The sequence below is a fragment of the Chryseolinea sp. H1M3-3 genome (assembly GCF_029360725.1).
Lineage (GTDB): Bacteria > Bacteroidota > Bacteroidia > Cytophagales > Cyclobacteriaceae > Chryseolinea.
Window position 1 is genome coordinate 749,445 of record NZ_JARKMY010000010.1, and the last position, 57,671, is coordinate 807,115.

The window sequence follows — 57,671 nt, forward strand, 5'->3', positions numbered from 1 at the left end:
CTTAGTTCCCGAATAACAAATGTTCTCAATTTCAGTGAGCAATTCATCAAACGACAACCGGGCCTTCTCCGCTATCTCTTCTAGATCAACCTTGCGATCTATTTGCTGAATAATAAGAATTTTTGTTTTCGACTTGTTGACCGATGATTTTACAACCACCTCATTAGCGGTTTCAATATCATTCTCGTCGACATAATTCTGAATTACCTCTAAAAACTTGGCCCCAAACTTATTTACCTTGCCCATTCCCACGCCGTTGACCTGTGCAAGATCTTCTTTCGTGGTAGGATAGGTGGTAGCCATTTCTTCCAATGACGGGTCCTGGAATATCACATAAGGCGGAAGATTTTTTTCCTTGGCAATCTTCTTTCTTAACGTCTTTAGAATTTCGAAAAGCTTGGTGTCGTAGGCTCTTGGATTTGCAGGACCTTTGTCGCTTGATTCTTCTTCCTCCTCAATCTCTGTGGTAAAGTCATGATCGCGCGCCAGAATGATCTCATGCGGCTTCTTTAAAAATTCGTTTCCACGTTGACTTATCTTAAGATTACCAATATTCTCGATATCTTTTTCCAGGTATTGATAGATCAATGCCTGACGAATAATTGACTTCCAGTAATCGGCATCTTCATTACTGCCTTTGCCATAAACCGCTAAATCGAAATGACCGTAACTCTTTACGTATTCATCTTCTACGCCCCGGATAACATTTACGAGGTGATTGAGTCCGAATCGTTCGTTTGTTTGCTTCACTGCCTGCAACGCAATAAGCACTGCATCCGTTCCATCGAACCGTTCACGCGGATGAACGCAGTTGTCGCACATGCCGCAGTTTTCTTGTAAGTATTCTTCACCGAAATAGTGAAGCAACTGTCTTCTTCGGCATACCGGTGATTCGGCATAGTACTCCATCTCCTGGAGCAGTGTGCGAGCATTTTCCCGTTCTTGAACCGGCTTATCCTTATTGAATTTTTCTAACTTATTAAGATCATTGTGACTGTAGAACATGAGACAGTGGCCTTCAAGTCCGTCGCGTCCACCCCGTCCGGTTTCCTGATAATATCCTTCCAACGACTTGGGTACATCATAATGAACCACAAACCGTACATCAGGCTTGTCGATACCCATCCCGAAAGCGATGGTAGCGACGATAATGTCCGTTTCCTCATTCAAGAAATCATCTTGATTTTTCATCCGTACATCCGGATCAAGACCCGCATGATACGGTGCTGCTTTGAAACCATTTACGTTTAGCAATTGTGCGATTTCTTCTACCTTCTTGCGGCTGAGGCAATAGATCACACCTGATTTACCCTTGTTATCTTTTAAGAATTTGATGAGTTGTTTCTTCGTCTCTTTCTTAGGTCGAACCTCATAGAAAAGGTTCTTACGGTTAAAAGAAGAAATAAAAACATCAGCTTCCTCCATTTGTAAATTCTTCTGAATATCAAGCTGCACTTTTGGTGTAGCCGTCGCAGTTAATGCAATCACAGGCATGTCACCAAGACTGTGAATCATTGTTTTGATCTTTCGATATTCAGGGCGGAAATCATGTCCCCACTCTGAAATACAATGGGCCTCATCGATAGCAACAAATGAAACGTTTACTTTTTTCAGAAACTCAATTGTCTCTTCTTTATTAAGGGACTCCGGAGCGACGTAAAGCAACTTGACATTGCCATTCATGCAATCTTTTTTCAGCCTTGTGATTTCACCTTTGCTAAGTGTTGAATTTAGAAACCGTGCATTTACTCCGTAAGCATTCATTTGATCCACCTGATTTTTCATCAAAGCAATCAAAGGAGAGATGACAATCGCTAAACCTGGCCGAACCATCGCAGGTAGTTGGTAGCATAATGATTTACCAGCACCGGTTGGCATAATAACAAACGTATTCTTGCCGTCCAGTAAATTCCGGATGATTTCTTCCTGGTTACCTCTAAATTGGCTGTAACCGAAAATTTCTTTTAATCTTTCTTTGAGGGTATCTTTCTCTTCGACCAACATCGTTTTCATCTTGATAAAACCTAAATTGTATCTTTGTCTTTCTCGTAACAAAGTAATCTTGAAAAGGAATTGAATTTAGTTAAAAATATTAAAAAAATTGCTCGCGACGTATTATTAAATGAGTCTGAAGCAATTCATAACATCGCCAATTTTATTGATGACAATTTTGAAGCCTGTGTCAGAGAGATATATTCTGCAAAGGGCCGCGTTGTCATTACAGGCGTTGGCAAAAGTGCCATTATAGCCAATAAAATTGTTGCTACTCTTAACTCCACTGGTACACCTTCCGTCTTCATGCATGCTGCTGACGCCATCCATGGCGACCTTGGCATGATTCAGCCTGAAGACATTGTAATTTGTATTTCTAAAAGTGGAAATACCCCCGAAATTAAAGTATTAATTCCGTTACTCAAACGAAGAGGATCAAAGCTTGTTGCTTTAGTTAGCAACACAAATTCATATCTTGCAGAGCAAGCCGATTTTATACTAAATGCAACGATTGCAGAAGAAGCATGCCCTCTTAACCTTGCTCCAACAACAAGTACAACTGTGCATGTTGCTTTGGGCGATGCGCTTGCAGTTTGCCTTTTGGAGCTACGCGGGTTTACCAGTCGTGACTTCGCAGAGTACCATCCGGGAGGATCACTTGGGAAACAATTATATCTTAAGGTCTCTGATATTTATGTTCATAACGAACTCCCTATTGTTAGTCCGGATACACTATTAAAGGATGTAATACTGGAAATATCCAGCAAACGTTTGGGATGCACAGCCGTAGTAGATGAGAAAAAAATTCTGCACGGAATTATTACCGATGGGGACTTGAGGCGGATGCTTCAAAAAGTGAGTAATCTTACCGATATAACGGCAAAAGACATTATGACACGAACGCCAAAGAAAATTGAAAAAGATGAATTTGCTGTCGCTGCCTTACATTTGATGCAAGAAAATAATATTACACAACTGGTCGTGATGAACGGTGTTCAGATTGCAGGATTTATTCATCTTCACGATCTTTTAAAAGAAGGAATTGTTTGATACACTTGCAGTCTTAATTTAAATCGATTTCGGGCGTATAAATTTTACAACCAAAAAATCTCAATGAACAAGAATCTTTATGTGGTGCTCATGGCCGGTGGCGTCGGAGTACGCTTTTGGCCTTATAGTAGAAACTCTAAACCAAAACAATTTTTAGATGTGTTGGGCACAGGCAAAACACTACTTCAATCAACCTTCGAACGCTTTCTTCCCATTTGTCCCGCCGAAAATATTTATGTTGTAACACACGAGGAACACGCTCACCTTGTTAAACAACAACTCCCTCAAATTGCAGATGACCAGATCTTAGCAGAGCCGATGCGCAAAAACACGGCTCCCTGCATAGCTTATGCTTATTATAAAATTGGCCAGCTAAATAAAGATGCCATTATAGTTGTTACGCCATCCGATCATTTAATTATGAAGGAAGATGTATTTCTGGATGTCATTAAAAAAGCCGCCGATCAAGCGGCCACACAAGACAAACTGATAACCTTAGGAATTTCACCAACCCGTCCGGAGACTGGCTATGGTTACATTCAATATCATACCGACAAAAGTTTTGCCAAACGTGTAAAGACATTCACCGAAAAACCTGAATTGTCGTTAGCAAAAAAATTCCTGGAGAGCGGAGATTTCGTTTGGAATTCAGGGATTTTTATTTGGGGGGTGGAAGCCATCAACAAAGCGTTCCACCAATACCTTCCTGAGATGACTGAAGTCTTTGACGAGATCAAATCAAAACTTGGAACGCCAGAAGAAAAAGCTGTAATACGCGGCGCCTATTCTCAATGCAAGAATATCTCGATCGATTATGGCATCATGGAGAAAGCACAAAATGTATATGTGTGCTTAGGCAATTTCACCTGGTCAGACTTGGGATCATGGGCCTCTATACACGAAATATCAGTGAAGGACGACAACAATAATGTGATCAATGCGAACACGCATACTTATGACACGCGCAACTGTATTATAAAAGGCTCTCCCGACAAGCTCATCATTGTCCAAGGTCTCAATGGTTATCTTGTTGGCGAATTTGGTAATGTGGTCATTGTTTGTGAAAAAGATAAGGAAGAGCAATTCAGAAGATTTGTAAGCGATCTTAAAGCGAAGCCGAACGCCACGGAGTTTATTTAAAAAAAATGCTTTGTGCAGGTTAACTGTACAAAGCATTTAATATCACCAGAGTTCGATTCCCAACGAGTGTTTCTATTTTTTATCCGGAACAATTCGCGCTTCGCGATTGACAATCTCCCATGCCGTATAAAAAATGCATTGCGTACGTTTTACCAATAAATCAAATTCTATTTTATCAACTTCGTCACTTGGTTTGTGATAGTCTTCATGTATTCCATCAAAATAAAAAATGATGGGAATATTCTTTTTAGCAAAATTCCAATGATCCGATCGATAATACAACCGGTCGGGATGATTCATATCATTGTAAGTGTAATCAAAGATGAGGTTTGTATATAGCTTGTTCGTTGCCTCGCTCACTTCATGCAGGGTTGTTGAAAGCTTATCCGCCCCGATGACGTATATATAGGGAGCACTGTTTTGGTGCTGCGGGTCTCTTCTTCCAATCATATCAATGTTCAAATTAACGACAGTATTCTCTAGGGGAAACACTGGATTTTGCGTGTAATAATCGGAACCCAGTAATCCTTTTTCTTCAGCACTTACCAGCATAAATAATATGCTGCGCCTGGGCCCTTTTCCTTCCAATTTTGCTTGCTTAAAAACTTTAGCCAATTGCATAACGGCCGAGGTACCCGAAGCATCATCATCTGCACCATTGTGAATAAGATCGCCTTCTCCATTTTTCTTAACACCCACGTGATCGTAATGGGCAGTAATCACTACAACTTCTTCCTTCTTGTCAGATCCTTCAATAAAGCCTAATACATTTTCAGATTGAATTGGCTTTATATCGGAGGAAGTCCGGTAAACAATATCCACCGGTTTAATTTTTTTGAACGCTTTCTTTTTGTACCCATCTTCCATGACCTTAATAAGTTTATCTCGCGATAGTCCAAAGAATTTCTCAGTCATGCTTGGCGCCACAATAAATGCACCCGGAACGGAGCTATTACTCAACGGTTTTTTCAAAGTAAGTTCGCGCGATCCGGCAAATGATTTTATTTGGTTAGAAATGATATCAAAATCAGACTTGGTTTTCGAGTGACTAATGAAAATCATTTTTGCCCCTTTTCCCCGAAGTGCTTCTAATTTTTCATTCGTGGGGAAATCTGATGTCACGATCAAGAATACGGCCTTTCCATTAATATCAATTTGACTTAACGCTTCCTCAGATCCATCACCTGCAAACACCATGGGAAGAGAGACCTCCCCACCGCTATCACTATTTCCATAGTAAGTGATTTCGGTATAGTTGTTAAACTGAGAACCTCCTGCTTTCACATAGTTTTCGCCAGCACGTGTCGTGTATAAATCGAAAGGCTGGAGGTAGTCTCCATTCACCGGGCCGGTAAGACGTAATTCCTCAAAATGAGCACGAATAAAAGCCGCAGCCATTTTCTGACCTCGTTTCCCTGTTTCACGCCCTTCAAGCGCATCGGAAGCAAGAATTGATAAGTAATCTTTTAAATCGGACGCAGTTATCCGATTACCATATTTTTGTAATTCAGCATCCTGAGCATCAGTATTTACATAGATTATAAATGCACAAGCCGCTATCCAAAACCTCCATTTCCTCATAATCACATTAGTTAATTCAGCCAAGATCTACACCTTTCATGAATTGCGCAACGTAAATCTATTTTAATAGGAATTATTTGCCTGGAATTGCGCTCGGCACTGTTAATTCTGTTTTGATAGAATTACCTTTGTGACCTCTTTTTGAGTCATTATTATTTTGAAGTAGTATCTCGCAAAATTCACCCTTAATGAAAATAGATTCACAGTACAAAGAACAGTTTGAGACCCGCCACATCGGACCCGATGCTCACCAGACGGAAGCAATGTTGAAGGTAATTAAAGCAAAATCTGTAGACGACTTAATTGATCAAACCGTACCATCGAACATCCGGTTAAAAAAACCGCTTAATCTACCGAGGGCAAAATCTGAGTATGAATTTCTTCACGATTTTTCAAAGATAGCCTCACGGAATAAAGTTTATAAAACATATATCGGAACAGGCTATTACAATACCATCACACCTGGTGTTATTCTCAGAAATGTTTTAGAAAATCCTGGCTGGTATACGGCCTATACGCCTTATCAAGCGGAAATCGCACAGGGCAGACTGGAGGCTTTGATCAATTATCAAACTATGATCATTGATCTCACGGGAATGCAAATCGCGAACGCGTCACTATTAGACGAAGCTACTGCGGCAGCAGAGGCCATGCATGTTTTTTTAGCTTCCAGAAAAGGCTCTCGAAAAAACGCCGTTAAAATATTTATTGACCAAAATACGTTTCCCCAAACAATTGATGTTCTGAAGAACCGCGCCACACCGCTTGAGGTAGAAGTGATTGTCGGGGATATTAAAACAGTTGATCTTACTAATACCGATCTATTTGCTGTTTACATTCAAAACCCTGACAATAACGGCGCAATTCATGACTACTCCGCGCTGATTCAGGCGGCCCATGACAATGACGTGTTCGTCGCGATGGGCGCGGATTTGATGAGCCTGGTGCTGATGAAAACGCCGGGCGAAATGGGCGCTGACATTGTTGTTGGGTCAAGCCAACGTTTCGGGGTACCGATGGGTTTCGGAGGACCTCACGCTGCTTTCTTTGCTACCAAAGATGATTTCAAAAGACAGATGCCCGGAAGAATTATCGGTGCGTCCATAGATGCATCAGGAAATCCCGCATATCGAATGGCACTTCAAACGCGTGAACAACATATCCGAAGAGAGAAAGCCACTTCGAACATCTGTACCGCCCAGGTTTTACTTTCTGTGATGGCAGGTATGTATGCTGTTTATCACGGTCCCCAGGGTTTGAAAAAAATTGCAGGGCGAATTCACGCTTTGGCGAAATCCCTAGACCATGCGTTAAAATCATTGGGTATAAAACAAATTAATGAGTTTTATTTCGACACCCTGAAAATTGAAGTTGATGATATAAGACTGGTTGAGCATGAAGCATTAAAACACGAAATAAACTTTAGGTATTTTTCCGACAACCATATTGGGATTACGCTGGATGAAACAACTTCGCCCGATGATATTCAAACCATCATCAGTATTTTTTCCACAGTAAACAATAAGAAACTGGAAACCTTTTCTGTTAATGGTCAGGAAATAAATTGGCCGGCGAATTGGATTCGAAAGACACCGTTTCTTACGCATCCGGTTTTTAACACCCATCATTCCGAGCACGAAATGCTTCGTTACATCAAGCGACTTGAGAATAAAGATTTGTCGATGGTTCATTCCATGATTTCTCTTGGTTCTTGTACGATGAAACTCAATGCTACAGCCGAAATGATTCCTGTTACCTGGCCCGAGTTAGGTAACATACATCCCTTCGCTCCATCCAATCAGACGGAAGGATATCAGGAAATCATTGCCTCCCTGGAGAACTGGTTAAAAGAAATTACCGGATTCACCGGTGTTTCGCTCCAGCCAAATAGTGGCGCTCAGGGTGAATATGCTGGGCTGCTGGTTATCCGTGCTTATCATCAGGATCACGGAAACATTCAACGAAACATTGCTTTGATCCCTGCATCGGCTCACGGCACAAATCCAGCCAGCGCGGTAATGGCAGGTATGCATGTCGTTGTAGTTAAATCAGACGACGAAGGTAAAATTGACGTCTTAGATTTAAAGGCTAAGGCCGAACAATACAAGGATCAACTGTCATGCCTCATGGTGACTTATCCATCCACGCATGGCGTTTTTGAAGAATCTATCGTTGAGATCTGTGAAGTTATACATGCGCATGGCGGATTAGTGTACATGGATGGAGCAAATATGAATGCGCAGGTTGGCCTGACTTCACCCGCTACCATCGGCGCGGACGTCTGCCACTTGAATTTACACAAGACCTTTTGTATACCACATGGAGGCGGAGGCCCAGGCATGGGTCCCATTTGCTGCAATGACAAATTGAAGCCCTATTTGCCGGGACATTCTATCATCAAAACAGGAGGTGACAAAGCTATCCAGGCTGTTTCAGCAGCGCCCTGGGGAAGTGCCAGTATCTTAACCATTTCCTACGCCTACATTGCTATGATGGGTGGCGCAGGGCTGACTAATGCAACGAAGATGGCCATTGTAAATGCAAATTATATTAAAGATCGTCTCGAAGGCCATTTTAAAATTCTTTACACAGGAAGCAAAGGCCGGTGTGCCCACGAGATGATTGTCGATTGCCGCGATTTTAAGAAAGCAGGTGTGGAAATGGAAGATATTGCCAAACGTTTGATGGACTATGGTTTTCACGCTCCCACGGTTTCCTTCCCAGTAGCTGGAACGTTGATGATAGAACCCACAGAAAGTGAACCGAAAGAAGAGCTTGACCGCTTCATCGATGCGTTACTCGAAATCCGAAATGAAATTAAGGAAGTAGAAGAAGGTAAAGTCTCCAGAGATAACAATGTTTTAAAAAATGCGCCGCACACAGCAACCGTTGTGATGGCTGATCATTGGGACAAACCTTATAGCCGCCAGAAAGCCGCATATCCCCTGCCCTATGTGAAGGATGCCAAATTCTGGCCCGCCGTTAGCCGGGTAGATAACGCCTATGGTGACAGAAATCTCGTGTGCAGTTGTTTGCCAATTGAAGAATATACAAAGGAGACTACCGCTATATAATCATACAAGACTAAAAAAGAGAGGCCGTCCTTTTGAGACAGCCTCTCTTTTTTATTACGATGTCATTTCCATTCGTTTCATTCGCTCTTTCTCTTTTCTTACCAGTTCTTCTTGCGTCGCTTGCAACTCTTCCATATTCTGTCGCATCTCTTCTTCCTGCGCGCGCATTTGCTCTTCATTTAACTTTGCATTTTCAAGCAACGCTTTCATCTTTTGTGTTGTTTGAGAATTCAAAATCGCAGAAGCTAAAAATTCACCAGCCTTTTTAAGGAACATTGTATGATGCTCTTCAAAATCAATGAACGATGCTAACTCAATGATAGCAACGGTATGCACATCATATTTCAAAGGTACAATCACTAAATATCTGGGCGTTGCATCGCCTAGGCCTGACGTAATATGAGTATATCCGTTTGGTACATCTTTCAACTGTGTAATCTCTCCTTCCAGAAACGCCTGTCCGATCAACCCGTTTCCGATTTCAATTTTTTTCTCTATCCATTTCTTTTTATCGAATGCATAACTAGACGCCAGATTCAAATATTCGGCACCTTCTTCACCTTCTAATACAAACAAACTTCCCTGTTGCGCTTTAAGATATTTCGTTAGGAACGAAACACACTTGTCTGCCAGTATTTTCGAATCGTGTTGATGATTCCTGACAATCTCTGAAAACTTGGCTAAGCCCTCATTCATCCAGTTTCGCTTCTCATCTTCCGCTTTTACCGTTTTAAGCTTTTCACGCATGTTGAGTAAATCTCCGGCAAGCGTTTCTTGATTTAGTTTGAAGTTTGTTTCATTCAGACCTTTCCATTCAACTGTGTAATCACCACTTGCCAGCACCTTGATGAACTCAGAAGCTTTACGCGAATTTTGTATCGAAGTCTCTATAATTTCTTCCTCTATTAATCCGTGATCCTTCCCAGAATTAAAGACGTATTTGACATCGTTCTCATGAATTTTCTGTAAAAGCTTTTCGCGTTGACGTTGCTCCCGGCGTAATCTTAAAACAATGAATGTTAAAATGGGGAGGGTTATTACCACTAAGAAGATTTGCAGTATTAAATTATATCGTTCTGCAAATGCGGCCCTTTCATAAGCCTCCTGTTGTAAATCACTTTCATATTTTGAAAGCGGTCCATAAAAAGCATTGTAAGAAGTCTCCTTCTCAAACCCTTTATCCACATTTAGTAGCTGTTTAAAAGTTGCCATGCTATCGACCTTCGCCATGTTCAATAAGTCGTTGGAGTATTGAATGTACGCTTTTACGTCAGCCTGAAGTTTCTTGAGATCATTCAACTTAGGATACGCTTGCTCCTTCAAACCTATTTCCAGTTCATGAAATATTCCGGAATTTGCGTTGATGGATTTCTCATAAAGACTCAGCATTTTTTCGTTTTTAGTAAGTCCAAAACCCCGTACACCCAAATCTACGCCGTGAACCGTACTGTTAAGAATATTATCAGCCAGATCCATGATTGATTCAGAATTCTGAATCATCTCATGTGTTTCTCGGATGACGTTATTATTGCGTACTGTTAATCCTACATTAATAAGGAGCAGCATTACAAATACGGACGCTGCGAAGGCCACTTGTATCCAGCCTTCTTTGAAGATTTTTTTCATGCACTCAACTTGATTGTTGGAATAATATTTAATTATAAAACGTTTCCCGAAGATAGAGAGAATTTGAATTCACTTAGACATCAGAGGGACCCGTAAAAGAGTACATTTAAAAGCAAAAAGATCGCACGTTATATTTAAAGCTATTTTGCATAATCCGGGAGGTACTTCAAGATCTCGTTACCGAAAAAATACAATGCACTACTAAAAATAACAGACCAGACGGAAGCACTGATGAACATGTAAAGGATTATTTTCTCTTTCGGACTCCCGGAACTAACCGCTAGTAACGTCCCGCCTATTGGTGTTAGAACAATTGGAGTTAATGCAGCAACACCAATAAGCCCATACTTTTTCCAGATGGTAACAAATCGACGGCTATTCACCGTAAATTTTTTTCTTTTTTTATAAAATATACTTACAATTTTCTCGCGAATCCAGTTACCAAAGAAAGTCAGCAGAAGCACAACGCTCATCATACCGGCCACCGTAATCAGGATGGTAGCCAGTAATGTAAACCCGTAAGCATAGCCACCCAAAGGCCCAAAAATAAATTTGAGCATGCATGAAAAATAAACCGATGCAGCCTTCCAAATAATTTCCCACATAGTCACTATCCACGTTACATTTTAAGGCCAAAACTCAAATCGCCTGCATCGCCCAGCCCAGGAACAATGTAAAATTGGTCATTAAGATTTTCATCTATAGCACAGGTATAGATTGAAAAAGGCACATTTAAATTTTCTTTTATATAATGAATCCCTTCAGGCGCAGCCACCAGTGCTGCTATAAAAATATGAGAAGGTTGCCCGCGCTTCAGCAATGTTTCTACAGACCGTATAATAGATTTGCCTGTCGCCAGCATCGGATCGACTAAAATAACGATCCGTTCGTTGACCACCGGAACAGCAACATAATCCAGGTGGATGAGTATCTCGTCAGAACCCTCTTCTCTGTACGCTCCGATAAAACCACAATCCGATCGATCAAAATAATCAAGAAAACCATCCAGGTAAGGAAGTCCTGCCCGTAGAACGGTAAGTAATACGGGATGTTGTGCGAGTAGTGGAATATTAGATGCTGCAAGTGGACCCTGAACAAGCTGCTCCTTAAAATCGAGTTTCTTCGAAATTTCGTAGGCCATTAGTTGTCCCAGCCGCTTCATGTTTTTCCTGAATTTTCCACGATCAAGTTGAATATCTTTGTCTCGCAATTCGGATATAAACTGATTTGCTATCGTATTTTGCGAACTAAGGTTAAATATCATATCACGTTTTTCTTCATCGAAAATTTAGAATAAAGTTGTGGTAAGAACTAATGTAAGCGTTAACAAATAAAAGTTGGGCAATGATTGACATTCTTACCTATACGACTCGTTACGATTTTACTAGGTTTGCAGTATGAAGATGATTTTACTTATTCGTATTCATGAAACTACTTAAACAACTCTGTGAAATACCTGCTCCGTCTGGCGATGAAGTTGCGATGAAAGAATTTTTATTGAAATACATTCGAAAGGAGAGCAAGAAATGGAAAGTTGTTCCTGAAATTTTCCAGGAGGGTTTGCAAGACTGTATAATCTTAAAATTCGGAAATCCCCGCACTGCAATTTTTGCACACATGGACAGCATAGGATTTACCGTTCGCTATCAAAATCAATTATTGCCGATCGGAAGTCCTGATGCAGATTCAGGTACGAAACTCGTCGGGAAAGACAGTCTCGGGCCAATTGAATGTGAACTTGAATTCGACAACGACAGGCATGCGTTTTACTCCTTCGGCCGTCAAATTGACCGCGGTGCTACCCTGACATATAAAGTGAATTTTCGCGAGACCAAACAGTTCATACAATCGGCATATCTCGACAATCGTTTAGGCATTTACAATGTTTTAAAAGTAGCGGAAACATTGAAAGACGGTGTGATCGTTTTTAGTTGCTGGGAAGAACATGGCGGAGGTTCGGTTCCGTTTCTCGCTAAAATAATCCACGAAAAATGGAACATCAGCCAGGCGCTGATATCTGATATTACCTGGGTTTCTGATGGTGTTCATCCCGGAAAAGGTGTAGCCATCTCGATGCGTGATCGAAACCTTCCGAGAAAATCTTACCTTGATAGGATTATCGCTATTGCAAAAAAAAGAAAAATAGATTTTCAACTGGAGGTAGAAGGAGCCGGCTCCAGTGATGGTCGTGAACTGCAAACTTCACCCTACCCTTTCGATTGGTGTTTTGTTGGTGCACCGGAACAGGGGGCCCATTCACCTGATGAAAAAGTTCATAAACACGACATCAAAACCATGATAGAACTATACTCATGGCTGATGAAGGATCTGTGATATAAACTTTCGCGTACTTTTATTTTCCGGATCTCGCTGTTAATCGTAACTTTTTATTCAATAACTAATTTAAGTAGGATCAGATAAACGAGTGATATGAAATTTCACTCCGATTTCTTTATGCAGCTGCTTAGTACCCTCCGCAGCAAATCCGCACAATCAAATTAAATCGGTTAGGATGACCTATATTCCGTCTTATCCTGTGGCCGTTACAAATTATCACAGTATCCATGAATTTCCTTTTATCTTTACAGCCTCAAAAAAATAAGGATGAAGATTAAGGATTTAGAATTTGAGAAGTTCATACGGGAAGATGAGATCAAAGCTAAAATAAGTGCGTTAGCTGAAATGATAGACCTTGATTACAATTCAAAAACGCCGGTTTTTCTTCCTATTCTTAATGGATCGTTCATGTTTGGAGCAGATTTGCTTAAACAGGTCTCTATTCCCTGCAAAGTCTCCTTTGTTAAGATATCCTCGTATGTTGGAACTGTTAGCTCAGGGCAAATCAAAACACTCATTGGACTTGATGAAAGCCTGTTCAACCAAGACATTATTATCGTAGAGGACATCATTGATACTGGCCAAACCTTACAAAAAATTGTAACTGAACTAAAAAGCCTGGGTACTAAATCGGTGGAAGTTATTTCCCTGCTTCGAAAAAAAACTGCGCGTGAAAAGGGAATTGCTGTTAAATATTTAGGATTTGAAATTGAAACTGAATTTGTTGTAGGATATGGATTAGACTACGACGGGTTGGGAAGAAACCTCAAAGACCTTTATAAGACGGACTCGGAAAATATCTTCAATCCCGATAGCTCAGTTTAAAATTCATCTTGGATTACTATATTCGTCACCTTGTTTCACAAAAAGGCCCCCAACAGTAACGTAAACAACACATTTACATGATCAACATTATACTCTTCGGCCCTCCTGGCGCGGGTAAAGGCACACAAAGTGCAAAAATCATTGAGAAATATTCACTTGTTCATATCGCTACTGGGGATCTTTTCAGAAAACATCTTAAGGAGGGAACGCCGCTGGGCAATCTTGCAAAGGATTACATGAACAAAGGGAATCTTGTCCCCGACCAGGTAGTAATCGACATGGTAGACGACAAGATTAAAAACAGTGGCAATGCATCCGGTATCATCTTTGACGGATTTCCGCGGACGATTCCGCAGGCCGAGGCTCTCGATAAACTATTGGCATCCAAAAGCACTCCAATAAAAGTATTAATCGAACTTGTTGTTCCGGAAGATGAACTCAGACTGCGACTGGCTGACCGTGCTGCAAAAGAAAATCGGCCCGATGATGCAAAACCGGAAGTGATTGAAAACAGAATCTCAGTATATAAAGGTGAAACTGCTTCCGTAGCCGAATATTATAAGAAACTCGGCAAGTATGCGTCTGTTGTAGGTGTAGGCGAAATTGAAAATATTTTTTCCAACATCTGCCGGGAAATAGATAAAAGCCTTTTGTTGTAGAAAGTGTATTGGAAGATTGCGAGATCAGACTATTAGCTTTACATCTTTCAATTTTCTGTTCTTTCAATTTTAATCCTATAATCTCAACATTTTGGCTTCTCCTAACTTCATCGACTACGTTAAATTTTGTTCCCGCTCCGGCCACGGTGGGGCCGGTTTTTTGCATTTTCATCGTGAAAAATTCATCGAGAAAGGCGGCCCTGATGGTGGCAACGGAGGGCGTGGGGGCCACGTAATCCTAAGAGGTAATGCACAACTTTGGACACTCCTACATTTAAAATACAGAAAACATGTGATTGCCAGCAATGGTAATGGTGGAGAGGAACAAAACCGAACAGGCGCTGATGGCAAAGATGAAATTCTTGAAGTGCCATTGGGCACTGTAGCAAAGCGTGCGGACACTGACGAAGTGCTTTTCGAAGTAACTGAGGATGGAAAAGAATATATTTTATCACCAGGTGGAAGAGGTGGAAAAGGAAATGCTTTTTTTGCTACGTCTACCAATCAGGCGCCGCAGCATGCACAACCTGGCGAAGCTGGTACGGAAGAATGGATTGTCCTTGAACTCAAACTATTAGCCGATGTAGGGTTGGTTGGATTTCCTAATGCGGGGAAGTCGACGTTGCTTTCAGTTGTATCAGCTGCAAAACCAAAAATTGGTGATTACCCGTTCACGACGCTTACGCCTAACCTGGGCGTGGTTTCTTATCGTGACGACCGTTCTTTTGTAATGGCCGATATTCCGGGAATTATTGAGGGCGCCGCCGAAGGAAAGGGTTTAGGCATCAGGTTTTTACGGCATATAGAACGCAATTCATTACTGCTGTTTTTGATTCCAGCGGATTCAAAAGATATTAAAACAGAGTTTGAAATATTGCTGAATGAACTTAGGAAGTATAATCCGGAGTTATTGGATAAAAAAAGGCTACTCGCCATTTCGAAGATGGATATGTTGGATGATGAACTCCTTGCCGAAATGAAAAAAGACGTACCTCACGATATTCCGTGCGTATTTATTTCTGCAGTCACTAACAAGGGTATTCAAGAGTTAAAGGACTTGATTTGGAAAACCCTGCACGAATAATTCAAAAATCTCAGTGTCAGTTTGGCATTAAAAACACCTTTGGCAAAGTTGTTGACCCGAAGGATTTAATTAGTTTTCAAGACGTTATGTCTTTAGAATATCATTAATCAAAGCGCAAATGAAGCAGAACGAAGAGATACTTTCAGAAAACAACGAAGCAGCAGAAAACGTGTCAGCCTCTGTACAGGACACTCAGAACGCTTCTTTGGAAAAAGTACAGGCAGAACTCAATGAGCAAAAAGAGAAATTCATTCGTTTGTATTCGGAGTTTGAAAACTTTAGAAGACGTACGGCAAAGGAAAAACTGGATCTGATCCAATCTGCTAACGAGCAATTGATTAAAACATTACTTCCGGTGGTAGATGATTTTGATCGCGCAGAAAAATCTTTTCAAGACAAAAACAATAACGACTTGGAAGGATTTTTCCTGATCCGCAATAAATTTAAAAAGATCCTGGAACAGACGGGTGTAAAAGTAATGGATGTTAAAGCCGGCTCTGACTTTGATGCAGATTTGCACGAGGCCATCACGCAAATTCCATCACCCGATGAAAAGCTGAAAGGCAAGGTCGTCGACGTCGTTGAGGCAGGCTACTTATTAAATGAAAAAGTAATTCGGTTCGCTAAAGTTGTGGTGGGTAGTTAACCCGACTTTTAGAACATCTTTCAATATCTAAATCCATGTCCGCAAAAAGAGATTATTACGAAATACTAGGTGTCAATAAATCCTCATCGGTGGAGGAGATAAAAAAAGCTTATCGTAAAGTTGCTATTCAGTTTCACCCCGATAAAAATCCCGACAATAAAGAAGCTGAAGAAAAATTCAAAGAAGCGGCCGAGGCCTACGAAGTTCTGAGCGATCAGGAAAAAAGGGCACATTATGATCGTTTCGGTCATGCCAGAGGGAACGGTGGTTTCAGTGGCCAAAACATGAACATGGATGATATCTTCAGCCAGTTCGGAGATATTTTTGGAGGAGGCGGCGGAAGTCCATTCGACAGTTTCTTTGGTGGAGGCGGCTCCCGTGGCGGACGACGTCAACGCAAGGGTACTAACCTCAGAATAAAATTAAAGCTCAACTTAGAGGAAATCGCGCACGGCGTTGAAAAGAAGATTAAAGTTAACCGCCTTGTTCGTGCAGAAGGTGTAACTTTTAAGACTTGCACAACCTGTCAGGGCACAGGGCAAATCCGGAAAGTAGTCAATACTATGTTGGGCCAAATGGTTTCGGCCAGTACTTGTTCAAATTGTGATGGCTCCGGTCAAATTATTGACAAACGTCCAGGTGGAGTAGATAGCTCCGGACTAGTATCAAAAGAAGAACATATCAGCGTTAAAATACCTGCCGGAGTTGCCGATGGTATGCAACTTTCCATGTCGGGCAAAGGAAATGAAGCTCCGGGAGGAGGAGCTGCGGGCGATTTATTAATTCTAATAGAAGAACAAGAAGACAAGTTCCTGAAAAGAGATGGCAATAATCTTGTCTATGACCTTTATATAAGTTTTGTAGATGCAGCCTTAGGAACAAATGTAGAAGTGCCGTCTGTAGGTGGAAAGGTGAAGATTAAAATTGACGCCGGAACTCAAAGCGGTAAAATTTTAAGACTTCGCGGAAAAGGACTTAAAGATGTAAACGGATATGAAACCGGAGATCAGCTGATTTACGTCAATGTCTGGACACCGAAAAAGTTGACCGCTGAGGAAAGGGCTATTTTGGAAGGCCTGAAACGCTCACCCAACTTCGAGCCTCATCCCGATGCTAACGAAAAGGGCTTTTTTGAGCGTATGAAGGAATATTTTAACTAAAAAGATTCCGGGCAACCCATTTCAAATCTACTCGTTTAACTAAGATTAAGCGGGGGCCAAGTGTATATTTCACGTTTAAACTTACACGTCGTAACCCCCATTACTTATAGATCGTAATAACGACATGCATAGAAAGATCTGGTTAACGTATTGTGGGGTTGCTATCGCGGGACTTGCATTCGGACAGCTTAAAAAACAATTTACTGTTGAAGACGTCGCTCATTGCGAAAATATCAGGCTATGTTTAAAGGCCAACAGTGGTAATTGCTTTATAAAACCCAGCCAAAACACTGAAATTCTTAATGTTTTCAGCAATCAAACTGAAAACACATATGCCCATAACTTTCGGAAAGAGGTAAAAGGCAAGACTTGCGAAGTACTCCTTAACCTCGAGGATATGCATTCCGAAGGTATAAGTCAAACCATTTCTACTCGTTTTTTCGGCGCTTCCGACAAGCCAGCCAGTGATAAAATCTGGAAAATGTATCTAACGGATGCCAAACCCTATTTTCTTGAATTGAATTACGGTATTGGTAATGCCAACATTGACCTGTCGGGATTGGCCATCAAAACGCTTAAAATCAATACGGGTAGTGCGGATGTAAACGTAGGATATTACTCTTCCCTTGAGAATCAAATTGATATGGACACCTTCTTCGTTAAAGTAGACCTGGGTTCCATAAATGTAAAAAATCTAAACATGTCCCGATCGCGGTTCATGATGGCAGATGTCGGGTTTGGTAATATGACACTCGACTTTAGAAGCAAGCCCTTGGTAAGCAACAATATCAGAGGAAGTGTAGGCGCTGGAAATCTTACCATCTTATTGCCTCCTGCCGAAACACCAGTATTGGTGAAGATCAAAGACTCATGGTTATGTAGTGTAAAAATACCGGATCAATTTAAGAAGGTCTCGGAAAATGTCTTTGCCAATGCTGCGTACACCAGAGATGCCAAAAACAGTCTGACATTCGATCTTGACGTTTCTATGGGAAACATCATTTTTAAGTAATTACCTCTAAGTTTCGGCAGCGTTACCGCCGATCTAATCTTCTAAACCCGTTGTTTGTAATTCCTTGCTATCTTTTGCCACTAATTCGTTATTACCAAACCAAATTTTGTGGAAGCTTTAGTTGCCAACAATGTTACCAAACGTTATACAAATCATGTGGCGCTCGACCATGTCAGCTTAAGTATTCCCGAACACACCATCTTTGGTTTACTGGGGCCGAACGGCGCTGGTAAGACTACGTTCATTAGAATAATCAACCAAATCATCAACGCCGATGATGGTGACATCATTATTTTCGGCGAAAAACTTCAGGAAAAACACATCGGAACTATTGGCTATTTGCCTGAGGAACGCGGCCTCTACAAAAAGTTGAAGGTTGGAGATCAGCTCATATATCTCGCACGGCTAAAAGGACTGAGCAAGCATGATGCAACCGAAAAAAGCAAAGCCTGGATGCGAAAGTTTGAAATTACAGACTGGTGGAATAAAAAAGTTGAAGACTTGAGCAAAGGCATGGCTCAGAAAGTACAGTTCATCAGCACGGTGATGCATGAACCCAGACTCATTATTTTAGATGAACCTTTTTCAGGATTCGATCCCGTCAATGCACAGCTTATCACGCAGGAGATTCTAGAACTGAAACAAAAGGGCTGTACAATTATTTTCTCTACCCACCGCATGGAAACGGTGGAGGATTTGTGTGACCACATTGCATTGATCGATAAATCTAAAAAAATCCTGGAGGGCTCTAAAAAACAAATTAAAGAAACGTACAGAACCAATACCTATACCGTTGAACATAAAGGCGAAATTCACAGTTCTTCTTCCAACTACGAACTGCTGTCGCAGAAAAACCTTGAAGACTCATTTTATCAGTCGGTGATACGAATGAAAAACAACGATAACCCTAATCAACTCATTCGCGCGCTCACCGAAGTCACTGAAGTCCATAGTTTCATTGAAAAAATTCCAAGCATGAGTGAAATTTTTATAACGCTGGTGAAAGGAGGAAGCCGTGAATAAAATTTGGCTTATCATTCAAAGGGAATTTTTGAACCGTGTTCAAAAAAAATCTTTTCTTATTGCTACCATTCTTCTGCCGCTCATTTTTCCTGCACTCATGGCCATCCTGGTGTACGTTGCTATCGAGCAAAAAAAGAATGCAACAAAAGATGTTGTACATTATCTAGACGAGAGCAAGAAGTTTGTTCCCGATACGGCCAAATACATTTTTAGAAAATTCGACGGATCGCTCGAAGAGGCTAAAAAGACATTTCAAAAAGATCAAAGCTACGGCTTGCTGTACATTCCGGATTTTGACCTTGCCCACCCAAGAGGTATAACACTTTACACAAAGGTGAATCCCAGTCCCAACGAAATTGGGGATCTGGAAGGCATCCTTGAGAACAGAGTTCGTGAATTAAAAATGACAAAGTTCAACATCAAACAGGAAGTGCTGGACAGCATAAAAACTGATATCGCCATTCAAACCATAAACATTTCAGAAGAAGGAGATGAGCAAACTTCCGATTCCAAAGTTTTATTTGGCATCGGTATGGCGTGTGGCATTATGATGTACATCTTTATTTTCATTTACGGCGCCCAAATCATGCAAGGTGTTATTGAAGAAAAAACAAGTAAGGTTGTGGAAGTTATTGTTTCGTCTGTAAAACCCTTTCAACTAATGATGGGTAAAATTATGGGCCTTGCTTCGGTGGGATTACTTCAGTTTTTAATCTGGATCATATTAATCACAACACTATCATCAGTTGTCTTAGGGTATTTTGGATTGGACATGCCGCAACAACAAATGATGAATGAAATGAGCCAACAGTATCCCGAAGCTCAGATGCAAAATCCTGATACAATGGAGTTACTGAACATGATTGGAGCAATTCCTTTTGGCTATCTGATTTTTAATTTCCTGTTTTATTTTCTGGGAGGATATTTATTGTACGGCGCACTTTTCGCCGCCGTGGGTTCTGCCGTTGACAGTCCTGCAGAAGCGCAACAATTTATGTTTCCCATTACCATACCCATGCTGATTTCTTATTTCGGACTATTTACTTTTATCCTTGATGATCCACACGGGCCCATCAGCGTTTGGTTATCCATAATTCCCTTTACTTCACCCATTGCCATGATGGGAAGAATTGGATTTGGAGTACCGGTATGGCAATTGATTTTATCCATGCTATGCCTTATCGGTGGTTTTATCTTTACAACCTGGGTGGCTGCGAGAATATACCGTGTCGGAATTTTAATGCATGGTACAAAAATAAATTACAAGGTGATGGCAAAGTGGTTTATGATGAAGGGGTAGTCAACGACACCACACAAGTGATCACTGCCAGGTCAGAATTGCATCAAACACACTACACGAATTTCCACGTTCAGTTCTAAGCTCATCTTGTTTTTAAGTATCTTTCAAATCCAATGAGCAAGAAAGTTCCTACGCCTTCGCCGGATTTCTATCGAAATAATTCAACACTTAAATGGGTTGTACTGGTGGTCTCTGTCCTTATCAGTATCAGCTCTATTTATTACACCAATATTTTGGTGGATCAATTGAAAGAACGCGAACGACAACAAGTACAACTCTATGCAAAAGCCATTGAATACACCGCTAACGATGAAAACACCTATGGTGACGTAAACTTCATAGCGCAAGAGATTCTTTTCCAAAATAATTCAATACCCATTATACAGGTAGGCGACAGTACGAAAGTATTGTCCTTTCGAAATCTTGACATGGACGAAAACTGGCCTGAAGAAAAAAAGACTAGTTTTCTGACGGCCGAAATGGAGATGATGCGCGGAACTTACGAGCCCATCCAGGTAACCCTTCGCGACCCACAAACCGGGGAAGTCTTCGGCACACAATATATTTATTATAAAAATTCTTTTCTCCTAAAACAACTCATTGCCTACCCGTACATTCAGCTTTCCGTCATAGCGATTTTCGGTTTCATTGCTTACCTGGCTTTTAATTATTCAAAAGCCGCAGAACAGAATCAGGTTTGGGTGGGCTTAGCAAAGGAAACTGCGCATCAATTGGGTACACCATTGTCGTCCCTAATGGCATGGGTTGAAGTACTCCGTGAAGATCCGGAGGTTAAACACAAAGGTGTAATAGATGAGCTTGAAAAAGACATTCAAAAACTCAGAATGGTCACCGAGCGCTTTTCAAGCATCGGCTCGGTTCCCTCACTCAAAAAAGAAAACGTGGTGGCGCTGATCAATAACGTAGTAAATTATTTGCGTCCGAGGGTTTCTTCGAAAATCCGAATGGAGGTATTCACGTTATCAGAAAACATTTTTGCCAACGTTCATGCTCCATTGTTTGAATGGGTCATAGAAAATTTGTGCAAAAACGCTGTTGATGCCATGGGAAATACGGGTACCATCGCCATCAAAATACTGCGTGGAAACGAGGGTAAGGTTTTCATCGACGTTTCTGATACCGGTAAGGGTATTCCACGATCCAAAATCGACCATGTGTTCAGGCCGGGTTTTACTACCAAAAAGCGGGGATGGGGCTTGGGACTTACGTTGGCCAAAAGAATTATTGAAGCATACCATAATGGAAAAATTTTTGTCAAATCTTCAGAAGAAAGCCAGGGAACGACTTTCCGAATCGTTTTAAATGTTGTTTAACAAAAACACCATTTCCATCCCAACCTTTTTCCTTTTACGCTTTGGGTCTTAGTCCAGAAACACATACTTTTGCGCTCGAATTTTCTGACCTTAATTTCAAATAAACATACAGAATGGCAAATATTGGTAAGATTACCCAAGTCATTGGTCCGGTGGTAGACGTTGCGTTCGATAGCGACGGTGCTACACTCCCTAATATCCTTGATTCTTTGGAAGTTACTAAAGGCGACGGTACCAAAGTAGTGCTGGAATGCCAACAACATCTTGGAGAAGATCGTGTCCGAACCATTTCTATGGAAGGAACCGACGGCCTTGTTCGTGGTATGAAGGTGTTGGATACCGGTTCTCCCATTAAAATGCCAATTGGCGACGACATCAAGGGTCGTTTGTTTAATGTGGTTGGTGAAGCAATCGATGGTATTAAACAGCCGCTGGGTCTTTCAAAATTGCCAATTCACCGGCAAGCCCCTCCTTTCGAGGATTTGTCTACTTCAACAGAGGTTCTTTACACAGGAATTAAAGTAATCGACTTGATCGAACCTTATTCAAAAGGTGGTAAAATCGGATTGTTCGGCGGTGCTGGTGTGGGAAAAACTGTATTGATCCAGGAATTGATTAACAATATCGCAAAAGCTTATGCCGGGCTTTCAGTGTTTGCTGGTGTGGGTGAAAGAACACGTGAAGGAAATGACTTGTTGCGGGAAATGATTGAGGCCGGAATCGTAGACTATGGCGCAGAGTTCATGAAATCACTCCACGCTGGTGGATGGGATCTTTCAAAAGTGGATCAGGAAAAACTTAAAGATTCAAAAGCAACATTCGTATTTGGTCAAATGAATGAACCTCCTGGAGCACGTGCACGCGTGGCGCTTTCCGGTTTGACTGTTGCCGAATATTTCCGTGATGGTGATGGACAAGGAAAAGGAAGAGACATTCTCTTTTTCGTTGATAACATCTTCCGTTTCACACAGGCTGGTTCTGAAGTATCGGCCCTTTTAGGACGTATGCCTTCCGCCGTAGGATATCAGCCTACGCTGGCGACAGAGATGGGTGCTATGCAGGAACGCATTACTTCTACCAAAAATGGTTCCATCACTTCCGTACAGGCCGTTTACGTGCCTGCCGATGACTTGACTGACCCTGCCCCTGCAACAACGTTTGCTCACTTGGATGCGACTACCGTATTATCTCGTAAGATTTCTGAGCTCGGTATTTATCCGGCAGTGGATCCGTTGGATTCCACATCACGGATTTTACGCCCTGAAATTGTTGGAGAGGAACACTATAAATGTGCACAGCGTGTTAAGAATATTTTACAACGTTATAAAGAGCTGCAGGATATCATCGCCATCCTCGGTATGGATGAGTTGTCCGATGAAGATAAGTTGATTGTGGTTAGAGCACGCCGCGTACAACGCTTCCTGTCTCAACCATTCCACGTGGCCGAAGCCTTTACCGGTTTGAAAGGTGTTCTCGTAGACATCAAAGACACCATCAAAGGGTTCAATGCAATTATGGATGGAGAATACGATCACCTCCCTGAAATGGCATTCAACCTGGTTGGAAGTATCGAACAAGCAGTTGAAAAAGGTGAGAAGATCTTAGCTGAAGCTAAAGGATAATGACATTGACATTGAAAGATTGGAAGTTCGCTTCTAATCTTTCAATTTTCCAATCTTAGAATTTCCAATCTTACAATTACTATGCAATTAGAAATACTTACACCGGAGAAAAAGATTTTTGAAGGCGACGTGACCATTGTGACTTTCCCTGGTGCTAATGGTTCCTTTCAGGTGATGGATAATCATGCTCCGTTAATCAGTTTGCTCCAGCAAGGTACTGTTGAATACAAAGGAAAGGATGGCGCTAAAAAGATCAACATCCTCGGTGGCCTCGTTGAGGTGCTCAAAAATAAAGTAATTGTTTTAGCAACGGGTGTAGCAGCCTAGTTTTCAAGACTCATACTCTTGAGTCTCCTTATCCGTTTCCGTTTGCTACCCATTTAACGAAGAAGAAGGCGCCGATTACCAGCGAGATTGCACCGAGCACCCAGAATATATTACTAACGCCGGCGAGCATAATCATCACAATTCCGCCTACGCCAAATACAATGGCAAGCCCTGATAATGTATCAAATTCTTTAATCGCGTTAACAGATTCCGTACCCTCATTCTTGCGTGCCTTTTTTGCATAGCTTAAGACTTGTTTTTTCAAGGCTTTCCGAAAGGTTTTACGTTCGTCTTTCGACATCTCCTTAAATTTTTCAGCGATGTTTTGCGCATCTGGCGACAACGTTGCTTTTTCGGGGGCGGAAGAAAGATTCTTTATTTCACTCACAACGGGCTGACTGGCCGAATTTGCTACAATTGTGTGTTGATCAACCACTAATGGGCTATGCTCGGCCGCTACACTCCGTGTCTCTTCGTTCATTTTTTTTCCACTTTGATAGTCATAATGATCAAAATGATACGCGTATTTCGGCGACGAACAAGACGTTAAAAAGACTGCCGCAACAATAAGTACTTGGTAAAATTTCATAATCTTACTTTTTAGTTTTCCTGAACGAGGATAATCTTTTAAAAAGTCTCTTCTCGAACGCCCAAAAGAAAGTGAATTGGCCGAACAAGAATCCATAACCCAATAATAAAACATTATACAGCGGCAATATTAAAATATAATACAATATCGATGCTACCACTGTGTCGCCTCGTTCACCCGCCAGAAATTGAAGCAGCGGCTTTTTTATAAACAACACTGTAAAACCTGTACATGCAAATACAATCAAAACAATGATCACCTGCAATGGACTACCCAGATTCCATCGTTCCTTAAGTCTTTCAAGCCATGTCACGCGACGTATGTTTATCAAAGATCCAATTTCAAAAAATATTTCCATAAACCCATGCGTGGCAACGGCGCTTTAACGACCACAGGGATCTTTTTCACCGGATGCTGAAAAGATAACTGCTTAGCATGCAAGCAAATACTTCCATCTTCATTGGGATCTGTATCTCCGTATTTAAGGTCTCCTTTTATCGGACAGCCCATACTTGACAGTTGTACCCGTATTTGATGCGGCCTGCCAGTCAACGGATGTACTTCCAAAAGCCAAAGTCCGGCCACTGAAGTTAAAACGCGATAATCCAATTCTGCATATTGTGACCCAGGACTTTCGTTCTTAAACGCTGTGGTTTTATTCTTCTTTTCATCTTTTAACAGCCAGTGCCTCAGTGTACCCTCCGGGAATGGCGGCTTATTTTTTACGATAGCCCAATATACTTTTTCGGTTTCCTTGTTTCGAAATAACTCATTCATTCTCTGCAAGGCTTTCGTAGTTCTGGCCAAAGCAACCACACCGCTTACAGGACGGTCGAGCCGATGCACCAAACCTAAAAAAACCGCACCGGGTTTTGCAAATTTCTCTTTGATGTAGTCTTTACAAAGGTCGACCAAAGACGCATCACCCGAGACATCACCCTGACTAAGGATGCCTGGAGATTTATTAACAATCAACAAATGATTGTCTTCATAAAGTACAGTGAAAGCCGTATTCTCCAAGTTTAGAAATAATATAGATGATCATGGCACATAAGCATTGGGCCATTACTAAGCAGATTAAAAGGATTTTAAATGTTAAAATGAAGACACAAATCGCGTAGGATTAACAAAGAGCGTCTCTGTGCTAAAGGAATTACCCGGAATGGATATTAACACTTCGTGGACCAACGTCTTCCACCCCCGCAATGTATCTGGTCGTTCAAAGGTCATCGTTGCACCTAAGTCCCTCAACGAACCAATCACGTCCGAAGTAATTTTCGGAGCATATAGGGCAACAGGAACATCTTCAAACCCTCCGTCGCTTCTCAGTTCCGAGAGGCATTGAACTCCTTTTTTTCCACGCATGTTCAGATTCATGAAGATGATGCTTGGTTTTTGCACGACTCCACTGATCAACGCTTCCACCGCTTCTTCTTGAAATACAAAGCTTAAACACTGGATCTCGGAATCTATCGAAGCCACGGCTTCTTTGATAAATTGAAGATCATCCTTATTGGTATCGATCAATACAATTGTTTTCATAGCCTCGGAGTTCAATAAGTTAATATGATAAGTCTACAAATTAACACATAGTTCAGTAAAGCTGAGTGGTTAACGTTACCTAGTTTTTTGATTTGGGAAAATAGTTTGTGAAAAACGATTCATTTTGGGAATCCTTGATTCATTCTAGTTACATTTGTACGTTGAAACCGCCAAAAACGACCGGTTTTTGAAGGTTTAAAGATGTATTCTACCGAATAACCGGATAGATTCAAATGTCTTCGAAAATGGAGTAATTCTTGTAATTAAGGGTTTCAACAGTAAGCCCCTTATGAAAAACATAAATCAAGAAATCACAAATTCTACAACCAATCCCGACGTTACTACAGAATCCGCAGATGCGAAATACTGGCGCGAAAAATATGAAATTTCAACGCGGCATCTGATGGTAGCCGTTAAAGAATGGGGCCGGTTAAGACAACAAGTTGAAGAGTACCACCGCAGCAAAGTCGCATAGAACCACTCTGCCTTTTTATTTACTGAGCTGGTTAATTGGCTTTGACCGTACACCAACTGCTTTTTACCATCTCACCGGCCTTCGCTTAACTTCATAAAACTTTTTATGAAGTTAGAACCCATTGCGCTACCTTCATTTCTATGAGCAACCCTTTTAAGCGCAGAACGTTTATCCAATCTTTTCTTGCAGTCCCTATTTTGACTACCGCCGGGGTTACCATCAACACAACCAGTTTTTCACAAGATAGAAATGTAAATTCCGGAAAGGGAAAGTTGAAATTGAGCCTCAATGCTTTTTCATTTAACGGTCCTCTTATGGAAAAGAAAATGACGCTGGATCAACTGCTGGAAACCTGTGCTGAAATCGGGTTTGATGGCGTTGATATCACGGGGTATTATTTCCCGGGGTATCCGAACGTTCCGCCCGACGAATATTTGTATCACGTGAAAAGAAAAGCATTTCGTCTGGGGCTTGATATCACAGGTACCGGTGTTCGTAATGATTTTACAGATCCGAATAAAAACAAGAGGAGTGAACATGTTACGCTCGTAAAAAATTGGATTGATGCTGCTTCAAAATTAGGAGCACCCGTGATTCGGATTTTTGCAGGTACACAAAATCCAAAGGAGTATTCCCGCGAACAGATAACGGCGTGGATGTTGGCTGATATAAAAGAATGTTTGGCTTATGGCAAACAAAAAGGTGTGATCGTCGCCATTCAAAACCACAACGATTTTATTATGACTGCCGATCATGCCATTGAATTTATTGAGAAAATAAATTCGGAATGGTTTGGACTTATTCTGGATACAGGAAGTTACCGGGTACATGATCCATATGCCGAGATTGCTAAATCAGCAAAATATGCAGTCAACTGGCAGATCAAGGAAAATGTGTTTATCAATGGCCTTGAAAAGGAAGCAGACATTCCTAAAATAATTCAAACGATACACGCTTCTGGCTATCGCGGTTACATACCCATTGAAACCTTAGGAGCAGGCGATCCGAAACCCAAAGTTATTGCACTTTATAAAAAGGTTAAAGACGCCGTCTCTCAATTCTCCTGAGGTGCCCTTTCATCCGATAAGTTTTCAGGTCTGTCCTTATTTCACTACCTTAATATTCCTTGCATACGGCCTGCTATCCGGTCTTAAAAATTACCTTTCAAGGTTGACGTGAGTTTGATACATTGATTCAAATAGGCTATAAATCATTAATTATTTAAGTATGAACCGGCGAACTACATTAAAAAATTTACTGATTGCCTCCGGAGGGTTGATCACACTTCCCGCATGGGGGCAAAACTGGCATGTTAACGACCTGCCTACACTGCCATATTCGTTTTCAGTAGCAAGTCAGGAAATGCTAACAGCGGTCGCAGATACCATTATTCCTGCAGGGAATTCCATCGGCGCATTATCTGTTGGCGTCGACAAGTTTTTGCAAAAACTGATTGCCAATTGCTACGAGGCGAATGTTCAGGAAAACGTAAAAACACAATTGGCGGCCCTGGATAACGGCGCCAAAAGTACTTACGGAAAATCTTTTACCACCTGCGATCAGATGCAACGTCAAACACTTCTCGAAAAACTGGCTGTATCCGAAAATCAAAATGAAAAAGACTTTTTCACATTGATAAAATCCGAGACCATCAGAGGTTTTAATACTTCCAGAGAAGTGATGTTACAATATTTGAAATACAAAATTCTACCAGGCCACTTCCACGGTTGCGTAGACGCAACCGCTTAACGTTATGGCAAATTTATTACTGGATTCCCGCAAGAAAAGAACCTATGATGCAATCGTAATTGGTTCAGGTGCCAGCGGCGGCTGGGCTGCAAAAGAACTGTGCGATAAAGGATTGAAGACCCTGGTGTTGGAAAGAGGCCGTGATGTAAAACACATTCAGGACTACCCTACCGCAAGTAAAGCGCCGTGGCAATTTGAGTATAGGGGTACCGTTCCAATAGAAAAACGCGTTGGTTATGGAAGTGCCCGATTCCTGAGAGAAGAATCCTTGCATTGGCAGATCAAAGACGATGAACAACCTTTTATTCAAGAGAAACCCTTTCGTTGGTTTCGTGGATACCACGTTGGCGGCAAGTCATTGTTATGGGCAAGGCAGACACAACGGTGGAGCGACTTTGATTTTGAAGGCCCGGCACGAGACGGTTTCGCTGTTGACTGGCCTATCCGTTATAAAGACCTTGAGGCATGGTACGCCCACGTCGAAAAATTCGCAGGCATCGCAGGGAACCGCGATGGATTGCCGGAATTACCAGACAGTGAATGCATGCCGCCCTACGAAGTGAGTTGCATTGAGCATTATTTTAAAGAAAGCGTTCAAAAGAATTTTGGTGATCGTCACGTAATACAAGCACGTTGCGCGCATCTTTCGGATCCCCAACCCATTCACATCGAGCAGGGAAGACATAAATGCCAGAATCAAACCATGTGCAATCGTGGCTGTGTTTACGGTGGATATTTCAGCAGTAACGCCTCCACTATTCCGTGGGCTATGAAGACAAAAAAGCTTACCATGCGCCCGCATGCAGTTGTTCATTCTGTTATTTATGACGAAAAGAAAAATCGGGCGACAGGTGTACGGGTCATTGATGCCAACAAAAAGGAAATGATGGAATTTTACGCAGACATCATTTTTGTGAATGCATCGGCCTTAAATACAAACGCCATATTACTAAATTCGACCTCCAACAGATTTCCAAATGGTTTAGGCAATGATAGCGGTGTTTTAGGAAAATACATCTCCTGGCATAACTATCGAGGAAAGGCCAATGCTGAATACGAAGGTTTCAAAGATAAAAAAACCGACGGTAGAAGTCCTACACACAGTTATATTCCACGGTTCAGAAATGTAAGAAAACAAGACATGGATTTTTTGCGTGGATATGCGATCGGTATTGGTGGCGGAAGAGGAAATAAAACAGACACCTCAATGATTGGTGATCAACTGCGTGAGAACATTTTACATCCCGTATTAGGAAATTGGCACATCAGCAGTTGGATGATGGGTGAAGTCGTTCCCATTGAACAAAATCATGTTCGATTGCATACTGACTTAAAAGATAAGTATGGTATTCCGCAGCTCATCATCTCTTGCGACTGGACAGAGAATGATGAGAAAATGGTTGCGGATTATGTCGAACAATCCAAAGAAATGTTTGAGAAAGCTGGTTTCGTGAATATCACCGCTGTAGATACCAAATCGCCTCCAGGTTCCGACATTCACGAAATGGGTGGCGTTCGTATGGGCCGCGATCCTAAAACTTCAATGCTCAACGATTGGAATCAACTTCATCATTGTAAAAATGTTTTTGTTACCGATGGTGCTTGCATGACTTCGACAGGAACACAAAATCCTACACTAACTTTCATGGCACTAACAGCACGCGCTGCTAACTACGCCGTTGATGAATTAAAAAAAGGAAATATTTAAAAACATTATTCATCTTCAACACTCCGAACATCAACACTTCAACACTTTATAAATGAAAAAATATCTTACGCTTGCACTCATATTATGTATACTATCTGTGACGACTGAACGTGCAGTTGCTCAGAAGAAAAAAGAACCTTTGTATACAGCGCCTCTAGGGATTGCCCCATATACCTTCCGTAGAAGTTTCCCCAACGGAGTGGCTGCTACGCTGGACACCATTAAGAATATGGGATTCACGGAAATTGAAGGCGGCGGCGGCCGTGACATGAGTCCCGCAGAATACAAAAAATTATGCGATGAACGCGGTCTTAGTATTCCATCCATGGGAACTGGTTACGAAACACTGGTAAAAGATCCGCAAGCCGTCGCCGATCATGCAAAAATATTAGGAGCGAAGTATGTTATGTGCGCCTGGATACCACACAAAACGGGAAGCTTTAATTTTGACAACGCCAAGAAAGCTGTCGATGATTTTAACGCCGCGGGAAAAGTATTGAAAGAAAATGGTATTACACTTTGTTACCACGCTCATGGTTACGAATTCTGGCCACATGAAAAAGGAACATTGCTGGATTATATCATCACCAATACAAATCCAGATTATGTTTCTTTTGAAATGGATGTAATGTGGATCTACTTTGGTGGTGGCGATCCTGCTAAACTTCTCAAGAAATATGGTGACCGTTGGAAACTCATGCATCTTAAAGATTTAAAGAAAGGAACTAAGAAAGATCTAACGGGTCTTACTTCACCAGAGAATGACGTTCCGCTCGGCACGGGCGAACTTGATATTCCTGGCATCTTAAAAGCAGCAAAAAAAGTGGGTATTAAACACTACTTTATCGAGGATGAAAGCAGCAACGTTACAGTATCCGTACCGCAAAGTATTGCCTATCTTAAAAGCCTGACGAAATAAGATTTTTCTACGGTTACAAAGTACTCTACAATAAGCCAGCGTACCATTGGGTGCGGTGGCTTTGTTGTTTATCTGATAAAAACTTACCTCATACTAACACCCTTCAGTTTGACCTTCCCCTGGTAACTACTCGCCGGACGGTTTAATAGGGAGTCAAAAACATAAAAGCTACGCTTAATAACTTACAATTTTCAAAGGGCTCACGGAATACAAGATTACTTGCACATACGTATGTTCCTTTTGCAATACCCAAGAATTATAATGGAAAGAATAGCAAAATTCATCCTTTAACTATCCCGCTGATTTTATCATGGGACCATTTTGAGCTGACACAAAGCCTTAGTCTTATTCGACAACACCTATGAGCCCCGCCCGACTTTTACTTCTCCTCGTTGTCATGTCACTGTTCAACCACGAATTGCGGGCTCAGAAAAAATACAGTACCCAAAAGGCGCGCATGGAATTTACATCAGAAGCGGAACTTGAATTGATCAAAGCCGCTTCAGGCCACGTAAAAGGAATCTTGGATCCCACCACCAACAACTTTGCATTCTCAATTGACGTCAAAAGTTTTCAGGGTTTTAATAGTTCGCTTCAACGTGAGCATTTCAACGAGAAATACATGGAAAGCGAAAAATATCCGAGGGCCTTGTTTAGCGGAAAGATCATCGAGCGAATTGACTTTACGAAAAATGGTTCTTACGATGTTCGTGCGAAAGGAGAGCTCGATATTCATGGCGTAAAGCAAACGCGCATCATCAAGGGAAAAATCATTATCAGTGACGGAACTTTACAGGTCAATGCCCAGTTTACGGTTCCGCTCTCCGATCATAACATTTCCATTCCCACCATCGTCAGCCAGAAAATTGCTACACAGATACAGGTACAATTTGATGCCTCCATGCAACTTCAATAGTTAACTATATGAAGAAACTATTGTTTGGACTTTTCCTTATCGCCACCATCATACCATGCGTTGGGCAAGTTCCATACTTTCAACAATATTTTCTTCTCCGGAAAAATGAAGCCGTGCAAATCAATACCATCATCCAGCAAAAGAATGGATACATGTGGTTTGGTACTTCAAAAGGTTTATTCTCCTTCGAGGGCAAGAACCAACAACGTTATACTAAAAAACAGGGTCTGCCGCACGAAGGTGTTACTGCCCTTGCAGAAGATTCGTTGGGGAGAATATGGATGGGTCATGAGGATGGCCACATCAGTTTTATCGCGAAAGCAGGCGTGGAAACATTTAATCCACAGGAAGGCTCATCTACGAAAGCAATCTCGGATATTCTCTTCGACTCTAAAGGCAATCTTTGGTTTTCAACTTTTAATGATGGCTTGTATTACTACACCGGAAACCGATTATATCGGGTAGATGACGCCGAGGGTTTGCCTGACCTCTATATCTACGATCTGGCTGAAGATGCACAGGGCCGCATTTGGGCGGGTACTGACGGTGGCGCTGCAGTATGTACGTTGCAGAAAGATAAAATATCCATCAACGTATTGGACTATAATGATGGCCTACCTGACAACATCATTAGAAAGATTTTTCCGGAAACCGATCATACCGTCTTGCTGGGTACCGAAGATGCTGGGATCATTCGCTATAATTTAAACACAAAAAAAATTGAACCATTGTGGAACCATCCGTGGGTATATGGCCAGGTAAGCGACTTTGAAGTCAAGAATGAAAAAGTTTGGATCGCCTGTCCGCAAAAGGGTCTTCTTATCTATAATCAAATTACAAAAGAGGAGAACCTATTTACGCCAGATCAAAATCCGAATCTTCTTTCCATTAGGATTTTGGAAAGGGATACAGAAGGGAACATCTGGGTCGGCACCAAATCTAAAATCTCAAGAACTGTTGGCGATGGTCTCCAATTTTTGGAACAGCCCGTCACAGGCGGGAACTCGAATATACTTGCAGTCACCGTAGATCATCAAAATCATATTTGGTTCTCCAATAGTGACGGTTTGTTTAAAAGAAAATTAAACGAAGATCAGGCAATTCAAAAGCCTTTGGCAAATTCTCCCTTTAAAAAGTATACGGTGATTAGTTTGTACACTGACTCAAAAGGATATGTATGGGCCGGGCTCTATGGGGAGGGTGTGTTACGTATCAATCCCCACACCGGAAAGATCAGGTATTTAAATAAGGAACTAAGAAACGGCAATGTCTTGAGCATTGCTGGTCAAGATAACACGGTATGGCTAGGTACACTGGGCGGAAGTTCTAAAATTACATTCGACCAAACCGAAGAACTAACAATTACAAACTACAGCAGTGGCGATGGCTTAGCATCTGATTTCATCTATCAGGTATTCATTGAAAATAATCGTATCTGGTTTGCTACCGATGGAAAAGGCCTGGCAATGTTAAATAGAAACGGGTTTCATCATTATGAAAAAGGAATACCTAGCGCCGTTGTATACGGCATGGCACAAGATGCCAAGCAGCGACTCTGGATAAATGTGCAAGGACATGGGCTTTATATTTTTGATGGACGGAAATTCAGCGTCTGCGATTCCACATTGGTATTGCGAGATAAAAATATTCATTGTCTCGTTGCAGACAAAGATGGTAATATCGTGGTGATGCACGATGTGGGTATGGATATTATTGATGTACGTCGAAACAAAATGATATACCTCGGCGAAGAAGTTGGAATCCGCGACAAAGTTGCCAATCTAAATGCAGTAGGAAAAGACCGTGATGGAAACATTTACTTTGGTACCAACGGAGGAATTATCAAGTACGCCGGCGAGCGCGGATTTCTCGTAAACAAACCGCGCCCGCAGCTAAAAGATGTATTTGTATTTGATTCTCTTGTTGATCTTACCACTACCCCAACGTTGGCCTACGACGAAAATAATATTACTTTGAATTACACCGGTGTATGGTACAAAAATCCTGAAGGGTTACATTATGCTTATAAGCTTGACAATTATGACCGCGACTGGATTACCACGCGAAACCAGGAAGTGACTTACTCCCGACTTCCGCCAGGGTCTTACACATTTAAGGTCAGGGTAGCTGAGTCCCTTGATTTCAACGACGCCACTGAAGCGAAATTATCCTTTTCCATAAGGCCGCCCATTTGGCAAACCATACCTTTTTACATGTTCTCTTTGGCAGCAGTAGTTGCTACCGTTTTCGTGGTGGTTAAAAGCCGTGAGCGAAAGTTAAGACGGTACAATGACCTGCTCGAGAAAAAAGTTCAGTTGCGCACCAGGGAAATTCAGATGCAGAATGAAGAGATACAGGCACAGAACGAAGAAATATCTTCACAGTCAGAAGAAATACTGCGCATCAACGAAAACCTGGAAGAAATTGTGCAGGAGCGAACACGTGAACTGGAACGGAAAAATAAAGCGCTTGAGGAATATGCCTTTATCAATGCCCACAAACTAAGAAGTCCGGTAGCAACAATCTTAGGTTTGATCAATCTCTTTTCGAAAACGAAACTGGACCATGAAGGTGTTGAAATAAACCAACGGCTTCAAAGTACCGCCGCTGAATTAGACTGTATCGTCGCTTCCATCACCAAAGCAATTGAGCGTGGTGAGAGAAAAATTCCAAAGCTAAAGGACGATGATTAGTACGGCTAAAACTACACGTCATTTTTCAAATAGATACCTGCTCGCGCAAGTATCATGTTACATTCTTTTACAAACAGGAAACGTTATGATGTCAGGTAAAAAACTAATTAAGCGAAATTTCATCAAAAGTTTTTGGGTGCTATTTATCGTATCCACGATGTCCGTACTAGCCGGACTACTGTTCTTATTTTTTTAAAGTATTTTTACCTGGCCCTTCAAACTGGCTAGTCCATGACGCGTGAAATAGATGCATACTTCCTGCAGAAACAAGAACCTATCAAAAGTTACTTGCTGGCGTTGAGAGACTATATCCTGACTTACGATGAAAACATAACCGAAGCATGGAAGTATAGAATGCCCTTTTACTGTTATAAGGGAAAAATGTTTTGTTATCTCTGGACGCACAAGAAATATCACCAGCCTTACCTTGGCATCGTTGAGGGAAATAAATTAAAGCACCCTGAACTCCTACAGGAGAAAAGAGCGCGAATGAAAATACTTCTCTTTGATCCGAACAAAGATATTCCTGTAAAAACGGTTCATTCAATTCTAAGCACTGCCCTGAAGTTATACAAATAGGTAAGCCACTGCGACGGCGTACCGTCAATATAAAAATAGATTGCTAGGTTTGTAAAAATCCAAAATTATGCTTCTTGTATTGGCGGATGATTTTTCAGGAGCTGCCGAGATTGGTGGAGTAGCCCACCGTTACGGACTCAAGACCGAACTCCAACTTAAGCTCAATCTGAATTCTACAGCAGACATTGTCGTGTTCGATACCAACACCCGGTCCATCAACGAAGCAGAGGCCATTACGAAAATTTCAGAAATTGGACATTCAATTAAAAAATGGAACAAGCCACTCCGGTTATTCAAAAAGATAGACTCCGTGATGCGCGGACACCTTGTTCCGGAAATCAACGCACTACAGGATCAACTACACTTTAATACCGTGTTGTTGTTGCCGGCCAATCCGGTTCGCGGCAGAAAAATTATTTCAGGAAACTATTTTGTTAATGAAACACCGATCCATGAAACTGTATTTGCCCATGATCCTGATTTTCCTGTTACCACATCACATGTTGCATCCCGTATTGCCGCTTATCCATCGAAACTAAAACATGTACATCTATCGCCAAACAAGAATCTTCCGGCCGCGTCAATAGTTACCGGAGATGTGACATCTAAAGCAGACCTAAAGATGTATGTTGCTTTAACCAGCGACAAAGATTTGTGTTGTGGTGCTGCCGAATTGTTTGAAGCCTTTCTGGAATATTTGGGTTACAAAGCAACCGTTAAAAAACCCAATGAAGTACTTGCTCCTCTACCATACACCTTAATCATCAATGGAAGCACTGTAAAAAATCTAACCGAGAAGGTATGGTATCAAAGATACAGCATTCCGCAGCTTCCCTTTCCTGGTCTGGTTAAAGAAAATAATGTTGTGTTCTCCAAAGAGGAAAACTCTGCATGGTATAAAACAATAGTTACCACGTTGCTCACCAGCCAGTCCGCCGTGATCACGATCGATCATCCCGTTCAACATGACAAATTACTTTCTGAAAAGTTTTTAAATTATTTTGTTGAGCTGATGCAGTATATTACCGGCGAAATGGATATGACAAGGATTCATTTTTGCCTGACCGGAGGTGCAACTGCATCGGCTATCATAAGGCAGTTGGGCGAGGGTACCTGGTCGGTAAAAGAGGAAATTGTCCCGGGCGTTGTTACGTTAGTATTAGAAAACCAGGGTATGCTCCATGGAATTTTTACCGTTAAACCCGGAAGCTACCCCTGGCCAGCATCTTTATTAGAAACTTTATTACCTATTATAAAATAAGTACAATGGAAAAGAAACGCCCCATCTTGGGGATCAGTGCAGGAGACCCCGCTGGTGTCGGACCGGAGATTACAGCTAAAGCGCTTTCATTAAAAGAAATTTATGCGGTATGTAAACCGCTCGTTGTTTGTGATGCTAAGATCATAGAGCAGATCATCGGAATTTGTGGATTGAATTTGAGTGTGAATGCAGTGACAAAACCCGACGAAGGAAAATATGAATTCGGAACCGTTGACGTTCTGGATATGCATAACATTGACGAAGCTACATTTCGCTTCAATGAAGTTTCGGTCATGACAGGCAAGGCTTCTTTTGAGTATGTAGCGAAGGTGATTGAATTGGCGAAATCAAAAATGATTGATGCCACCATCACCGGTCCCATCCACAAAGAAGCTATTCAAAAAGCAGGATTTCATTTTGCCGGTCATACGGAAATTTACGCTGCGTTAACAAACACTAAAGATTACACCATGATGCTGGCCGATGGTGGATTCAGGGTGGCACATGTGTCTACGCATGTATCATTGCTGGATGCCATCAAGCGGGTCAAAAAAGACCGCGTTTTAAAAGTCATCCAACTTGCTAACGACGCCTTAAAAAAGATTGACATTAAAAACCCGAGAATCGCAGTAGCAGGTTTAAACCCACATGCCGGCGAAAACGGATTGTTTGGTAAGGAAGAGATAGATGAAATTTTGCCAGCCATTGAAGAGGCAAAAAAATTAAATATTCATGCTGAAGGGCCTTTTCCTCCCGACACCATCTTTCCAAAAATGAAAGGTGGGCAATATGATATCGTCATCTGTATGTATCACGACCAGGGACACATTCCAACAAAACTTTTGGGGTTCAATTACAATCACGAAAAAAATACTTGGGAAGGACTATCAGGTGTAAACATTACCCTGGGCTTACCGATCATCAGGGTATCCGTTGATCATGGCGTTGCTTTTGACAAAGGGGGCAAAGGTGAGGCAAATCCCGAGAGTATGATACAGGCGATCAGGTATGGAGCGAGGTTGGCGGGGAGTGGTGATCGGTAATGGGTAATCGGGTCGTGGGGTAAGGGCGGTTCTTTTAAAAAACAAACGTCCCTTTACATAGGAAACTTCAACGCTTCGAGTGTGCTGGGTCCTTTTTAAGTCAACGTCCGTTCATATAGGAAACTTCAACACTTCGAACCTCAACACTTCAACACTTCGAACCTCAACACTTCAACACTACACGCATGAAATTAAAAGCAACCATTGAAAGAATCCCAGGAGGAATGATGATCGTTCCGCTTTTCATTGGCGTGTTGTTGAATACATTTTTTCCGGCCATTCTGAATATTGGAGGACTTACAACTTCTTTGGCAAAAGGTTCAGGTGCATTGATTGGTGCATTTCTGCTTTGCATGGGTGCCGGCATTAATATAAAATCAACCGCCATGGCGTTGAAAAAAGGTGCAGCCGTAACCCTTGCAAAATTTCTCGTGGGCGCGCTTCTGGGAATTGGGGTGGCCAAATTTTTTGGGAGCGAAGGTGTCTTCGGATTATCTGCGCTGGCCATTATCTCAGCCGTAACAAATTCTAACGGTGGTTTATATGCAGCGCTTGCTGGCGAGTTTGGCGATGAAACAGATGTAGGTGCTATTGCTATCCTATCGCTGAATGACGGTCCATTCTTAACGATGATTGCTCTGGGGACAGCGGGTCTCGCGAGTCTCCCCATTCTTCCATTTATTGGCGTCGTGCTTCCCTTGGTCATCGGAATAATTCTCGGTAACCTCGATGAAGAACTTCGAGACTTTCTCCTGAAAGGCGGTATGATTTTAATTCCATTTTTTGCGTTTGCGTTAGGTGCAGGTCTGAACTTGCGTACCATTGTCGAGGCTGGCCTTCCTGGCGTTTTGCTAGGTGTGATTACTACTTTTTTTGGAGGAATTTTCAACGTGCTTGCCGACCGCGCCGTTGGTGGCACCGGCATTTGTGGCGCAGCTGCGTCAAGCACCGCTGGAAATGCAGTGGCTACTCCAGCAGCCATCGCATTAATTGACCCCTCGCTAGCGCCTATTGTGAACGTTGCAACTTCCCAAATTGCGGCGGCCGTTGTTACGACGATTATTTTTACGCCGATTTTAACCCAATTTATTGCCAAGCGCGTGAGAAGGTAAGCACATCTTCATTAAGATTAATCCACTTGTTCATCTTGCGTGAATTCAATATGTCAGTGTTCCTATTATAAAATACAGCCTTATACAATACCGTAGGAATGTTATATCGGTAGCACTCATAAAGTCCACAACACAAACGCCGTAGGCCTAATATTTTGATTCAATATGCCTATGCTAGTATCAATGTTCTCCACCACCATAATATCCCACACAAAGAAATACCGGCTTATCCCAATGCCGTAGGCATGCTATATCGGTAGCACTCATAAAGATCCACAACACGAATGCCGTAGGCATGGTATATCGGTAGCACGCGTTTTCCTACACCATCAGAATGCCGTAGGCATGATATATTCTATCACAACAACGCATACACTCAAAAATTAACACCTAAGCCTAAAAAATAGCAATCGGTCGTCCAGGTGATCCTGTCGCCCCTTTCAACCGAAGCGGTGTAAACACAAACAAAAACTTGTAGATCTTTTCATTTTGAAATGTCGAGAAATCCATGGTCTCAAGATTAAATATCCCATTCTTCATGGTTATCTCTGAATGAACTTTTGCCTCCGGACCATCGAGGTTAGCATCCGATCCAACCATAGAAGGTTTACGAGCAATCACCCATTCAATGACGTCATTTCCAAGATACGCCGGACTTCCAGACGTTGTTTTAGCATCTGGCCAAATTCTCCACCATCCTAAATTAAATAATAATGCATCTCCCGGTTCGATGTCGGATTCTTTCAAACCTTGCTTAGCCAGTGCGTTGCGAACATCATCCAATGTAATCGCATATCGTTCGGGCAATGTATTCACACCTTTATAACCAGCAAGATCAATCAAAATTCCCTTGGTAATGATCGGTTTCACATTTTCAACACCGAGTTTCTGCAGGCCATAAGGGCCTTTCATTTCTTGCGTAGTCACGCCGTTATAAAATACCTCCGTGGTACTGCCGTCCGCCATCTTCATACGCTTACCCACGTGGCCGGGACCATCAAACTGGGTTCCCACCTGCCCGATCTCAGCCGCGACAAATTCATCATTGTATACGATTTGATCTTTGTTCCCAGACTCGTGCGTAGGAAACGACGGAATAAATATATTGTAACTGCGGTCCCCAACCAACGGCATCCCACGTTCGTATACATGCCCCAGCTCATAAACTTTTCCCGTCTTCACCAACGAAAGCGCCTTCACTATTTTTTCAGGCGTTATCCAATTCGATCCCCCCGACTGATCATTTGCACCCCAGATAGGATGAGGCCACCATGGACCTTTCTCTTTAGTTTGTGCAAGTGAGTGGAAGGAAATCGCAAGACATATGCCTAGTATTCCGAAAGACAAAGAGCGTTTCATATAAGTATATTTGGTTAGGTTTGAAAACTATGCCGGTGGATGGAAGACTTGCTTTTAATCAAAACAAGGTTTGATGCCTTTTAAATATAATAATATTTGCACTTGCTCTCATGGATTTTGGAATGGAAAGAAAAAATCAACATCTCACCTGTATTAAATTGTCGGGAGGCTTACACCTGAATTCATGATGATCGACAAGAGACACAAAGCAATTCAAAATAATCTCGAATTATATAAGACTATACTTGGTTCGCATCAGATAGATTTTTTTGAAACAGATGACCTCTGGTATTGTCTCGAACAAACACCACCGCTCTACTCCAATCTTATCACCAAAGAAAAAACGTGGACTCCGGATTCCATCTTTGAATCGATAAACCGGATTTACGAAACAAAGCAATGGACTGAATGGTCCGTCAAGGACAGCTTTGGCACCCTCAACCTAAATAGTTATGGGTTCTTAAAACTTTTTGACGCACAGTGGATTTATCTACCTTACAAAAACTTCATAACACGCAACGATCCTCGTATCCAATTTGAAATTGTTAAGGATGAGGAGAACCTCTTAAAATGGATTCAAGCATGGGAAGCCAGAGAAGCCGAGTCGAGGGGAAATAAGATTTTTAAATCAACACTGCTCGCTAACCCCAATGTTTATTTTCTAGCAGCATATCAAGGAGCACAGATCGTTGGAGGATGCCTGATAAACACAACAGGCAACGTAACAGGCATATCAAATTCCTTTGGGCCCGAACGCGATATTCATTATTGGTCTGCCCTGATTTCATTTGTGCTCGAAAACGTTACAACACAAGATATCGTCGGATATTTTGGAAACGACTTAATTCCTCTACTCACGTCATTGTCGTTCGAAACGGTTGGCAGCTTATCAGTCTGGCTAAAAAAGGAAAACAGCTGAGCATGGGTGTCAACAGGTAATCTCTGATCTTCCAAAACATAAGATATCCACTCGCACGTAAACACGCTTCCAGCCGTTGGCACCCGATTAAACCCATTGCTGTACTTCCCGCTCACACCTTGTAATTTTAGGAAACGAACATTGCACACCACACAAATTGAGTCTAATATTAGTCCCCCAAAACCATAAACCTTAATAATACTATGAGTGTGAAACTCCTGTTGAATGCAATCCTGAATCGTACGAATTTAGTTTTGCTCATTGTTTTTCTTCAAGCCAGCGTTCTTTTCGCTCAGCAATTAGAGCCCGTTGGAATTTTTGACCATCACCAAGATGTCGGCGATCCTAAATTAAAAGGATCTGTTGTTTACGATCAGGAAAACCAAACCTACACCATGTCCGGTGCCGGAAAAAACATGTGGGCGACGGAAGATCAATTTCATTTTTTATGGAAGAAGATTAAAGGCGATTTCATGATCAGGGCCACCATCAAATTTATTGGGAAAGGCACCAATCCCCATCGCAAAATCGGCATCATTGCGCGTGAAAAATTAACCAAAGATGCCCGGTATGCAGATGCCTGTGTACACGGCGATATATTGACCTCGTTACAATACCGCGAACGTGAGGGCGATTCTACCGACCAGGTTGAAGTTTCAAGCTACCATCCAACAGACATTGAACTGGAGCGTGTCGGGAACACGTTCACCTTCTCTGCTGCCGTTTTTGGAGAACCCTACAAATCCGTATCAAAAGACATTGCCTTTACGGAGGAAATATACGCCGGGCTCTTCATTTGCTCACACGAGGAAGATGTGATGGAGAAAGCTGTTTTCAGCAACGTACAAATTATCATTCCCCCTGCTAAAAACTATATTCCTTACCGCGATTACATTGGGAGTCACCTGGAAGTGATGGACATTGCAACGGGTCACAGAAAAATTTTACACAGCGCACCCAACTCCCTCCAAGCGCCCAACTGGACCCCCGACAATAAATACCTGATCTTTAATTCCGTAGCGCAAGGTGAAAACCTGCTATATAAATATGACCTGAAGACCGGCGAGATTTCAAAACTGAATACAGGTTTTGCTACACAAAATAACAATGACCACGTCCTGTCGTATGATGGAAAGATGTTGGCCATCAGCAACCACGTTGGACCCCAAAGAAAATCAACCATCTTTACACTGCCTGTAGGTGGCTCCGATAATCCGACCAAAATTACTTCTGAAGAAAACGGCCATTCTTATTTGCACAGCTGGTCACCCGACAATAAAAAACTGGTTTTCACCGGCCAGCGGAATAATGAATGGAACATTATATCCATTGACATTGCCACGAAGAAAGAAACAGCCTTAACCGAAGATGCAACCCTGGATGATGGCCCGGAATACAGTCCCGATGGCAAATACATTTATTTCAATTCCGTTCGCACCGGCACCATGCAGTTGTGGAGAATGAAACCGGATGGGAGCAACGAAGAGCAAGTGACGTTTGATGAATACAACAATTGGTTTCCGCACTTTTCTCCCGATGGAAAATGGATCCTGTATGTAGCCTTCCCGAAAGAAATTGATCCTACCAGCCATCCATTTTACAAGAAGATATACTTAAGACTGATGCCTGCTGCCGGCGGTATTCCAAGAACCATTGCTTACATCTACGGCGGACAAGGAACTATCAACGTGCCAAGCTGGTCACCTGATTCCAAGAAAATTGCTTTCGTAAGCAACTCCAAACTCGATCATCTCAAAAAATAACGGAACCGTTGCGCCTTCATTGCGCCGTTGCGTCTTTGCGTGAAATTTCAACCGCAAAGACGCAACCCCGCGAAGGGAAGCAAGTCGTTTTACAGCAAGACGCTCAAACAATTCCTCCATGCGTACCACTTTTACTGCTATCAAAACACTGTTTATCGGATTGATGCTGCTCAACTTCATAAGCTGTGAGAAACAATCAACTGACATTGATCGCGTCGCGTCACTGTACTCCGACACACAAGTGATTTCAAACATCGAATACATTAATATCGATCAACGAGTTTGAAGCTGGATGCATACGTTAAAACAAAAAGATTAGGCGAGCCGCCCTGGGTTAAATATTCCGAAGAACGCAAACCAACGTTACTGTTTCTGCACGGCGGTGGCTGGACCAGCGGTGATAAAATATCCCGTTCACTTTTCTTGATGCCTTATGTCGACAAGGATTGGTGTGTCGTTACCGCGAACTACAGACACCTTGATCAAGGAAATCTTATTGAAATTTGTCGCGATGCCCGATCCGCGCTTAACTGGATTTACGACAACGCGGCGAAGTACAAATTTGATACAACAAAAATTATTGTCTCTGGTGAGTCCGCTGGTGGTCATTTGGCATTGATGACAGGACTGAGCACGGGCAATGCTTTATTTAATCAAGGCAACATCAAAGCCGAACGCAAATTAAAAGTAGCAGGCATCGTAAATTGGTTTGGTGTAGTCGATCTAAAGAAAGCATCCGAAGGATGGGAAGCTGACTATATAAACCAAGTTGCGCCCAACGCTTCAGACAGAGACAGCATATTGAGCGTAACCTCACCCATACAATATGTAACAAAAGATTCCCCTCCCATCATGACCATTCACGGCGACCTAGACACCTCCGCTCCATATGATCAAGGCGTGTTGTTACACGACAAATTAAAAGAGCTTGGCAACAAAAATTATTTCCTGACCATACCCGGAAAAAAGCATGGTAATTTTGATGACACCGAAATGACCATGATTCACAAAGACATTTGGAAGTTTTTGAAGGAGATTGGAGTGGAATAACCTCATGGCGGCTTCAAATCCGTTACGGATAAAAAAGAAATATGCGAATTCGCATACCCGTGGTTGGCTAAACGTAATAGGTATAGTAACTTGTTGTGGGCAAGTTTTACTGGAGAATGGGACATACATCTAAGAGAAAATATTTGGACTCGGATTTTTACTTGTGTTAGTAGTTGGACTTATACTTCCGCAGAACTTTGAGAACCCGGTCGACAAGGCTGACAAGAAAAGCTACAATTCAAAATCGTTTTGGTTTTACCCTTGGGGAAAATCGGGGACACATAAGGGTGTCGACATTTTTGCTAAAGAGGGGACGACTGTTAACTTGTTCTTTTCGCGGGAGAAATTGAAATAGGAGGAAAAGTAGTTTTAATTGTGGGACCAAAATGGAGACTGCATTACTATGCACACTTAAGGGACATTGACACTGGACTTTTTTCATGGACTAGTAAAGGAGAAAAGATTGGGACCGTTGGGACGACAGGAAATGCAAAAGGAAAGTCACCTCATCTGCATTACTCGATTACGACTTTGGTTCCTTATCCCTGGAGAATTGACGGAGACGAACAAGGATGGAAAAAAATGTTTTATCTTAATCCAATTACCTATTTAAAGTAGTGCAAGTAAAACCAGCCCACAACAACAGGTTTATGAAATGGCGGGGTGTATTTTAAGATTTAAGTTTTATCTTTCAATCAACGTTCGGCTGTGGCCGACAATTCAGTTTTTCAAACTCCCGCCACTTCATAAACCCAAGCGTTAGTAGACATTGGCATAAAATTCGTTTCTGCCAGACGAACGCGCAGAATTTCAAAGAACGAAAATCCCCGTTACCTAATTCGTTTTTCAGCTCGTGCCAAATTTCCAATGGGATCACTCGATTAAGGTACTTAGCAACTTGCAAAACTTCTTGCGGCCGAAAGATGCGAATGTATCTGAAAGAAATACACGCTCTCATCCCGGAACTTTACAGTGTGAATGTGTTTACCACGGCACGCTTTTAAATCGGCTTCTGGTTCGCAGGACTTTGACGATTGTAGTTCCCATAAAGTAAATTAGTGACCTACTCGGAGTACCTCACGGAGAAAAAGGCAAATGCTTAGTTACCAAAATAGAAATACACGTACTCATCCCTGGAACTTCGAAGTGATGCGTTACCTGATCAACGGCTACTAACAATATTTATGTAACATAGTGGCGCGCGGATTGAAAGTGAGAAGAAATTTAATTATTTTGAAGAGCCGGCGCATGGTGTGTGTGAGTTAAAAGATAGCCACTACGTCACATACATCGGCGTTGTGCAACATGCGGCTCAAGAGAAGAAATGGGACGATTATGATAACATCGCATTCCGCAATTGGGTGCATTCTGACTGCAATCTTGGTGGTATGTTGTGTCCCGAAGGACCAGCAAATTATTTACAGAGAGCCATCCTCAATAAGACAGAGTAAGTCGCGACTGGATAGTATGTATAAGGACTCATTAATGGTCTTCTTTGAGCAAGGGTTTAATGGTACCTTGGTAGAAATAAAAAGGCAAGATAAGGTCATTTACCAGGAAAAGTTCACCACCGCTCAAGAGATACAATTAGCAACTGTAAAGAACTTGGGATATAACAAGGAGGTTCGAGAATTCAGCGTAAGAATCAACAATGGAAATGAGGTGCCGATAGATCGAAAGCATCTTTTAAATATGTTGCAGTCAATTACGTCAATGATACTATATATATTGACTTCTTAAAATATTATCCGATGTATGAGTAGCATTGCCGCACGATGCACAACAACAAATATGCGCCATTGCAGTTTTGTTGTTAATTTTGAAAGGAAAACTACAACGGCGCATATTTAGCGTTGTGGGCAATGCATTTGACATGAGGAACGTCATTCTATTTTTAGTTTTATCAAGCTTTGTTGCTTGTAATCGTCTTCAAAATAAGGTTGATGCCGAAGTAAACGAGAAATTGACCGAGATTTTTCATGAAAATGATCCGAGACTTTGGGGAAAAGTTGAAAATGTATTCTTCAACAGGCTGTCTGCTCTTGGACTCTTTGAGAAGGAGAAAGATACTCTAGATGTTTTTATTGACTTCATTAAATATGTGCAAGATCAAGGTTACCCCGAACACTTCTACCTAGACTACGGTGATCCGCATACGGTTCAATTGATCGATGAATTAAAAGAAATCGGTTACGTGGAAGAAGACGAATCTGCTCAAAAATTTCTTCATAATATTTGTAAGCCAATTATAGAAAGTTATAATTACACCAATACACATGATGTTATTTATAATTATGGGTCGTATGACCCAGATTCTGTTAAGCTCTCGTATGATTTGTCAGTTTTAGTTACACCGACAGGTTTTGGAAGACCTAACTTAAAACGGAAAGGACTGTATAAGGTACAGATACTATTTTATTTCAGCAGGATGATTAGAAGCGACAAAGGTAGGCAGTTGCACAACCCACAACATTAAGTATAATGCATATGCACGTTCATTTTGTTATATGGGCTTCTACTAGTAACTTTATTAGCAATGCTTGACCGTGATGTGGTTCCTATGTGCATACGCATCATACCAATATCGTTGTGGGTAATTGCTAACAACTGACATGAATAAGAACCTTTTCATCCTGACCTTTCTATTACTTCTTTCATGTGGAATAAGGTCGACTGACCCATCGACGTCTTCCAAGGACTCTTTGAAAATTTCAAAGTTAGAGGACGGAGAAGAGTTTAATGAATTCTTCGAGAAATTCACAACAGACTCGTTGTTTCAGATCGAACGAATAAAATTTCCGTTTCGTGTACTATGGACGACTGAAGACGGAGAAACAGTTCATGAGACAGCTAAAGACGATTGGACACATTCGACATTCTATTACGAAGACAGTTATGCTTCGCGACAGGTGGACGCTTATACACAAGAGACAAAGAATTACGGAGATACTATAAAATTAGAGCTCAGAGGTGTCGATAATGGAATTTTCGTAGACTATAATTTTGTAAGGCAAAAGGGTAAATGGATTTTGGTTTCTGGAAAGGGCTTTTCGAACTGAGCCGCAACTACCCACAATAAATAAGGCTTCGCGTGGCCGGCACGGCCCAGCGTGAAGCCCGTGTTGCACGGGAGCTTCGGTAGCGGGGAGTACTGTTTTATTTTTATGGGGATTGGTATGAATGTCGATACTATCTTATCCAACGGGATGCATACCTGTGGTGAGCAAATTAGCAAGATGGGTTTTTCATAGCGTTCTTTTTTGGTTCAATTCATTTATGCTGTCATCGTTTTCGTTCTTTTTATGGTATTTAATCAAAGCAGTAGCTAACCATAGCCCTCAGGAAGCCTGACATTGAAAATGTTTTGCAACGATATCCTTCATCATCGCAGCATCCGGTGGTCCACGCCTGTCGAAGTTAAATACGGTGATCATCGTAAGTTTCTTACAAACCGGACAAGCATCAGGATTATAACCCAGATGTTCTGTGCTGATCTGTTTCCAGGATTTCTCTTTCGGAAACTCGTAGCGACTCTCCAATTGCTGATGAAGCAAAGGCAAAATGTATTGCTTGCAGCTACTACTTAAGATTCCATAATGCCGGATACGGACAAAGCCCCTGGGTAAAATGTGCATTGAAAATCTGCGAATGAATTCGATAGGTCGCAAAGACATTTGTTTGACTTTGCTCTTATCCCGATAGTCTTTGTACCGAATAGTCACCCGATCATTTTGTACATCGACAATACGATGATTGGAGATCGCCACTTTGTGCGTGTATCTCCCCAGATATTCGATAACATGCTTGGGACTTCCAAACGGACGCTTAGCATAAACTACCCACGGTGTTCTGAATAAGGCATTATAAAAAGATCGCTCCAATCCTTTGAATTTGTTACGCAGTGCTGTCACAAAACGAGCACGAAAGACTTCACTCAGGGAATCGACAGGAAAGAGGTATTTTCCTTTATTACGCGCCTGTTTCCACTTGCCCGCAGCAGTCATACCGCCTCCCGGAACAATGCAGTGAAGATGCGGGTGAAGTGACAAATTCTGTCCCCAGGTGTGGAGTATGCTGATCATGCCCGTATCAGCACCAAGGTGTTTTTTACTGCCAGCAAAATCACGTATTACACTCCAGGCTGTATCAAAAAGTATTTTATATACTACAGCCGGTTCATATAAGCAAAGCTTATTGAGTGTTTCGGGCAGCGTGAACACTACATGAAAATAAGTTGCTGGAAGCAACTCCGCTTCTCTGGCTTGTATCCATCGCTCCCGTTGTATTTGTTGGCACTTTGGACAGTGCCGGTTCCGACAAGAGTTGTAACTAATGCGCACATGATTGCAGGAGGTGCATAGGTCTACATGTCCACCCAGCGAAGCGGTTCGGCATCGCCGGATAGCATCCAGTGTACGCAGCTGCCAGGTGTTGAATTGATTGGAGCGTACCATTTCCTTCCAATGTGAATTGATCACATCGGAGACTTCAAAAGCCGGACGCAAAGCTTACCGTTTTTGGTAGAGCCTATCCAGCGGGGAGAATGCCGTCTGTCGGCCCAGTTGGGCTACATGCAGATACACCATAGTGGTTTCAATGTGCGCATGACCCAGCAACTCTTTGATCGACACAATATCAAGACCTTCTTCGAGCAAATGCGTAGCATAGGTATGGCGTAGGGTATGCACCGTCACTTGTTTTTGAATACCACTTTTACGAGTGGCCTCGCGGACTACCCACTGAACTCCTTTTTGCGAAAAACCTTCATGTTTATCTTTTCCATTGAAGAGCCATTTATGAGGAACTTCTGAGGAGAGGTATGCCTTGATTCCACGGCAAAGATTTTCACCGATAGGAACATAACGATCCTTCTTTCCTTTGCCTTGTCTCACGTGAAGCATGTTGCGTTCAAAATCAACATCTTTGATTAGCAGTGAACGTGCTTCATGGCACCGAAGTCCACAGCCATATAATACGCCAAGCAGAACACGATGCTTGAGTAGCTCCGGAGTTTTTAACAACAGCTTCATCTCGCCGGGTGATAATATTACGGGGAGTTTATTATCACGTTTGATGGTAGGGAGTTGAATAGCTCGTGCATCGCGACGTTCGCAGCGAAACAAAAATCGGAGACCGTAGACAGTGTGCTTGAAGAATGACTCCGACGATGTTGTATTCCTCTTCTTCACCATGAGCAGATATTCTTCGATCTGCTCTATGTCCAGTTGAGAAGGAAGCGTATTAAAATGCAGTGCCACATGAGCGATGCAACGCATGTAATTATTGAGTGTGCTCAGGCTTTTTCCCCCAACGATGATTTTCTTTTCAAGCTGTTTGTGAAGCTTTTTGAATCCTGTTACCTTAGCACAAGCACGCTGAACCAAGGTAGCCTCTTGTTGTTTCATGATGTTCATAGCTGTATTGTTTTTGTTTATTGCTATAAACAACTATGAAGTGCGCAAGAGCTACCGAAGGTTTAGTGCAACAACATGTATGCGCCATTTAAATTTTTATTATTTTTAACGCCAAGGTAAATTTAAACAGCGCATACATCGGCGTTGTGCGCAACCGTAAAAACTGACATGAAACAAGTTTGGATTTTACTTACCGGTTTCTGCTTCTTAACAATTGTGGCATTATTGTTTCTAACCATTGACATAGAAATTGTAGTAATAAAATGGGCTATACTTATTCTATTCATAATAGGACTAGTAAGACTTGCTTACTACGACAGTAAATTAACTTTTCTAAGGAGTACGACAATATTGATACTTTTAGGAGTATTATATTATTGGAGGTCCGACTTAGACTTGTCGCGTAACTGGACACCCAGAATTACTGTCTATGAGAATAAGCAAATTAGAATTAGGACAATTGAGCTTCAGACAAGAGGGACAGGAGAATGGCCGGAACAACGCATGATTGATCGGTTTTCAATTATTCCGTGTGTTTATTGGAAAAAGGAAATTGATAAGGCGACAATAACAAAGATGGATACGCTGACATGGAGAAAAGTAAACCGCAAGATCGAGCGAAGCGGCAGCGCACAACAACCGCTATAATAATACATATGCTATATTGTAGGTTCTTGAAGTGTGTGCTATTAAATTTCGCCAGCAATGGGGACAAAGATGTAGGTATTTACACGCATACGTCTTATAGCTAGGTGTTACCGACCATTACAATGAGAATATGCCTTACTATCATATTTATTATTGCGACCCTTTCGACTAAAGCCCAGAAAAACTTTTCCGTTAAAACTGACAGCTCTATCGTCAAGACGGAATTTTATCCCGGAGGTAGAGAAGTAAGGGAAACAATTAATGACAAGGATTTAGTCTACTACAAATTTTTTCGCAACAATGGACGTGTGGCAACGTCTACAGCAACCTACGACAAGAGTGGTAGACGTATTGGCATAGCGAAGGAATATACTGACAGTGGAAAATTACTGTATACAATTGATCACGACAAGGGAATATGGACAGTTGCCAATAAAGCGAGCTATCCATTCTATGACTTGCAAGCAAAAATGAAGAAAAGAGCTGACAGCCTTATCATTGAAATGTACGGGAAACGTTTTTTAGAAAATCATGTAGTTTGGAGCGTAGATGGATCTTATATCTACAATGAAAATGAATCAGGTAACTGGACAGATAAGCTTAAACTAAAGCCAAACAAATTTCTTTTCCGATATGATGTCAAGTTTGACAAAAATCACGGTTACGATGACCTTATAGAATTTGAGCTGGATGCAAAAGGGAAATTCATTCCTAGCGTATCGGAACAGATTTTTGGGTTTGAGAAAATTGACAAGAAACAACATCAAGGATTTCAATTGTCCCTTGACAATGCATTGAGAATTGCCAAGCAGAATGGCCTAGTAGAAAATGACAGCGCAAAAGCAATGTCATTTCTAAAGTGGGAGGGGTTTAATAAGCCAACCCTTTACAACGGACAATTTAGGTTTTACGTGATAATTAAAACTAAAACCCTGAAGAACTTAAACCCCAATGGACGTTCCAATGTGACCGACAAATATGACGTCTATAGCTTCAATCCATGGACAGGGCAATTCCTTGAAAAGAAGAAGATGAAATCAATTAGTTCTTGGGAAGAACATAGCGGAAGCAGTTCGGGCCTTATACCTGACGACATGTAACGGCCGGTAACAATGCATATAAATCATGCCGGCAGAATTGATGATTAATTATTAATTTGGACTGCCGGCGCGCTTTATATGCGTACGTTGGCCGCAACCCGCGCTGGACAAAGTAGCAACTAATGAACACGACAGACGCAATACTTAGGAAATACAACTGGCCGACTAGGACTACTTCGACCGATACCGAAGTGTTGGACATCGAAAGAGAAATTAGATTTGAATTACCCGCAGACTACAAGGACTTTCTTTCGAGATACGGTGGACATGAAACACAGATTGGAGAAGAATATATTAAACTCTGGGACAAGGAAGACTTGCTTTCATTGAATCGAGGATATGAAATTTTTGAAAATCTGCCACGAACAATTGGGATCGGTAGCAACGGAGCGGGGGAATTTATTGGAATTGAAAAACTAGATGACGGACTACTTAGAATTATTTTAACACCATTCATCGACTTGGACAAACAATATCATATTGAGATTGGGTCTTCCTTCACTGACTTTCTTTTGAAATTGGACGAAGGAGAAAAATGGTTTAAGGACATTGAAAAAGATTCGTGAAGCGCGGACAGCTGCCAACAAAGTATATAAAACATGGCAGCACTGTTGATTTATTATTATTAACTTGAAGTGCCGCCACGTTTTATATACTAACGTTGTGTGCAATGCAGAGTGACAATATGATGAAAAGACTTTTAATATTTGGAATCGGGACATCGTTGATTCAAGTAATTGGTTTCTACCTTTTGATCTTAATTGTCTATTGGTTTGCAGCAGCAATAAACTACTCAAGTATTGATTCAAGTGGGGACTACAATATGTTATTTACGGCAATACTATTTGCGATTATTGTACTTATCCAAAATGTGTTTGCTGCAGTAATAAACAGGAGAAAAGTAACCTACGTGCTCATGGTACTCGCGATTGTATCTTATACCGCTTCTCTAATTGATATAGGAATTTCAGTACCTTTTAAAACTGGACTCTGTATGATACTTGGCATCGTAGTGTTAGGTGTCAAAATGAGAATTGACGATAGACTTGTTAAATAATTTTCACAATAGCATTGCACACAACAAAGGCTAAAAATTAGACTTTATGGACAATTCATTCTGGATACGGCGGGGCTGACGCAAAAGTTGAGTGGGTAGCAAACAGAAAAATCAGAATTCGTTTTGACAGTAAAGCACAAGCGTTTAAAAAAGAGACCAAAGTAAAAGGAATCGAAATCACATACGAGGAGATTCGCTGATGACCAACAGCCCAATAGATCGGCGTTGGTGGATTTAAAATGACAAAGTCGAGAACAGAAATATTATCAGGCCACTGTTCATTTTAGCTTTAGGGCTCCCTTTGCTAAATGACTTTTATCTGAATATGAGTTGTCTAATTATTTAACGGGCGAACATGTTTACAAGAGTTAATCTAAATTAAATCAATTATGAATTTTTCCAGATTAGTTCCTAATGTCTATTATCAGGATATTAAAGACGGGTTAAAACTATTTATTGACTGTCTTGAATTTAAAATTGGACACGAAGAATTGAAGTCGGAGAATCCATTTTGCGTTATTGAAAAGAATGGGTTGCAAATGTACCTTTTTCAGCATGTAGAATTAGCCAAGCAGCATAATCCTGAATTTCGACTTCAGACACATAGTATTGATGAAGTATACAAAAATGTAAGTTCATCACATCCGGAATATCTGCATCCCAATCTTAATAAAGTAACGCTTCGCCATTGGGGAGCAAAAGAATTTGCTCTGCGGGATAACCAAGTATGTATCGTTATTCAGCAATGGTGAATACTTAAAAAATTGAAACACCACAACAACCGCTAACAACGAACTGTGCTAAAATCCAAACAAAAAATATTTTCATTTTTCAATTATTTTTGAGGGCGGTCGAAAATAAAAATATTAATGAATGCCTGCGCGAACACGCTTTGGTAATCATCGTAATACATCTTCCAGATTATGGAGAACAGCAATAAAATTTTACAGTCAGCCTTTAAGCGAAGTAATCTACCATGAGATAGACAATGAGAGGAAAGAGAATTTTTAGAATTATCATCGCATGTATCTTAACCTTCTTTGGTACAAGAGCGCTTATTGGAATAATGGCTGGGGATTTTGCCTATTCGTTAATCCCAGGATGGCATACCATTATCTATCCGCCGGCAATGTCTCTAACCGTATTAACGGGAATCCTGCTGGTCTTGACGTTAATAGTGATCGGGCTCTACAAGTGTGTATCCCTATTGGTTGCTGCTGTTTTCGACAGGTTAGTAAAGAGGAAAGATTAGAGATTGTGCGCCTTAACAAAGGAATTGTAGAAAAAGATATCGCAGTGTAGGTAGTAAGCATTGAAGTGTGAAACATCGATTAACAAAATTGATAGATGTATTCATTGAATTGGCGTTTTACGAAAAAGCAATCCAAGTTATCGCAGCACCGTCAATCTTAGTACTAAAGCCAACTAGCCAACTGGGGAGGAGAAGTTACCGATAAGCCAACTCAACGTTGGACTATCCACCCACATAAAATCTGCAGACAACATAATCGGCATCCAAATACTAATGACTCATACAGTAGCAAGTAGCAACAGAGTCCTGTAACGAAATGCCTTAATCTTATTTGTATTTTTTAAGAAATTCTTTTACGACATCAGGCAGGGCTTTTATTATTTTGTCTTTCATAGATTGAATAAATGGAAGTCCCCCTCTTACTGTAACGGCTTTTGTTTTAAAAGGACTTGGCCAATTAACATAAGCCGAACTTTTGCCCTCATACCTGAAATCGGTCGCTTTGTTGGGAGGCATATTTCTGACCAATTCAGGGACACCCGATTTATCAGGATCTATTTTATAAGCAACAATTCCATTGAAAAACTGGATGCTGTATACGAACTTAAAAAACTCAATACATTCGGAATTTATAGATTGAGGAAATCTGTTCTTGTATAAAGAAACTGCGCTTCCAATTAGAACATCTGTTGCAGCTTTGGAATATTCAAGAAATGAATGATTACCATGACTTGAAAAATCGTTCATAAAACTTGTTGCCGTATCTTCAACCACGATAACACACCTTTTTTTTGCAACTCTAATGGCCTCATTAACCGTTACGATCTGTTGAAAGGATTGATGGCCGCCATCATCTAATAACACATCAAAGCTTCCTATCTTTTTGAGAGTCTCCTGCCAAAATTTAGGATCTCCCTGGTCCCCAATATAAATCTCGAAGCCGTGATCATTCCATTTGGCTGCGGCAGGATTTAAGTCTACACCAATGATCCTCGCTTTGTCTCCAAGCCAACTACGCCACATAAACAATGAGCCTCCATCAAGAATGCCGGTTTCTATGAAAGTACATTCTGTATCACGGAGGTAGCTAAATAATTCAGCATATGCCGGGAAATAAGAGGTTATTTTAACGGATGGGTGAGGGGAATTTTTCCAGCATTCCAGTAGGTCTTTAAATGCTTGATCAGGTTGTTGTATCACCCTTTGTGTTTCCATTCTGGCGTTCATTAACGTATCCTTGTTTGATCTATAGGTTATGTTTCAAATATCGCACTAATTTCTATGAAAAAAGCTATTCTCAGATGTCTTTCCCTCAAATGGCACGCGAATGGGTTCTGTGCTACGGCTTCTTTTGTGATCCAGCCTCGACGTAGTTAGAAGGAATAGTTTTTTTCAACTAGATGTATTAACTTTGAAATACAAAGTACTTTTAATTCAATACAAACTCGATGCATTTATTTAAAAATTACCATCAGTTTTTCATACCGATAGTAAAGTCTGGTAATAAGTTTAGAAAAACATGGTTGCATAGACTTTATGTCAAATAAGTTAATAACATCAAAAACACATTCATGACTATACTTTCTAAACTCGAACAACAGTACGAGGAAGCAAAGAGAAACAAATGGCTTCGTTACTTTGCCATTTTTTGCCGCATAACGTTAGCCCTGGGGTTCATTCCGTCGGGAATAGTAAAAATTATGGGTGAACGGTTCACTGACTTATCCGCTAATCATCCATTGGGCCAATATTTTGACGCATTACACCTTACAGGATATTACTATACGTTTATCGGCGTGGTACAGGTTATAGCTGCACTTTTGCTATTAATTCCAAGAACAGCCCTGCTGGGTGCCCTGATTTATTTTCCCATAATCCTGAATATTTGTATCCTGGCTTATGCCGTTCGATTTGAGGGCACCCGCATCACAACGCTGATGGTACTGGCAAACTTATATCTCTTGGCTTGGAATTATGACCGCCTAAAATACATTCTGCCGTTTAAACAATTTAAAGACAACAGCACAACTAAAAAGATCGCACTGAGCAACAAGTTTCCTTTTGTGTTTTTTGGATGTGTTCTTGCCACCGTAGCATCGGTAATATTAATAAACCATTTTCTATACAATATCCGGCCCGGCAATTCTGTGCTTGAATGCACTAATTCATGTATCAATAGTGAATACCCGAATGCTTGTGGAGATTTTTGCGATTGTATCTATAATCAAGGCAAACCTCTTGATACCTGTTTAAGTGAATATGAGAAAGCAAAAGAACAACACCAATAACTTGATAAGGAAACGCTCCAGATCATTCACACGAAAAAGAGCAAACCTACCCTAAGAATGTAACCAACCTTTCTTCCATACAATCACAACAACTTTCAGGCTGCCGGTTCGTTTCAATCTTTTATGAAAAAACTTGTCGCCGCGATTATACTCCTCACATTTACCTCTTGCTCAGAAGATGTCCCGGTTAAACAAGCAGCGGGATGGACCATTTATAATACCAGTAACTCGGCGCTTAGCAGTGATCAAATCCAGGCTATCGTTATTGAAAATGATATCAAATGGGTCGGCACTCCCGCCGGATTGACAAGAATTGACGGCGATCAATGGAGCACGTTTACAACAGCAAATGCGTCACTCCCTTCTGATTTTATCACCTCAATCGCGGTTGACAAATCGGGTAATACCTGGGTTGGAACCGATAAGGGTTTAGGTAAGTATGACGGCACAGTGTGGTCGGTAAGTGAAAAATTTGCAAATCAATTTATTACCAAACTCCACTACGACAGCCGTTCAAATATTTTATGGATCGGAACGGATAAGGGATTAGGAAAATATGATGGCATTGCGTGGGAACGCTATGATGACCCCGAATCTGCATTGATGGATATGTACGTCAGTTCACTTGCAACAGCCTCCGATGGCACGTTATGGATGGGTTCATTTGACCATTTTGCATTTGTAGGAAGGTTGCTAAAATACGATGGTGACTCGTGGACTTCTTATAAGCTTGACCAACGCAATTTAAACTCATGTTTTCCAGATGTACTGGCCGTTGATTCAGAGAACGTTGTCTGGATGGGCGTAAAAGGTACTATGGGTGGAATGGTCGTGCGCATAGACGGCGACAGATGGGATATTTATAATCGATTTACTTCAGCTCATTTTGGTGGTGGCGGTATAACTGCCATTACCCTGGCAGACAACGTAAAATGGATCACCAGCTCAACAGGCATTACCTGCTATGACAATACCACATGGAGGAGTTTTACAAAAACCAACAGCGGATTGCCCGATGATCACATCCTCACAATGGTGATTGATAAAGCTGGCAATAAATGGTTTGGCACACTAACGAATGGGCTAGTGGTATGGGCGGATGGTGCAAAGTCAAAACGGTAACGCTAACCTTTCGAGCTACAGGTTGTTTAAATTACTACATTCTTCGGAACTTGGCGTTTAGCATTCATACATTGTAATCAAACATTTTTTTATGCAGTCAAACCTCCTTTGGGCGGGACGTGAATATTACTCACTGGAAAACTGCCTGGTAAATACGACCGACGAAGGCTCGGAAATCGATTCGATCATTGTTGGCAGGTACGAGGAAAAGATCTACCGGGTAGCCTATAAAATCAAAACAAATCAACATTGGGAAACCATTTATTTTGAAATCCATAGTCAGCATAGCGATCAACGAAAACACATTCTATTTGAAAGCGATGGTAAGGGCAATTGGAAGGTCGATGGCAAACACGCTGATCAATTCAAAGGATGTATTGACGTTGACATTCCCTTAACACCGTTTACAAATACGTTGCCCATTAACAGACTCAAATTTGCACCGGGTGAAGAAAGACAAATACAGGTTATCTATGTCAACCTTTTAGAACAACAAATAATACCCGTTAAACAGAAGTACATCCGCCTTTCAAAAAACGAATATCACTATGAGAATATTCCCAACGACTTTGAAGCAAAGATCGAAGTAGATGAACTAGGATTTGTTGATGATTACCCTTCGTTATTTGTACGATCAGCTATATTAATGTCAAACTATCATTAGCGTTGGGATACAGATATATATTTAGAACGATTAAAAGAACCACCTCCCGGAATAACACACACCGTTCGGAAAACTTGCTACCCCATTTCATACACGGCTATTCCCCGCCTGATGTCAACGCTTTCGTAGTTGAGCTCAAATGGATTTCCCGTCTTTTTTGATCCTTCGGCCCTGGTTCAAGCAGGTTTTTTTCAACCGCAAAAAAACGACAAAACCTCAAAATTTGGAGAATTTTCGTTTTTGTGCGTTTGTAGAGCATTAAAGTTCCTACACTCTTACTACAGATTGCTTATTTATTGCCTATAGTTTATGATCCGATGGATTGGCATGCTATATTTGATCGTCTTTTTAAAATCACGTCCATGGCCGAAGCTACAAGCACCCTACACAGACACATCAGAGGAGCAGTCGGGGACTTCATTTTTCGTAACTACAATGGTAAAACCATTGTTTCCCTGCGTCCTGTCTATAAGAATGAGACTAATACCGAAGCCCGACGACTGGCACGCGACCGTTTCAGGGAGGCTGCAAACTATGCGAGCAATGCTATGGAGAATCCAAAGCAGAAAGCGTATTATCAACAAAAGGCGCGGCAACTAAAACTGCCCAATCCTTATACCGCGGCCATAACAGATTACTTACGAAAAGCAAAGGCTG

The 57,671-nt window shown here is 41.5% G+C and carries 56 protein-coding genes (2 of these 56 cut by a window edge); 43 read left to right on the forward strand and 13 right to left on the reverse strand.

The window, feature by feature from the left end; genetic code table 11:
• On the reverse strand, positions 1-2,004 hold the 5' portion of the coding sequence (gene recQ, locus P2W71_RS19995; protein ID WP_276373345.1) for a DNA helicase RecQ. Its footprint begins 186 nt before the window's first position; the window shows 2,004 of its 2,190 coding nt (coding positions 1-2,004); it begins with the start codon at positions 2,002-2,004; its stop codon lies off the left edge, out of view.
• A gap of 69 nt (positions 2,005-2,073) precedes the next feature.
• Between recQ and P2W71_RS20000 the strand changes: the two genes are divergently transcribed.
• Both P2W71_RS20000 and P2W71_RS20005 read left to right on the forward strand, forming a co-directional pair.
• The gene (locus P2W71_RS20000; protein ID WP_276373095.1) at positions 2,074-3,042 is read left to right on the forward strand and encodes a KpsF/GutQ family sugar-phosphate isomerase; all 969 of its coding nucleotides are present in this window, start codon (positions 2,074-2,076) and stop codon (positions 3,040-3,042) included.
• Positions 3,043-3,105: 63 nt separating this feature from the next.
• A complete protein-coding gene (locus tag P2W71_RS20005; RefSeq protein WP_276373096.1) occupies positions 3,106-4,182 on the forward strand; it encodes a mannose-1-phosphate guanylyltransferase in 1,077 nt (358 codons plus the stop codon).
• A 72-nt stretch (positions 4,183-4,254) separates the two neighbouring features.
• On the opposite strand, the gene P2W71_RS20010 is transcribed toward P2W71_RS20005, so the two are convergent.
• On the reverse strand, positions 4,255-5,763 hold the full coding sequence (locus P2W71_RS20010) for a M28 family peptidase (protein WP_276373097.1): 1,509 nt from the start codon (positions 5,761-5,763) through the stop codon (positions 4,255-4,257).
• A 188-nt stretch (positions 5,764-5,951) separates the two neighbouring features.
• Here P2W71_RS20010 and gcvP point away from each other — a divergent pair, with 188 nt between their 5' ends.
• Positions 5,952-8,837: an aminomethyl-transferring glycine dehydrogenase gene (gcvP, locus tag P2W71_RS20015; protein WP_276373098.1), complete on the forward strand. Its 2,886-nt coding sequence runs from the start codon at positions 5,952-5,954 to the stop codon at positions 8,835-8,837.
• 54 nt (positions 8,838-8,891) lie between these two features.
• Here the strand turns inward: gcvP and P2W71_RS20020 are convergent, their stop codons facing one another.
• The 3 genes from P2W71_RS20020 to upp form a co-directional block, all read right to left on the reverse strand.
• Positions 8,892-10,463 carry a GAF domain-containing protein gene (locus P2W71_RS20020; RefSeq protein WP_276373099.1) on the reverse strand — a complete coding sequence of 524 codons (1,572 nt, stop codon included), beginning with the start codon at positions 10,461-10,463 and terminating at the stop codon, positions 8,892-8,894.
• A 140-nt stretch (positions 10,464-10,603) separates the two neighbouring features.
• A complete protein-coding gene (locus P2W71_RS20025; protein ID WP_276373100.1) occupies positions 10,604-11,023 on the reverse strand; it encodes a hypothetical protein in 420 nt (139 codons plus the stop codon).
• A 59-nt stretch (positions 11,024-11,082) separates the two neighbouring features.
• Positions 11,083-11,727, reverse strand: coding sequence for a uracil phosphoribosyltransferase (gene upp / locus P2W71_RS20030; RefSeq protein WP_276373101.1), 645 nt, complete (start codon positions 11,725-11,727; stop codon positions 11,083-11,085).
• A gap of 161 nt (positions 11,728-11,888) precedes the next feature.
• On the opposite strand from upp, the gene P2W71_RS20035 reads away from it, so the two are divergent.
• From P2W71_RS20035 to atpC, 12 genes are all read left to right on the forward strand, one after another.
• A complete protein-coding gene (locus tag P2W71_RS20035; RefSeq protein WP_276373102.1) occupies positions 11,889-12,797 on the forward strand; it encodes a M20/M25/M40 family metallo-hydrolase in 909 nt (302 codons plus the stop codon).
• A 270-nt stretch (positions 12,798-13,067) separates the two neighbouring features.
• On the forward strand, positions 13,068-13,625 hold the full coding sequence (gene hpt, locus P2W71_RS20040; protein ID WP_276373103.1) for a hypoxanthine phosphoribosyltransferase: 558 nt from the start codon (positions 13,068-13,070) through the stop codon (positions 13,623-13,625).
• Between the two features lie 77 nt (positions 13,626-13,702).
• Entirely contained in the window at positions 13,703-14,284 is a 582-nt protein-coding gene (locus P2W71_RS20045; RefSeq protein ID WP_276373104.1) for an adenylate kinase, read from the forward strand.
• Positions 14,285-14,375: 91 nt separating this feature from the next.
• Positions 14,376-15,368, forward strand: a complete 993-nt coding sequence (gene obgE / locus P2W71_RS20050) for a GTPase ObgE (RefSeq protein WP_276373105.1) — start codon at positions 14,376-14,378, stop codon at positions 15,366-15,368.
• A gap of 118 nt (positions 15,369-15,486) precedes the next feature.
• Positions 15,487-16,014, forward strand: a complete 528-nt coding sequence (locus P2W71_RS20055; RefSeq protein ID WP_276373106.1) for a nucleotide exchange factor GrpE — start codon at positions 15,487-15,489, stop codon at positions 16,012-16,014.
• A gap of 35 nt (positions 16,015-16,049) precedes the next feature.
• Entirely contained in the window at positions 16,050-17,174 is a 1,125-nt protein-coding gene (gene dnaJ, locus P2W71_RS20060) for a molecular chaperone DnaJ (RefSeq protein WP_276373107.1), read from the forward strand.
• Between the two features lie 124 nt (positions 17,175-17,298).
• Entirely contained in the window at positions 17,299-18,186 is an 888-nt protein-coding gene (locus tag P2W71_RS20065) for a hypothetical protein (RefSeq protein WP_276373108.1), read from the forward strand.
• Positions 18,187-18,294: 108 nt separating this feature from the next.
• A complete protein-coding gene (locus P2W71_RS20070) occupies positions 18,295-19,209 on the forward strand; it encodes an ATP-binding cassette domain-containing protein (protein ID WP_276373109.1) in 915 nt (304 codons plus the stop codon).
• Positions 19,202-20,509 carry an ABC transporter permease gene (locus P2W71_RS20075; RefSeq protein WP_276373110.1) on the forward strand — a complete coding sequence of 436 codons (1,308 nt, stop codon included), beginning with the start codon at positions 19,202-19,204 and terminating at the stop codon, positions 20,507-20,509. The genes P2W71_RS20070 and P2W71_RS20075 overlap by 8 nt, the downstream gene beginning before the upstream one ends.
• A gap of 113 nt (positions 20,510-20,622) precedes the next feature.
• Positions 20,623-21,843, forward strand: a complete 1,221-nt coding sequence (locus P2W71_RS20080) for a HAMP domain-containing sensor histidine kinase (protein WP_276373111.1) — start codon at positions 20,623-20,625, stop codon at positions 21,841-21,843.
• A 113-nt stretch (positions 21,844-21,956) separates the two neighbouring features.
• Entirely contained in the window at positions 21,957-23,465 is a 1,509-nt protein-coding gene (gene atpD, locus P2W71_RS20085; RefSeq protein ID WP_276373112.1) for a F0F1 ATP synthase subunit beta, read from the forward strand.
• Between the two features lie 81 nt (positions 23,466-23,546).
• A complete protein-coding gene (gene atpC / locus P2W71_RS20090) occupies positions 23,547-23,792 on the forward strand; it encodes an ATP synthase F1 subunit epsilon (protein WP_276373113.1) in 246 nt (81 codons plus the stop codon).
• Between the two features lie 28 nt (positions 23,793-23,820).
• Here the strand turns inward: atpC and P2W71_RS20095 are convergent, their stop codons facing one another.
• From P2W71_RS20095 to P2W71_RS20110, 4 genes are all read right to left on the reverse strand, one after another.
• The gene (locus P2W71_RS20095; protein WP_276373114.1) at positions 23,821-24,381 is read right to left on the reverse strand and encodes a hypothetical protein; all 561 of its coding nucleotides are present in this window, start codon (positions 24,379-24,381) and stop codon (positions 23,821-23,823) included.
• A gap of 4 nt (positions 24,382-24,385) precedes the next feature.
• Complete coding sequence (locus P2W71_RS20100; RefSeq protein ID WP_276373115.1) at positions 24,386-24,712, reverse strand: DUF6787 family protein; 327 nt, start codon at positions 24,710-24,712, stop codon at positions 24,386-24,388.
• A complete protein-coding gene (locus tag P2W71_RS20105; protein WP_276373117.1) occupies positions 24,709-25,401 on the reverse strand; it encodes an RluA family pseudouridine synthase in 693 nt (230 codons plus the stop codon). Before P2W71_RS20105 ends, P2W71_RS20100 begins: the two co-directional genes overlap by 4 nt.
• Before the next feature lie 75 nt (positions 25,402-25,476).
• Positions 25,477-25,923, reverse strand: coding sequence for a hypothetical protein (locus P2W71_RS20110; RefSeq protein ID WP_276373119.1), 447 nt, complete (start codon positions 25,921-25,923; stop codon positions 25,477-25,479).
• 289 nt (positions 25,924-26,212) lie between these two features.
• Here P2W71_RS20110 and P2W71_RS20115 point away from each other — a divergent pair, with 289 nt between their 5' ends.
• From P2W71_RS20115 to P2W71_RS20165, 11 genes are all read left to right on the forward strand, one after another.
• Positions 26,213-26,398, forward strand: a complete 186-nt coding sequence (locus P2W71_RS20115) for a hypothetical protein (RefSeq protein WP_276373120.1) — start codon at positions 26,213-26,215, stop codon at positions 26,396-26,398.
• A gap of 140 nt (positions 26,399-26,538) precedes the next feature.
• Positions 26,539-27,465, forward strand: a complete 927-nt coding sequence (locus P2W71_RS20120; protein ID WP_276373121.1) for a sugar phosphate isomerase/epimerase family protein — start codon at positions 26,539-26,541, stop codon at positions 27,463-27,465.
• A 160-nt stretch (positions 27,466-27,625) separates the two neighbouring features.
• A complete protein-coding gene (locus P2W71_RS20125) occupies positions 27,626-28,147 on the forward strand; it encodes a gluconate 2-dehydrogenase subunit 3 family protein (protein WP_276373122.1) in 522 nt (173 codons plus the stop codon).
• A gap of 4 nt (positions 28,148-28,151) precedes the next feature.
• A complete protein-coding gene (locus P2W71_RS20130; protein WP_276373123.1) occupies positions 28,152-29,855 on the forward strand; it encodes a GMC family oxidoreductase in 1,704 nt (567 codons plus the stop codon).
• A gap of 52 nt (positions 29,856-29,907) precedes the next feature.
• Complete coding sequence (locus tag P2W71_RS20135) at positions 29,908-30,774, forward strand: sugar phosphate isomerase/epimerase (protein WP_276373124.1); 867 nt, start codon at positions 29,908-29,910, stop codon at positions 30,772-30,774.
• Positions 30,775-31,231: 457 nt separating this feature from the next.
• Positions 31,232-31,690 carry a YceI family protein gene (locus P2W71_RS20140; RefSeq protein ID WP_276373125.1) on the forward strand — a complete coding sequence of 153 codons (459 nt, stop codon included), beginning with the start codon at positions 31,232-31,234 and terminating at the stop codon, positions 31,688-31,690.
• 8 nt (positions 31,691-31,698) lie between these two features.
• Positions 31,699-34,383 carry a two-component regulator propeller domain-containing protein gene (locus P2W71_RS20145; RefSeq protein ID WP_276373126.1) on the forward strand — a complete coding sequence of 895 codons (2,685 nt, stop codon included), beginning with the start codon at positions 31,699-31,701 and terminating at the stop codon, positions 34,381-34,383.
• A gap of 231 nt (positions 34,384-34,614) precedes the next feature.
• The gene (locus P2W71_RS20150) at positions 34,615-34,962 is read left to right on the forward strand and encodes a DUF1801 domain-containing protein (RefSeq protein ID WP_276373127.1); all 348 of its coding nucleotides are present in this window, start codon (positions 34,615-34,617) and stop codon (positions 34,960-34,962) included.
• 67 nt (positions 34,963-35,029) lie between these two features.
• Positions 35,030-36,223 (forward strand): four-carbon acid sugar kinase family protein, encoded by a 1,194-nt coding sequence (locus tag P2W71_RS20155; RefSeq protein ID WP_276373128.1) that lies wholly within the window; start codon positions 35,030-35,032, stop codon positions 36,221-36,223.
• Positions 36,224-36,228: 5 nt separating this feature from the next.
• Positions 36,229-37,266 carry a 4-hydroxythreonine-4-phosphate dehydrogenase PdxA gene (pdxA, locus tag P2W71_RS20160; RefSeq protein WP_276373129.1) on the forward strand — a complete coding sequence of 346 codons (1,038 nt, stop codon included), beginning with the start codon at positions 36,229-36,231 and terminating at the stop codon, positions 37,264-37,266.
• A 185-nt stretch (positions 37,267-37,451) separates the two neighbouring features.
• Complete coding sequence (locus tag P2W71_RS20165) at positions 37,452-38,378, forward strand: 2-keto-3-deoxygluconate permease (RefSeq protein ID WP_276373130.1); 927 nt, start codon at positions 37,452-37,454, stop codon at positions 38,376-38,378.
• 396 nt (positions 38,379-38,774) lie between these two features.
• On the opposite strand, the gene P2W71_RS20170 is transcribed toward P2W71_RS20165, so the two are convergent.
• On the reverse strand, positions 38,775-39,737 hold the full coding sequence (locus P2W71_RS20170; protein WP_276373131.1) for a cyclase family protein: 963 nt from the start codon (positions 39,735-39,737) through the stop codon (positions 38,775-38,777).
• Positions 39,738-39,921: 184 nt separating this feature from the next.
• Between P2W71_RS20170 and P2W71_RS20175 the strand changes: the two genes are divergently transcribed.
• From P2W71_RS20175 to P2W71_RS20210, 8 genes are all read left to right on the forward strand, one after another.
• Positions 39,922-40,656, forward strand: coding sequence for a hypothetical protein (locus P2W71_RS20175; RefSeq protein WP_276373132.1), 735 nt, complete (start codon positions 39,922-39,924; stop codon positions 40,654-40,656).
• Between the two features lie 203 nt (positions 40,657-40,859).
• Positions 40,860-42,419 (forward strand): biopolymer transporter TolR, encoded by a 1,560-nt coding sequence (locus P2W71_RS20180; protein WP_276373133.1) that lies wholly within the window; start codon positions 40,860-40,862, stop codon positions 42,417-42,419.
• A gap of 118 nt (positions 42,420-42,537) precedes the next feature.
• Entirely contained in the window at positions 42,538-42,705 is a 168-nt protein-coding gene (locus tag P2W71_RS20185) for a hypothetical protein (RefSeq protein WP_276373134.1), read from the forward strand.
• Positions 42,702-43,469 carry an alpha/beta hydrolase gene (locus P2W71_RS20190; protein WP_276373135.1) on the forward strand — a complete coding sequence of 256 codons (768 nt, stop codon included), beginning with the start codon at positions 42,702-42,704 and terminating at the stop codon, positions 43,467-43,469. The genes P2W71_RS20185 and P2W71_RS20190 overlap by 4 nt, the downstream gene beginning before the upstream one ends.
• 375 nt (positions 43,470-43,844) lie before the next feature.
• Positions 43,845-44,087 (forward strand): M23 family metallopeptidase, encoded by a 243-nt coding sequence (locus tag P2W71_RS20195; protein ID WP_276373136.1) that lies wholly within the window; start codon positions 43,845-43,847, stop codon positions 44,085-44,087.
• A 717-nt stretch (positions 44,088-44,804) separates the two neighbouring features.
• Positions 44,805-45,209, forward strand: coding sequence for a hypothetical protein (locus P2W71_RS20200; RefSeq protein WP_276373137.1), 405 nt, complete (start codon positions 44,805-44,807; stop codon positions 45,207-45,209).
• A 79-nt stretch (positions 45,210-45,288) separates the two neighbouring features.
• Entirely contained in the window at positions 45,289-45,945 is a 657-nt protein-coding gene (locus P2W71_RS20205) for a hypothetical protein (protein WP_276373138.1), read from the forward strand.
• A 136-nt stretch (positions 45,946-46,081) separates the two neighbouring features.
• Entirely contained in the window at positions 46,082-46,528 is a 447-nt protein-coding gene (locus P2W71_RS20210; protein WP_276373139.1) for a DUF4348 domain-containing protein, read from the forward strand.
• Between the two features lie 279 nt (positions 46,529-46,807).
• On the opposite strand, the gene P2W71_RS20215 is transcribed toward P2W71_RS20210, so the two are convergent.
• Positions 46,808-47,974 carry an IS91 family transposase gene (locus P2W71_RS20215; RefSeq protein WP_276373140.1) on the reverse strand — a complete coding sequence of 389 codons (1,167 nt, stop codon included), beginning with the start codon at positions 47,972-47,974 and terminating at the stop codon, positions 46,808-46,810.
• 3 nt (positions 47,975-47,977) lie between these two features.
• On the reverse strand, positions 47,978-48,883 hold the full coding sequence (locus P2W71_RS20220) for a tyrosine-type recombinase/integrase (RefSeq protein ID WP_276373141.1): 906 nt from the start codon (positions 48,881-48,883) through the stop codon (positions 47,978-47,980).
• Positions 48,884-49,051: 168 nt separating this feature from the next.
• Between P2W71_RS20220 and P2W71_RS20225 the strand changes: the two genes are divergently transcribed.
• The 5 genes from P2W71_RS20225 (at position 49,052) to P2W71_RS20245 (ending at position 52,940) form a co-directional block, all read left to right on the forward strand.
• Entirely contained in the window at positions 49,052-49,531 is a 480-nt protein-coding gene (locus tag P2W71_RS20225; protein ID WP_276373142.1) for a hypothetical protein, read from the forward strand.
• Between the two features lie 122 nt (positions 49,532-49,653).
• Positions 49,654-50,631, forward strand: coding sequence for a hypothetical protein (locus P2W71_RS20230; protein ID WP_276373143.1), 978 nt, complete (start codon positions 49,654-49,656; stop codon positions 50,629-50,631).
• Positions 50,632-50,753: 122 nt separating this feature from the next.
• A complete protein-coding gene (locus P2W71_RS20235) occupies positions 50,754-51,197 on the forward strand; it encodes an SMI1/KNR4 family protein (protein ID WP_276373144.1) in 444 nt (147 codons plus the stop codon).
• A gap of 880 nt (positions 51,198-52,077) precedes the next feature.
• Complete coding sequence (locus tag P2W71_RS20240) at positions 52,078-52,440, forward strand: hypothetical protein (protein WP_276373145.1); 363 nt, start codon at positions 52,078-52,080, stop codon at positions 52,438-52,440.
• A 236-nt stretch (positions 52,441-52,676) separates the two neighbouring features.
• On the forward strand, positions 52,677-52,940 hold the full coding sequence (locus P2W71_RS20245) for a hypothetical protein (RefSeq protein WP_276373146.1): 264 nt from the start codon (positions 52,677-52,679) through the stop codon (positions 52,938-52,940).
• 327 nt (positions 52,941-53,267) lie between these two features.
• Here P2W71_RS20245 and P2W71_RS20250 read toward each other — a convergent pair whose 3' ends face one another.
• Positions 53,268-54,155 (reverse strand): hypothetical protein, encoded by an 888-nt coding sequence (locus P2W71_RS20250; RefSeq protein ID WP_276373147.1) that lies wholly within the window; start codon positions 54,153-54,155, stop codon positions 53,268-53,270.
• A gap of 356 nt (positions 54,156-54,511) precedes the next feature.
• Between P2W71_RS20250 and P2W71_RS20255 the strand changes: the two genes are divergently transcribed.
• From P2W71_RS20255 to P2W71_RS20270, 4 genes are all read left to right on the forward strand, one after another.
• The gene (locus P2W71_RS20255) at positions 54,512-55,228 is read left to right on the forward strand and encodes a DoxX family protein (RefSeq protein WP_276373148.1); all 717 of its coding nucleotides are present in this window, start codon (positions 54,512-54,514) and stop codon (positions 55,226-55,228) included.
• 123 nt (positions 55,229-55,351) lie between these two features.
• Positions 55,352-56,350, forward strand: a complete 999-nt coding sequence (locus P2W71_RS20260) for a two-component regulator propeller domain-containing protein (RefSeq protein ID WP_276373149.1) — start codon at positions 55,352-55,354, stop codon at positions 56,348-56,350.
• Positions 56,351-56,441: 91 nt separating this feature from the next.
• Complete coding sequence (locus tag P2W71_RS20265) at positions 56,442-57,014, forward strand: putative glycolipid-binding domain-containing protein (RefSeq protein WP_276373150.1); 573 nt, start codon at positions 56,442-56,444, stop codon at positions 57,012-57,014.
• 362 nt (positions 57,015-57,376) lie between these two features.
• Positions 57,377-57,671: the 5' end (the start) of a hypothetical protein gene (locus P2W71_RS20270; protein WP_276373151.1), read on the forward strand. Its footprint extends 299 nt past the window's final position; only the first 295 of its 594 coding nucleotides appear in the window; its start codon is at positions 57,377-57,379; the stop codon falls past the right edge of the window.

What these genes read in the sequence shown, in the direction of transcription:
- P2W71_RS20235 (WP_276373144.1), top strand. Translation starts at nt 50,754, where the DNA reads ATGAACACGACAGACGCAATACTTAGGAAATACAACTGGCCGACTAGG.
- P2W71_RS20055 (WP_276373106.1), top strand. Translation starts at nt 15,487, where the DNA reads ATGAAGCAGAACGAAGAGATACTTTCAGAAAACAACGAAGCAGCAGAA.
- dnaJ (WP_276373107.1), top strand. Translation starts at nt 16,050, where the DNA reads ATGTCCGCAAAAAGAGATTATTACGAAATACTAGGTGTCAATAAATCC.
- atpC (WP_276373113.1), top strand. Translation starts at nt 23,547, where the DNA reads ATGCAATTAGAAATACTTACACCGGAGAAAAAGATTTTTGAAGGCGAC.
- P2W71_RS20245 (WP_276373146.1), top strand. Translation starts at nt 52,677, where the DNA reads ATGAGAGGAAAGAGAATTTTTAGAATTATCATCGCATGTATCTTAACC.
- P2W71_RS20225 (WP_276373142.1), top strand. Translation starts at nt 49,052, where the DNA reads ATGAAACAAGTTTGGATTTTACTTACCGGTTTCTGCTTCTTAACAATT.
- P2W71_RS20175 (WP_276373132.1), top strand. Translation starts at nt 39,922, where the DNA reads ATGATGATCGACAAGAGACACAAAGCAATTCAAAATAATCTCGAATTA.
- atpD (WP_276373112.1), top strand. Translation starts at nt 21,957, where the DNA reads ATGGCAAATATTGGTAAGATTACCCAAGTCATTGGTCCGGTGGTAGAC.
- P2W71_RS20135 (WP_276373124.1), top strand. Translation starts at nt 29,908, where the DNA reads ATGAAAAAATATCTTACGCTTGCACTCATATTATGTATACTATCTGTG.
- gcvP (WP_276373098.1), top strand. Translation starts at nt 5,952, where the DNA reads ATGAAAATAGATTCACAGTACAAAGAACAGTTTGAGACCCGCCACATC.
- P2W71_RS20045 (WP_276373104.1), top strand. Translation starts at nt 13,703, where the DNA reads ATGATCAACATTATACTCTTCGGCCCTCCTGGCGCGGGTAAAGGCACA.
- P2W71_RS20210 (WP_276373139.1), top strand. Translation starts at nt 46,082, where the DNA reads ATGAATAAGAACCTTTTCATCCTGACCTTTCTATTACTTCTTTCATGT.
- P2W71_RS20145 (WP_276373126.1), top strand. Translation starts at nt 31,699, where the DNA reads ATGAAGAAACTATTGTTTGGACTTTTCCTTATCGCCACCATCATACCA.
- P2W71_RS20010 (WP_276373097.1), bottom strand. Translation starts at nt 5,763, where the DNA reads ATGAGGAAATGGAGGTTTTGGATAGCGGCTTGTGCATTTATAATCTAT.
- P2W71_RS20120 (WP_276373121.1), top strand. Translation starts at nt 26,539, where the DNA reads ATGAGCAACCCTTTTAAGCGCAGAACGTTTATCCAATCTTTTCTTGCA.
- P2W71_RS20180 (WP_276373133.1), top strand. Translation starts at nt 40,860, where the DNA reads ATGAGTGTGAAACTCCTGTTGAATGCAATCCTGAATCGTACGAATTTA.
- P2W71_RS20140 (WP_276373125.1), top strand. Translation starts at nt 31,232, where the DNA reads ATGGAATTTACATCAGAAGCGGAACTTGAATTGATCAAAGCCGCTTCA.
- P2W71_RS20095 (WP_276373114.1), bottom strand. Translation starts at nt 24,381, where the DNA reads ATGAAATTTTACCAAGTACTTATTGTTGCGGCAGTCTTTTTAACGTCT.
- P2W71_RS20065 (WP_276373108.1), top strand. Translation starts at nt 17,299, where the DNA reads ATGCATAGAAAGATCTGGTTAACGTATTGTGGGGTTGCTATCGCGGGA.
- P2W71_RS20130 (WP_276373123.1), top strand. Translation starts at nt 28,152, where the DNA reads ATGGCAAATTTATTACTGGATTCCCGCAAGAAAAGAACCTATGATGCA.
- upp (WP_276373101.1), bottom strand. Translation starts at nt 11,727, where the DNA reads ATGATATTTAACCTTAGTTCGCAAAATACGATAGCAAATCAGTTTATA.
- P2W71_RS20035 (WP_276373102.1), top strand. Translation starts at nt 11,889, where the DNA reads ATGAAACTACTTAAACAACTCTGTGAAATACCTGCTCCGTCTGGCGAT.
- P2W71_RS20170 (WP_276373131.1), bottom strand. Translation starts at nt 39,737, where the DNA reads ATGAAACGCTCTTTGTCTTTCGGAATACTAGGCATATGTCTTGCGATT.
- P2W71_RS20260 (WP_276373149.1), top strand. Translation starts at nt 55,352, where the DNA reads ATGAAAAAACTTGTCGCCGCGATTATACTCCTCACATTTACCTCTTGC.
- P2W71_RS20230 (WP_276373143.1), top strand. Translation starts at nt 49,654, where the DNA reads ATGAGAATATGCCTTACTATCATATTTATTATTGCGACCCTTTCGACT.
- P2W71_RS20165 (WP_276373130.1), top strand. Translation starts at nt 37,452, where the DNA reads ATGAAATTAAAAGCAACCATTGAAAGAATCCCAGGAGGAATGATGATC.
- P2W71_RS20025 (WP_276373100.1), bottom strand. Translation starts at nt 11,023, where the DNA reads ATGCTCAAATTTATTTTTGGGCCTTTGGGTGGCTATGCTTACGGGTTT.
- P2W71_RS20265 (WP_276373150.1), top strand. Translation starts at nt 56,442, where the DNA reads ATGCAGTCAAACCTCCTTTGGGCGGGACGTGAATATTACTCACTGGAA.
- hpt (WP_276373103.1), top strand. Translation starts at nt 13,068, where the DNA reads ATGAAGATTAAGGATTTAGAATTTGAGAAGTTCATACGGGAAGATGAG.
- P2W71_RS20240 (WP_276373145.1), top strand. Translation starts at nt 52,078, where the DNA reads ATGAATTTTTCCAGATTAGTTCCTAATGTCTATTATCAGGATATTAAA.
- pdxA (WP_276373129.1), top strand. Translation starts at nt 36,229, where the DNA reads ATGGAAAAGAAACGCCCCATCTTGGGGATCAGTGCAGGAGACCCCGCT.
- P2W71_RS20115 (WP_276373120.1), top strand. Translation starts at nt 26,213, where the DNA reads ATGAAAAACATAAATCAAGAAATCACAAATTCTACAACCAATCCCGAC.
- P2W71_RS20005 (WP_276373096.1), top strand. Translation starts at nt 3,106, where the DNA reads ATGAACAAGAATCTTTATGTGGTGCTCATGGCCGGTGGCGTCGGAGTA.
- P2W71_RS20185 (WP_276373134.1), top strand. Translation starts at nt 42,538, where the DNA reads ATGCGTACCACTTTTACTGCTATCAAAACACTGTTTATCGGATTGATG.
- P2W71_RS20150 (WP_276373127.1), top strand. Translation starts at nt 34,615, where the DNA reads ATGACGCGTGAAATAGATGCATACTTCCTGCAGAAACAAGAACCTATC.
- P2W71_RS20200 (WP_276373137.1), top strand. Translation starts at nt 44,805, where the DNA reads ATGATAACATCGCATTCCGCAATTGGGTGCATTCTGACTGCAATCTTG.
- P2W71_RS20220 (WP_276373141.1), bottom strand. Translation starts at nt 48,883, where the DNA reads ATGAACATCATGAAACAACAAGAGGCTACCTTGGTTCAGCGTGCTTGT.
- P2W71_RS20155 (WP_276373128.1), top strand. Translation starts at nt 35,030, where the DNA reads ATGCTTCTTGTATTGGCGGATGATTTTTCAGGAGCTGCCGAGATTGGT.
- P2W71_RS20020 (WP_276373099.1), bottom strand. Translation starts at nt 10,463, where the DNA reads ATGAAAAAAATCTTCAAAGAAGGCTGGATACAAGTGGCCTTCGCAGCG.
- P2W71_RS20255 (WP_276373148.1), top strand. Translation starts at nt 54,512, where the DNA reads ATGACTATACTTTCTAAACTCGAACAACAGTACGAGGAAGCAAAGAGA.
- P2W71_RS20080 (WP_276373111.1), top strand. Translation starts at nt 20,623, where the DNA reads ATGAGCAAGAAAGTTCCTACGCCTTCGCCGGATTTCTATCGAAATAAT.
- P2W71_RS20250 (WP_276373147.1), bottom strand. Translation starts at nt 54,155, where the DNA reads ATGGAAACACAAAGGGTGATACAACAACCTGATCAAGCATTTAAAGAC.
- P2W71_RS20110 (WP_276373119.1), bottom strand. Translation starts at nt 25,923, where the DNA reads ATGAAAACAATTGTATTGATCGATACCAATAAGGATGATCTTCAATTT.
- P2W71_RS20125 (WP_276373122.1), top strand. Translation starts at nt 27,626, where the DNA reads ATGAACCGGCGAACTACATTAAAAAATTTACTGATTGCCTCCGGAGGG.